We start from the raw sequence: 53,053 nt of genomic DNA, 5'->3' as shown, positions 1-53,053 counted from the left end.
CAAAAAAAAGTTCCTCCCCAAGGAGCACGGAAGCTCCCTGGAATGGATGCGAAGGCTAAAGGCCCTCTTTGACCCCGAGGGGCTCCTGAACCCCGGGAAGGTGCTTGACATATCCCCTTCGCCCCGCTATATTTAGGGATGGCGGCGCGGGGTGGAGCAGCCTGGTAGCTCGTCGGGCTCATAACCCGAAGGTCGCGGGTTCAAATCCCGCCCCCGCAACCAAACCCTCCCCCGGGCACCCTGAGCCCGGGGGTCTTGCCATAACCTGGGGGCATGGACTGGGAGACCCTGGAAAACCCCAAGCGCCTCGCCAAGACCTTCCGCTTCAAGGACTTCCGGGAGGCCCTGGCCTTCGCCAACCGGGTGGGGGAGCTGGCGGAGAGGGAGAACCACCACCCCCGCCTCACCGTGGAGTGGGGGCGGGTCACCGTGGAGTGGTGGACCCACTCGGCGGGCGGGGTCACGGAAAAGGACCGGGAGATGGCCCGCCTCACCGACGCCCTCCTGGGGTAGCCTGGGAAGGGTATGGAGGCGCGGACCCTCGAGCTCGTCTTCCCCGAGCACACCAACCCCTTGGGGGCGGCCTTCGGCGGGTTCGTCCTGGGGCTCATGGACAAGGTGGGCTCCTACGCCGCCGCCCGCCGGGCCAAGAAGCCCGTGGTCACCGTGGCGGTGAGCAGCGTGGAGTTCAAGGTGCCCATCCGCACCGGGGACCTCCTGGAGGTGGTGGCCCGGGTGGTGCGGGTGGGGAGGACCTCCCTCACCGTGGAGGTGGAGGTCTACAAGGAGCGCTTCGGGGAGGAAAATGGCCGGGTGCTGGCCACCAAGGGGACGCTCACCTACGTGGCGGTGAACGAGCGGGGCGAGCCCGTGCCGGTGGAGGCCCATGCGGGTGCTGATTGACGGGGAGTGCCCCTACTGCCGGGCCCTGGGGCGGGCCCTTAGGGCCCTGGACCTGGGGAAGGCCCTCCGGGTGGAGCCTCTAAAGGAGGCCCAGGACCTCCCCCGGGAGGAACTCCTCAAGGCCCTTCACGTCCTGGAAGGGGGGAGGGCCCACCGGGGCTACGCCGCCCTTCTCGCCCTAGGCCGGAGGCTCCCTCTCCTCTGGCCCCTTTACCCCCTCCTTCTCCTCCTCGCGCCCTTCGGGCTCGGCGAGGGGCTCTACCGCTTCCTGGCCCAAAGGAGGCCCCGTGCCTGAGCTTCCCGAGGTGGAGACCACGAGGCGGAAGCTCCTTCCCCTCCTCCTCGGGCGGCGCATCCTCGAGGTCCGCCACCAGGACCCCCGCCGCTACCGCCACACGGAGCGGGCGGAAGGGCGGAGGGTGGAGGAGGTGGGAAGGCGGGGCAAGTTCCTCCTCCTCTCCCTCTCCGGGGGCCTGGAGATGGTCCTCCACCTGGGGATGACCGGGGGCTTCCGCCTGGAGGAAACCCCCCACACCCGGGTCCGCTTCCTCCTAGAAAAGGGCGTCCTCTACTTCCACGACCCCCGGCGCTTCGGCCGCATCTGGGTGGTGGAGCGGGGCGACCACCGGGAAATCCCCCTCCTCTCCCGCCTCGGCCCCGAGCCCCTTTCCGAGGCCTTCACCTTCCCCGGCTTCCTCCAGGGCCTGAGGAGCGCCCGGCCCCTCAAGGCCCTCCTCCTGGACCAGACCCGGGTGGCCGGGATGGGGAACATCTACGCCGACGAGGCCCTCTTCCGGGCCCGCCTTAGCCCCTTGCGCCCGGGGAGGAGCCTGGGGGAGGAGGAGGCCTGGAGGCTCTTCCAGGCCATCCGGGAGGTCCTCTCCGAGGCCGTGGCCCTGGGGGGAAGCACCCTTTCCGACCGCGCCTACCGGCAACCGGACGGCCTTCCCGGGAGCTTCCAGGAGCGCCACGCCGTCTACGGCCGGGCGGGCCTCCCCTGCCCCGCCTGCGGCGCCCCCATCGCCAGGCGGGTGGTGGCGGGCCGGGGCACCCACTTCTGCCCCAACTGCCAGGGGGAAAGCCCCTAGTGCCCGCGCCTTGGCTTTGCAACACGGGATGCTCAAGCTTTGGCTGTGGGAAAGCTCTTTTGGGGCCCCCACCGCGGCTTTTGCCGCGGTGGGGTACTTAGCCCACCCGCCCCCGGCCCCGGTCCAGGAGGTAGAAGAGGAGAGCGGAGAGGAGGGCCAAGACGGCGGCCAGGGCCACCGCCTCCCGGAAAGGGCCCTCCCCGGGCCTTCCCAGGCGCTCGTAGATGGCCAGGGTGAGGGTGGTCCACTCGGGCCGCCAGAGGACGAGGCTCGCCCCGAACTCTCCCAGGAGGGCGGAAAGGGCCAGGGCCGTCCCCGAGGCCAGGGCGGGAAGGAGGAGGGGAAGCTCCACCCGGAGGAAGGCCCGAAAGGAGGTGGCCCCGAGGACCCTCGCCGCCTCCCAAAGGCTTGGGGGAAGGGTCCTTAGGGCCGGAAGGAGGACCCGGGCCAGGAGGGGGTAGGCGAGGAGGGCGTAGGCGGCCAAAAGGAGAAGGAGGGAACCCCGAAGCCCGGGGTAGGCCAGGAGGTAGCCGAGGCCCACGGCCACCGGGCTCACCATGAGGGGAAGGAGGCCCAGGAGGTCCCACCCCGGGCTCCTCCTCGCCGCCACCCCGTAGGCCACCCCCAGGGGCAGGGCGAGGAGAAAGGCGAGGAGGGTAAAGCGGAGGCTGTTGCCGAGGGCCAGGGGGAGGGGGGTGAAGTCCTCGGAGCGCCAGGCCTGGGCCAGGGCCCAGGGGCGGACCTCCCCCAAGAGGGCGAAGAGGGGCGCGTAGAAGAGGAGGAAAAAGGCCCCAAGGCCCAGGGCCAGGGCCCAGGGGCGCCTCGAGGGGAGAAGCCCGGAAGGCCTCAAGGGGTAGGCGGGAAGCCTCAGGTAGAGCCAGGCCGCCAGGCCCAAGGTCAGAAGCTCCAGGAGCATCAGGCCGCTGGCCTCGGCGAAGGCCAGGCGCTGGGCGAGGAGGGTGTAGACCTCCACCTCGAGGGTGGCGTACCGCCCCCCAAGGAGGAGGGGCACCCCGAAGGCGGAGAAGGCGTAGAGGAAGACCATAAGCCCCGCCGAGCCCAGGGCGGGAAGGAGAAGGGGAAGCCCCACCCGGAGGAGGGCGCGAAAGGGGCTGGCCCCGAGGACCCTGGCCGCCTGCAGGGGCCCCTCTAGGCCCATGGCCACGGGAAGGAGAATGCGGAGGGCGAGCCCCAGGTTGTAGAAGACCGCCGCCAGGAGGAGAAGGGCCAGGGTGCCGTAGAGGTCCACCCCCAGCACCCCCCGGGGACCAAGGAGGGCGAGAAACCCCAGGGCCACCACGGGGGTGGGAAGGACGAAGGCCAGGGTGCTCAGGGCGAGGAAGGCCTCCCTAAAGGGGAACCGCCGCCGGAAGAGGAAGGCGAGGGGCAGGGCCAGGGCCAGGGTGAGGAGGGCCGAGAGGAGGCCGTATTCCAGGCTGAAGAGGTAGCGCTCCCAGTAGTAGGGGTTCCCCAGGGCCCGGAGGAGGCCCTCCCCAAGCCCCAAGGCCAGCACCCGGCCCAGGGGGTAGAGGAGGGCGAAGCCGAGGAAGAGGAGGAGGAACCCCCCGGCGAGCCCGGCCACTTACCGCCTCGCCCGGCGCACCGCCTCGGGGCTCTGCCCCTGCAGGACCACCTTGGTCCACTCCTCTATCCAGCGCTCCCGGTTCTCCGCCACGGCCTTGGGGTCAAGGCGCACGCTCCCCAAAGGCTCTTGGGCGAAGCGGAAGACCTCGGGAAGCCGGGCATCCTTCCTCGCCGGGTAGACCCACATCTCCGTGGGGATGTTCTCCTGCACGGGCCTGGAGAGGAGCCAGTCCACCACCTTTTTGGCCCCCTCGAGGTTCTTCGTCCCCTTCAGGATGCCCACGAACTCCACCTGGAAGAAGGCGAGCTCCGGGAGGAGGTTGCCCGTGGGGGGTTCCTTGTACTTGCCCTCGGAGTAGTAGACCTCGGCCGCGGGGGAGGTGGTGTAGGAGACCACCAGGGGCCGGTCCCCCTTGTAGAGGCTGAAGTGGGTGTAGTAGGCCTCGCTCCAGCCCTTGGCCACCCGCACCCCCCCGTCCCGAAGCCGCGCCCAGAAGTCCAGGTAGCCGTCCTCGCCGAAGCGGGCCACGGTGGCCATGAGGAAGGCCAGGCCCGGGGAGCTGGTGGCGGGGTTTTCCACCACGAGAAGCCGGGCGTACTCGGGCCGGGCGAGGTCTGAGGGGGCCTTGGGGAGAGGCCGGTCCTTGAAGTAGGCCCGGTCGTAGTTCAGGCTCACCCAGCCGTAGTCCACGGGCAGGGCCCGGAAGGTGGGGTCCAGGAGGAGGGTGGCCTTGAGGTTCCGGACCTCGGGGCTCCGGTAGGGGAGGAGAATGCCGGCCTCGAGGGCCCGGGAGAGGAAGGTGTTGTCAAAGCCGTAGATCACGTCGGCGATGGGGGCCCCTTTGGTGAGGATGGCCCGGTTCAGGACCTCCCCCGCATCCCCCGCCTTGAGGAGGCGGAGCTTAAGGCCCGTTTCCCGCTCAAGCTGGGCGATGAGCCCCTTGTCCAGGGAGAAGCTCTCGTGGGTGAGGAGGGTGATCTCCTGGGCGAGGCCGAAGGCCAAAAAGACCGCCAAAGCCAGCAAGCGCAACATAAAAACCCCCTGCCACCGGGGTTCACGGAAAGCGTCTCTTTCCGTCACCTTCCCTACGCCGGCATTACCCGGATCAGGTTCCAAGGGTGTTTCTCAGCCCCTTTGCGGAGCACCCCCGGTGACCTTCCCATTCTACCCCCAAAGCCCCTGCTGGGGCAAGGAAAGGGCGGAGAGGGCCTCCAGGAAGGCCCGCTCAAAGGCCTCGGGCTGGTCTATCCAGGGGAAGTGGCCCGCCCCGGGCACCACGTGGATGGGAGCCCTAAGGCGCTCGGCCACCTCCTCGGCGTGGGGGTAGCTGGTGCCGTCCCTCTCTCCCACCACCAGGGCCACGGGCTTCCGGGAAGGGGAGAGGTAGGGGGTGTAGTCCAGGCGCCAGAGGCCGTTTTGCAAGAAGGCCGAGGCCGGGGCCTCGGGCCCCACGATGCCTGAGCCCTCCACCACCCACTCGTACGCTAAGCGCCCCCGGGGGCTTGGGAACATGAGGCGGTCAAAGAGGGCCTTGGGCTCAGCCCGCTCCAGGGCGGCCCTCAGGTTTTCCTCGGGGTCGGGAAGGGGGTGGAGCCCCGCGGCCTCGGCCAGGCGGGCCGCAAGCCAGGGAAAGCTCACCCAAGGCCCGAGGAGAATGGCTCCCTCCACCTGGGGGAAGCGGCGGAGAAGCTCCAGGGCCACCAGGGCCCCGAAGCCGTGGGCGAGGAGGCGAAAGCGCCCGATCCCCAAGGCCTCGGCCAGGAGGAGGGCGTCCTCCACCAGGGCGTCCAGGGTGAAAAGCCTCGGGTCTGGGGGAAGCTCCAGGCTCCGCCCCGAGCCCCGCTGGTCAAAGTAGACCACGCGGAAGCCCTCCAGGTAGTCCCCGAGGCCCTCCCGGAGGGCGTAGCAGTTCCCTCCCGGCCCCCCGTGGAGGACCAGGAGGGCGGGCCCGTCCAGGGGCCCCACGTCCTCCACGTAGAGCTCCGCCTCCCCTACGGGGATGTACCCGATCTCTTCCCGCATCCCCTATACACTACCCCATCCCGGAGGCGGAAGGCCCAAACCCTAACCCCCGGCACCCCCCGGGCCCGGGCCTCCGCCTCCTCCGTGGCCCCGAAGACCTGGAGCAAAAAGCGGCCTTCCCCCTCCAGGAGCCAGAAGGGGTGGGGAAGCTCCTGGGCCAGGGCCAAAAGGGGGGCAAGCTCCTTGGCCTCCACGAAAAGCACCCTCATCCTCGCCTCCAGAGGCGGTGGTAGAAGAGGATCTCGGCGCTCTCCTCCAGGGTGGTCATGAGGCTAAAGGCCTGAAGAAGGGCCTCCTCGGGCCTCTCCTTGACCCCGATGGCGAAGGCCCCGTGCCCCTTGAGGAGGCAGACGGGGTATCGGGCCAGGGCCTCGGCCACGGCGAGGGCCGCCTCCTCCGTGGCGGAGGCGGTTTTAGGGGAGAGCACGGGCACCTCCTTCAGGTAGAGCTGGCCCTCGAGGTCCAAGGGCACGAGCCGGTCCAGGCGGAGGGAGAGGGCCACGGCCACCCGGGGGTGGGCGTGGACCAGGGCCTTGGCCTCGGTCTTAAGGTAGACCTCCCGGTGGACCACGCTCTCCACGCTCGCCCCTTCAGGGATGGGCCCAAAGAGGGGCACCTCCAGGAGGTCTTCCGGGGTGAGCCGGGCCTTCTGCACCCCGCTTCGGGTGATGAGGAAGCCCTCCTTGGTGCGCACGGAGAAGTTCCCCGCCGTGGCGGAGATGAGGCGCTGGTGGAAGAGGTCCTCCCCCACCTGGCGAAAGGCGGTGTAAACCCGGGCCAGCATGGGGGGTGATCAGGCCTGCTTCCCCGGCTGCTCCCGGCGCGGGGCCCTGCGGGCCGGGACCTCCTTGGCCTCCACCGCCTCCTTGCGGGCCTCCTCAATGGCCCGGAGGGTCTTCTGGTCCACCACCTGGGTGAAGCGCACGAAGTCCGAGCCGGTGCCCGCCGGGATCAGGCGGCCCAGGATGACGTTCTCCTTGAGGCCGATGAGCTCGTCCTTCTTCCCGGCGATGGCCGCCTCGGTGAGCACGTGGGTGGTGTTCTGGAAGCTCGCGGCGGAGAGCCAGCTCTTGGTGGAGAGGGCGCTCTTCGTGACCCCCATGAGGAGGGGCTTCCAGGCCACCGGGGTCTTGCCCTCGGCGATGAGCCTCTCGTTCAGGGCCTCCACGTCCCACTTCTCCAGGACCTGGCCCTCGAGGAGGCGGCTATCCCCGGGGTCGGTGACCTCCACGTACTTGAGCATCTGCCGCACCACGATCTCAATGTGCTTGTCGTGGAGCTTCACGCCCTGGGCCCGGTAGACCTTCTGGATCTCGTCCACCAGGTAGCGCTCCACCGCCTCGGGGCCCTTGGCCTCGAGGAGCTGGTGGGGGTCTATGGCCCCGCGGGTGAGGGGCTGGCCCGCCTCCACGTAGTCCCCGTCCTTCACCAGAAGGCGCGCCTCCTTGGGGAGCTTGTACTCCTTGGAGAAGCCCTCGGACTCCACGAAGACGGAAAGCTTCTCCTCCGTTTCCTCAATGCGCACCACGCCGTCGATCTCGGAGATCACCGCCTTGGCCTTGGGCCTGCGGGCCTCAAAGAGCTCAATGACGCGGGGCAAGCCCTGGGTGATGTCCGTGCCCGTGGCCACGCCCCCCGTGTGGAAGGTGCGCATGGTGAGCTGGGTGCCGGGCTCCCCGATGGACTCGGCAGCCACCACCCCCACGGCCTCGCCGATGGACACGGGCCGGGCCATGGAGAGGTCGTAGCCGTAGCACTTCTGGCAGACCCCGTAGCGGGTCTGGCAGGTGAGGGGGCTCCGCACGGGCACCTCCCGGATCTCCCCGGCTTCCGCCGCCCGGATGAGGAGGGCCACGTCTTCCATGGTGAGGTAGCGGCCCTCCTCCAGCCTCTGGCCCAGGACCTCCACCTCCCGGGCCAGGACCCGGCCGTAAAGCCCGGCCTCGATGTCCGAGCGCTTCCTCAGGCGCAGGGCGCGGGTCACCTCGTCGGGCTGGAAGAGGGGCACGGAGATGTAGTTGGTGGTGCCGCAGTCCGCCTCCCGCACCACGATCTCGTGGGCCACGTCCACGAGCTTCCGGGTGAGGTAGCCGGAGTCGGCGGTGCGGAGGGCCGTGTCCGCCCCGCCCTTACGGGCCCCGTGGCTAGAGATGAAGTACTCCAAGACGGTGAGGCCCTCGCGGAAGGAGGAGCGCACCGGCACCTCAAAGGTCTCCCCGGAGGGCTTCTGCATGAGGCCGCGCATGCCGCAGAGCTGGCGGATCTGCTGGGGGTTACCCCGGGCCCCGGACTGGGCCATGACGTAGAGGGGGTTGAAGGGGTAGTTCTCCTCAAAGTTCTTGAAGACCGCCTGGGTGACCTTCTCCGTGGTCTCCGTCCAGAGCTGGATCACCTGGTCGTACCGCTCCCGGTCGGTGAGGAAGCCCATCTCGTAGGCCTGTTCAATCTGGCGGAGCTTGCGGTCGGCCTCCTCCAGGTACTTCTGCTTCTCCTCCGGGATGACGGCGTCGTCGATGCCGATGGTGATGCCGCTGGTGGTGGAGAGGGTGAAGCCGTAGTACTTGAGGGCGTCCAGAAGGCGGGCGGTCTTCTCTATCCCGAGGCGGAGGAAGGCCTGGTAGACGAGGTCCTTGAGGGAGTTCTTCTCCTGGGGCACGTCCATCTGGATGAGCTCCTGGGCCACCCTCTCGTCCCCCACGGCCTCGGCCACGATGCGGGCGAAGAGGATGCGGCCCGGGCTCGTCTCCAGGCGCCTGCCCAGGTAGCGCACCGTGACCACGTCCTGGAGGTCCAAAAGCCCCTGGGCCACGGCGAGGAGGGCCTCGTCGGGGTTGGCGAAGACGTACTTGAGCCGGCCCACGCTGGTCTCCCTGCCCGCCACCTTGATGGGGGCGTTCAGGGCCACCTCGCCCCGCTCGTGGGCGGCCAGGGCCTCCTCGGGGGTGGCGAACTCCAGGCCCGCCCCCTTCTTCTCCTTCCGCACCTGGGTGATGTAGTAAAGGCCCAGGATGATGTCCCGGCTGGGCTTGGCCAAAGGCTCCCCGGAGGCCGGGGAGAGGAGGTTGTGGGCGGAGAGCATCTGGATGCGGGCCTCCGCCTGGGCGAAGGAGGAGAGGGGCACGTGAACGGCCATCTGGTCCCCGTCAAAGTCGGCGTTGAAGGCCTCGCACACCAGGGGGTGGAGCTGGATGGACTGCCCCTCCACCAAGACGGGCTGGAAGGCCTGGATGCCCAGGCGGTGCAGGGTGGGGGCGCGGTTTAGGAGGACCACCTTGCCGTGGATCACCTCCTCCAGGGCGTCCCAGACCTCGTCCTTGATGTCCCGCTGGCGCTCCAGCATGCGCCTCGCCGCCTTGACGTTGGGGGCGATGCCCTTCTCCTCCATCCGCTTGAGGAGGAAGGGCTTGAAGAGCTCCAGGGCCATGCGCTTGGGCAGGCCGCACTGGTGGAGCTTGAGCTGGGGCCCCACCACGATCACGCTCCGGCCCGAGTAGTCCACCCGCTTGCCCAGGAGGTTCTGGCGGAAGCGGCCCTGCTTGCCGGAGAGGACGTCGGTGAGGCTCCTGAGGGGCCTCTCGGAGCCTGGGTTGGTCACGGGGCTGCCCCGGCGGCCGTTGTCGATGACCGCGTCCACCGCTTCCTGGAGCATGCGCTTCTCGTTGCGGATGATGATCTCCGGCGCCCCCTGGGCCAGGAGCTTCTTCAGGCGGTTGTTGCGGTTGATGAGGCGGCGGTAGAGGTCGTTGAGGTCGCTCGTGGCGAAGCGGCCCCCGTCCACCTGCACCATGGGCCGGAGGTCCGGGGGGAGGACGGGGACGGCCTCGAGGACCATCCACTCCGGGCGGTTGCCGGAGTCCAGGAAAGCCCGCACCACCTCCAGGCGCTTCCTGGCCTTGGCCCGCCGGGCCCGGGAGGGGTGCTTCATCTCCTCCAGGAGTTCCTTCTCCAGGGCCTCGAGGTCCAGCTCCTTAAGCAGTTGCTGGATGGCCTCCGCCCCCATGCGGGCGTCTATGTCGTAGGACTCCACCACCCGGACCACGCCCCGGACCAGGTCCACCTCCACCCGGCCGTAGATCTCGCTTTTTACCTTGCCCCCGTCCGCGAGGACGTCCCCCGGGGCCACCCGGTCCCCGGTGGAGACCTCCACGTCGTCCTCAAAGGGGTAGACCCGGGCCTTGACCACCAGGAGGCTGGCGGGCTCGTGCAGGTGGACCACCCCCTCGGCCTCGGCGATGACCTCCTCCTCGGGGTCAATGGCGGCCACGATCTTCTCCCCCGCCTGCACCCGGGCCCCCTCGGGAACGATGACGTTCATGTGGGGGGCCACCCGGTAGTCCTTGGGCTCGGTCCACTCCAGGAAGAGGGTGAGGTAGACCGTATCCCCCTCCTCCTCCGCCTCCACCTGGGGGGCCCGGACCTGGCGGGGCATGCGGAGAAGGCCCTTGGCCTCGGCCAGGGGCTGGCCCTTCTCCACGATCTCCCCGTGGACCACGAGGGGCGTCATCCCCACGGGGAGGAAGTAGGTGGCCACGGGCTCGTCCTCCTGGCGAAGGACGAGGAAGGCCCCCTCCTCCAGCTCCCTAAGCTCCACCACGCCCTCCTCCTCGGCCCGGAGGAGGTAGGGCTCGGAAAGCTCGGCGAGGGCCTCGCCGGGCTTGTAGGCCTCCTTCTCCACCCAGGAGGCGAGGGGAAGGCGGAGGGCGGCCCGCTCCTTCTTCACGTACTCCACCCGCACCCGGCGGGGAAAGCGGTAAAGGGCCACCCCGTCCATGCGGCTCACCACCCCGGGGGCGAGCTCCTGGCCCTTCACCACCTCCTCCCCGTCCTTCACCAGGGCGTCCACCCCTGGAGGCAAGGGGTAGGTCTCCTGCTTGCCAAAGCGGAGCTCCCGGTACTCCTCGTCGGTGAGGAGCTGGCGCTTCTCCACGGGAACCCCGTTCAAGACCGCCCCCTTGGGGTCTAAGACGATGTACTTGTTGAAGTAGAGCACCTGCTCAAGCTCGGTGGCGGAGAGGTCCAGGAGGGTGCCGATCTTGGAGGGCACGTCCTTCACGAACCAGATGTGGGCGGCAGGGGTGGCGAGCTCAATATGGCCCATGCGGTAGCGGCGGACGATGCTCTTGGTCACCTCCACGCCGCAGCGCTCGCACACCTTGCCCTCAAAGCGCTGGCGCTTGTACTTGCCGCAGGCGCACTCGTAGTCCTTGATGGGGCCGAAGATGCGCTCGTCAAAGAGGCCGTCCCGCTCGGGCTTCAGGGTGCGGTAGTTGATGGTCTCGGGCTTCTCCACCTCCCCGTAGCTCCAGGAACGGATCTTCTCCGGGGAGGCCAGGGCGATGCGGACCTTGCGGACTTCCTTTTTCATCTTTCCTCCGGGGCTTCTACCTCTTGGACGCCAGGCCTTCAAAGATGTCCACGGGGTTATCCTTCTCGTCCAGGGTCTGGACGTCTAGGGCCAGGGCCTGGAGCTCCTTCACCAGCACGCGGAAGGACTCGGGGACGCTGGGCTCGGGCACGTCCTCGCCCTTGATGATGGCCTCGTAGGCGGCGTTCCTGCCCTCTATGTCGTCGGACTTCAGGGTGAGCATCTCCTGCAGGGTGTGGGCCGCCCCGTAGGCCTCGAGGGCCCAGACCTCCATCTCCCCAAAGCGCTGGCCCCCGAACTGGGCCTTCCCGCCCAGGGGTTGCTGGGTGATGAGGGAGTAGGGGCCCGTGGAGCGGGCGTGCATCTTGTCCTCCACCATGTGGTAGAGCTTCATGATGAACATCTGCCCCACCACGATGGGCCCCTCAATGGGCTCCCCGCTGCGGCCATCGTAGAGGACCACCTTGCCCTGGAGGAAGAGCTCCCGAAGTTGCTCCTCGGGGCTTTTGCCAGGGCTCACCAGGCCGAGCTTTTCCGCCCGGGCCAGGACCTCCTTCTCCCGCTTGTCCACGCCGAAGCCCTCGCCCTTTCGCTTGCCGAAGTAAAGGTCAAAGGCCTCGGCCAGAAGGGCCTTGACCTCGGGCTCCGTGGCCCCGTCAAACACCGGGGAGATGTAGCGCTGGCCCAAGAAGTACCCCGCGAGGCCCAGGTGGGTCTCCAGGATCTGGCCCAGGTTCATCCGGCTCGGCACGCCCAGGGGGTTCAGGAGGATGTCCACCGGGGTGCCGTCGGGCAGGTGGGGCATGTCCTCCACGGGGAGGATCTTCGCCACCACGCCCTTGTTCCCGTGGCGGTTGGCGAGCTTGTCCCCCACCTGGAGCTTGCGCTTCTGGGCCACGAAGACCCGCACCACCTCCCGCACCCCGGGCTTGAGCTCCACCCCAGGGTCCCCCCGGCGGAGGCGCAGGCGGCCCACCACGATCCCCCCCTCCCCGGGGGGCACCCGGAGGGAGGTGTCCTTCACGTCGCGGGCCTTCTCCCCGAAGATGGAGCGGAGAAGCCGTTCCTCCGGGGAGGGCTCCTGCTCGCCCTTGAAGCTGGTGCGCCCCACCAGGATGTCCCCGGGCTTGACCTCGGCCCCGATGCGCACGATGCCTTCCTCGTCCAGGTCCCTTAGGGCGGCCTCGGGGAGGTGGGGGATGTCCCGGGTGATGCGCTCGGGGCCGAGCTTCGTGTCCCGGGCCTCGATCTCGTAGCGCTCGATGTGGATGGAGGTGTAGAAGTCCCGCTTTAAAAGCTCCTCGCTGATGACGATGGCGTCCTCAAAGTTGTACCCGTCAAAGGGCATGATGGCCACCAGGACGTTCTGCCCCAGGGCCAAGAAGCCCTCCTCGGAGGCGGGGCCGTCGGCCAGGAGGTCGCCCTTTTTCACCCGCTGCCCCACCACCACGCGGGGACGCTGGTCCAGGACGGTCCCCTGGTTGGAGCGGGCGTAGCGGCGCAAGGGGTACTCCACCAAGCGGCCATCCGCGTAGCGCACGGCGATGCGGGTGCCGTCCACCTTGACCACCTCCCCGTCCTCCTCGGCGTAGAGGGCGGCCAGGGAGTCCCGCACCACCCGCTCCTCGAGGCCCGTCATCACCACCGGGGCCTGGGCCCGGATGAGGGGCACCGCCTGGGTCTGCATGTTGGAGCCCATGAGGGCCCGGTTGGCGTCGTCGTGCTCCAGGAAGGGGATGAGGTTGGTGTTCACGGAGAAGACCTGCTTGGGGGAGACGTCCATGAACTCCACCTCCTCCGGGCTCACGATCACGGGCTCGCCCCTCCTCCGGGCCACCACCCGGTCGGTGGCGATCCGGTCCCCCTCCAGGGGCGTGTTGGCCTGGGCGATGGTGTAGCGGTCCTCCTCGGTGGCGGTCATGTAGACCACCTCGTCGGTGACCACCCCGCCCTTCACCCGGCGGTAGGGGGTGCGGATGAAGCCCAGCTCGTCCACCCGGGCGTAGGCCGCCAGGGAGGTGATGAGGCCGATGTTGGCGCCCTCGGGGGTCTCCACCGGGCAGATGCGCCCGTAGTGGGTGCGGTGGACGTCCCGCACGTCAAAGCCCGCCCGCTCCCGGGTGAGACCGCCCGGGCCCAGGGCGGAGATGCGGCGCTTGTGGCGCAGGGAGGAGAGGGGGTTGGTCTCGTCCTTGAACTGGGAGAGCTGGCTCCGGCCGAAGAACTCCCGGAGGGCGGCCTCCAAGGGGCGGCTGTTCACCAGCTTGGCCGGGGTCAGGGTGTCGGGGGTGCCCATGAGCATGCGCTCCCGCACCCCCCGGGCGAGGCGGCTTAGCCCCACCCGGAACTGGTCGGCCATGAGCTCCCCCACGGTGCGGATGCGGCGGTTGCCCAGGTGGTCGATGTCGTCCACCTCGTGCCCCGGAACCCCGGCGGTGAGGGCGAAGAGGTAGCGCAGGGTGGGCAGGAAGACCTCGTCCTTGAACTCCCCGTCCTCAAAGCGGACCAGGGTGCGCCCGGAAAGCCGCACCCCGAGCTTCTCCTCGGCCTTGTACCGGCCCGCCTCCCCCAGGTCGTAGCGCCGGGGGTCGGCCAGGAGGCCGAAGAGGTAGGCCAGGGCCTTGTCCTTCTTGGGAGGGTCGCCGGGGCGGAGGAGGGTGAAGAGGCGCACCAGGGCCTCCTCCGGGCGCATGGAGAGCACGGCCTCGTCCAAAAGGCCCTGGACCAGCTCCCCGTAGGCCCCAAGCTCCCGGGAGAGGGTCTCCTGATCGTAGCCCAGGACCCGGAGGAGGAGGACCAGGGGGAACTTGCGCTTGTTGACCTTCATGGAGACGGTGCCGTTTTGCTCCAGCTCCAGGTCAATCCAGGGCCCCCGCTTGGGCAGGGGGATGATGCTGGCGATGTACCGCCCGGGACGGGCGGGGTCGGGGGTGAAGTAGACCCCGGGGGAGCGGTGGATCTGGGAAACGATGACCCGGTCCGCCCCGTTGATGATGAAGGAGCCGTCCTCGGTCATCAGGGGGATGTAGCCCAGGAAGACCTCGTCCTCCTTGATGAGGCCCGTGTCCTTGTGGATGAGCTGGAGCTTGGCGTAGAGGGGGGCCTGGTAGGTGAGGTCCTTCTCCCGGCACTCCTCCTGGGAGAAGAGGGGGTCGCCGATGCGGTACTCCAGGAAGTCCAGCACCAGGCCGCCCTTCCCCTTTTCCCCTTCCTCCACGGGGAAAGTCTCCTTAAAGGCCGCCTGGATGCCGATGTTCTCCCGCCTTTCGGGGGGAACGTCCGCCTGCAGGGCTTTCTTGTAGGAGGCTACCTGGATCTCCGTAAGGGGGGGGAGGGGAATAACCTCTCGGATGCGACCGAACCGCTTAATCTCCATGCGTCACCTCTGGGAAAGCGGGCCGCCCGAGGTAAGCTAACAGGGTTCTTCCGCAAGGGGCATCCCTTGCGGCGGCTGGCTCTTACCGTGCTCCCTTGGCCCGACCAAAGAGCACAAACCTTAGCCTATACGGCACACCCTCGTCCCGTCAAGCCTAGCGCCGAAAGCCTCTCCTAGCGCTCCACCTCCACCTTGATTTTATAGTTTCCCCGGACCGTTTGGCCAAGGACCTCGAGGAGCCTCAAGGCCCCAAGCCCCTCGGCCAGCAGGACGTCCCCGGGGGCCATCTCCTCCTTGGGAGAGGCCACCTTGCCCCTAAGGCGCACCTTCCCCGCCTTCACCCCTTGGGCGAAGTAGGTGCGGGACACGCCGAACCCCTTGGCCCCCACGGCGTCCACCCGTAAGGAGGGCACCACCAGGGTGCGCACCCGCTCCCTGGGCGCCCGCAAGGCGCCTTCCGGCGGGGGGTGGAGGCGGTAGCCCTGGGCCTCCAGGGACCCCTTCCCCTCGGGGAGGAGGGCCACCAGGTACCCCCCCTCCCAGGGCTCCACGTCCCCCATGGCCTCCCCCAGGTCCGGGGGCTCCTTCTCCAGGAGGAAGACGGCCACCGGGTCGTGGACGGAGGGCACCTCGGGGGGGTGGAGGACCGCCACCTTGCGCTCGGCCAGGGGAAAGCCCCCGAAGAAGGCCACCTTGAGGCCCTCCTCCCGGGCCTTGGCCTCCAAAAGGGCCTGGTCCTCCGGGTCCAGGAACCCGGTGCGCACCACCCGCCCTCCCCGCGCCCGCTTGAGGTAGGCCAGAAGGTCCACCCCTACCCCTCCTTTAGGGCGAAGCTCAGGGTGGCCCGGGCCCGCTCCTCCCCTTCCACCAGGGCCCGGACCGCCACCTTGCCCAGGCCCCGGCGGAGGAAGAGGAGCTCCCCCTCGAGGATCAGGGTGTCCCCGGGGACCACGGGCTTCTTGAAGCGGGCCTCCTCCACCCCCACCAGGAAGACGAGCCCCCCGGGGACGAAGCCCGGCTGGCGGGCGAGGGTGCTCACCGCCGCCTGGGCCATGGCCTCGAGGATCAGGACCCCGGGCATCACGGGGTAGCCGGGGAAGTGGCCCTGGAAGTGAGGCTCGTTGAAGGTGACGTTCTTGAGGGCCTTGAAGCGCCGCTCGTCCGCCTCCAGGACCCGGTCTATGAGGAGAAAGGGGTAGCGGTGGGGAAGGAACTTGAGGATCTCCCCGATCTCCACGGGTTTCACCTCTTCAGGACGTCGTCCGAGGAGAGGATGGTGTCCTCCAGGACGTGGAGCATCTCCAGGGCCTTGCCGGTGCCCAGGGCCACGGCCTCAATGGGGTTCTCCGCCACCACCACCGGGACCCCGGTGGCCTCCTGCAGGGCGAGGTCCAGGTTCTTGAGGAGGGCCCCGCCCCCGGTGAGGAGGATGCCCCTTTCGTAGATGTCGGAGGCGAGCTCGGGAGGGGTGGTCTCCAGCACCCCCTTCACCCCCTGGAAAATCTTCTCCAAGGGCTCCTTTAGGGCCTCGGCCACGTCAAGGGCGGGGATCTCGGCGGTGCGGGGGAGGCCGGTGATGAGGTCCCGGCCCCGCACCTCGGCCACCTCCTTCTCCTCACCGGGAAGGACCTTGGCCCGGCCCAGCTGGATCTTGAACTCCTCGGCGGTGCGCTCGCCGATGAGGAGGTTGTACTTCTGCCGCACGTAGCGGATGATGGCCTGGTCCATCTCGTTGCCCGCGATCCTCAGGCTTTCCGAGCGCACGATCCCGCCCAGGGAGATGACGGCGATGTCCGTGGACCCGCCCCCGATGTCCACCACCATGCTCCCCGTGGGCTCGGCCACGTTGATGCCCGCCCCGATGGCCGCCGCCAGGGGTTCCTCTATGAGGTAGACCTTCTGGGCCAAGGAGGAGACCGCCTGCACCACCGCCCGGCGCTCCACGTCCGTGACCCCCGAGGGCACCCCCACCATGACCCGGGGCTTGAAGAAGCGGCTCATGGGGGAGAGGACCTTCTGCAGGAAGAGGAGAAGCATGCGCTCCGTGAGGGCGTAGTCGGCGATGACCCCGTCCTTTAGGGGCCGCACGGCCACGATGTTCCCCGGGGTACGGCCCAGCATGCGGTAGGCCTCGGCCCCCACCGCCTTCACCTCCCGCTTGCCCTGCACCACCGCGATCACGGAGGGCTCCCTTAAGACGATCCCCTTCCCCCGCACGTAGATGAGGACGCTGGCCGTCCCCAGGTCAATCCCGATGTCCTCGCCCTTCAGCATAGCGCCTCACTTCACCTAGCGTACTCCACCGCCCGGGTCTCCCGCACCACGGTCACCTGGACCTGGCCGGGGTAGTTCATCTCCCGCTCTATGCGGCCCGCGATCTCCCGGGCGAGGAGGGTGGCCTTGGCGTCGGTGATCTTGTCGGGCTTGACGATGACCCGCACCTCCCGGCCCGCCTGCACGGCGAAGGCCGTCTCCACCCCGGGGAAGGAGAGGGCGATGCGCTCCAGGGCCTCCAGGCGCTGGAGGTACTCCTCGAGGCTCTCCCGCCTCGCCCCGGGCCTCGCCGCCGAGAGGGCATCGGCCGCGGCCACCAAAACGGCGTAGAGGGTCTCGGCGTTGTCGGGGTCGTGGTGGTGGGCGATGGCGTCCACCACCTCGGGGGGTTCCCCGAAGCGGCGGGCCAGGGCGATGCCGATCTCCACGTGGCTCCCCTCCACCTCCCGGTCCACGCTCTTTCCGAGGTCGTGGAGAAGGCCGGCCCTCCGGGCGAGGGCGGCGTCCAGGCCGAGCTCCGCCGCCATGATCCCCGCGAGGTGGGCCACCTGGACCGAGTGCTTGAGGACGTTCTGGCCGTAGCTGGAGCGGAAGTGGAGCCGCCCCAAAAGCTGGACCAGGCCGGGCTTCAGGCCCACCACCCCGGCCTCCAGGGCCGCCTCCTCTCCCCTTTCGTAGATGAAGGTCTTCATCTCCTGCTTGGCCTTCTCCACCACCTCCTCAATGCGGCTAGGGTGGATGCGGCCGTCCTTCAAGAGCTCCTCCAGGGCCATGCGGGCGATCTCCCGCCGGATGGGGTTAAAGGAGGAGAGGAGCACGGCCTCTGGGGTGTCGTCGATGATGAGGTCCACCCCGGTGAGGGCCTCAAAGGTGCGGATGTTGCGGCCTTCCCGACCGATGATCCGCCCCTTCATGGCGTCGGAAGGGATGGGCACCACGGAAACCGCCAGCTGGGCGGCGGTCTCGGAGGCCTGGCGCTGCATGGCCTGGGCCAGGATCTTCTGGGCCTCGCGCCGGGCCTCGAGGCGGGCCCGCTCCAGGGCGGCCCGAACCCTTTGCGCCTTCTCCTCCTCCAGCTCCTGGTCCAGCTTTTCCAGGATGAGGCGCCTGGCCTCCTCCGGGGAAAGGCCCGCCACCTCGTGAAGCCTCCTTTCCACCTCCTTCTCCCGCTCCAGGAGGGCGGCCTCCCGGGCCTTGAGCTCCTCCTCCCGCCGGGTCAGGGCCTCCTCCAGGGCGTCCAGCTTGAGGGCCCGGGCGTCCAGGGCCTCGCCCCTTTTGGAAAGCCTCTCGGCTTCCCGGCGGAGCTCCTCCCGCTCCTCCTTAAGGCGCTCGCGCTCGGCCTTGAGCTCCTCCCCCAGGGCCTTAAGCCGCTCCCTTTCCGCCCTAAGCTCCTCCCGCTCGGCCCTAAGGCGCTCCTCCGCCTCCTTGAGGCGGCTTCTCCCCTCGGCCTCCAGGGCCTCGGCGCGGGCGCGCACCTCCTTTTCCAGCTCCTGGCGGAGGGCCTGGGCGCGGGCCTCCGCCTCCTCGCGGAGGGCCTTGGCCTCTTGGCGGGCGGCCTCCAGGATCTCCCTCGCCTCCTTGCGGGCGGCCTCGAGGACCTCCTTGGCCTCTCGGGAGGCCTGGACCTCCCCCTTCCGCCTGAGGAGGAGCGCCCCCAGGGCGAGGAGGAAGGCCAGAAGAAGCATCCCCTCCAACGGGCTCATCTACTCCCCCTCTTCCTCGCTCGCGGCCAGGACCACCTTGTCGGCCCGCTCCAGGACCTTGGCCCGGATCTCCTCCAAAAGCTCGGGGCGCTCCCTCAGGGCCTCGGCCGCCTTCTCCTTCCCCTGGCCCAGGCGGAGCTCCCCGTAGGAGAACCAGCTCCCGGCCTTCTCTATGACCCCGGCGGCCACGGCCACGTTCACCAGGTCCATCACCGGGTCCAGGCCCCGGCCGAAGTAGATCTCCAGCTCGGCCTCCCGGAAAGGCGGGGCCAGCTTGTTCTTCACCACCTTCACCTTGACCTTGATGCCCACGGCCTCGTTCCCCGCCTTGATGGGGGGCCCGCTCTTGCGCACGTCCAGGCGGACGCTGGAGTAGAACTTGAGGGCCCGCCCCCCCGGGGTGGTCTCGGGGTTGCCGTACATGACCCCCACCTTCTCCCGCACCTGGTTGATGAAGATGGCGGCGGTGTTGCTCTTGGCGAGGACGGCGGTGAGCTTGCGCAGGGCCTGGCTCATGAGCCGGGCCTGGAGGCCCACGTGCTGGTCCCCCATCTCCCCCTCGATCTCGGCCTTGGGCACCAGGGCGGCCACGGAGTCCACCACGATCACGTCCACCGCCCCGGAGCGGGCGAGGAGCTCCACGATCTCCAGGGCCTGCTCCCCGGTGTCGGGCTGGGAGACCAGGAGGTCCTCCACCTTGACCCCGAGCTTCTGGGCGTAGAGGGGGTCCAGGGCGTGCTCGGCGTCCACGAAGGCCGCCACCCCTCCCTGCTTCTGGGCCTGGGCGATGATGGTGAGGGCCAGGGTGGTCTTGCCCCCGGACTCGGGGCCGTAGATCTCGATGACCCGCCCCCGGGGAATCCCCCCGATCCCCAAGGCCAGGTCCAAGCCCAGGGAGCCCGTGGGGATCACGTCCACCTGTTGCCTCGGCATCTCCCCCAGGCGCATCACCGCCCCTTTGCCGAACTCCTTTTCAATGGTCTTGAGGGCGTTCTCCAGGGCTTTCCTCTTGTTCTCGTCCATGCTCACCTCGCAAGGGAAACTTTTCCAGAATGGTGTAGACGGGCCCCTTGGGCTTCAGCTCCGAGCGCACCAGGGCGAACTCCCGCACCGGCCAGGAGAGGCCGAAGACCACGGGGGGCACCCGGGGAGCCGGGGCCTTGCGCCGGGCCAGGGTGATGTGGGGCTTGAAGTCCTTATCCCCCCCCGCCAGGAGGGCCTCCTCCCCCAGAAGCTCCCTCACCCCGGCCTTCAGGCCCTCGGCGAGGAGGGCGAACCCCTCCCCCTCGGCCTTGGCGAACCAGACCCGGGGGGTGCCCTCGTTGGGGAAGTAGCCCGTGCCCTTAAGGAGGGCGGTGAAGGGGGCGACCTGCCTGCCCAAGCGGTGGCCCAGGGCGAGGAGGTCCTCGAGGTCCTCCTTTGGCCTTTCCCCCAGGAAAAGCAGGGTCAGGTGGAGCTGGTGGGGGGGCACCTCCTTCCAGCCCTTGTAGCGGGAAACCTTCCCTTGAGCCTCTGCCAGGGCCCGCCGCACGTCCTCCGGAAGAAAAACCGCGTAGAAGAGCCTCATGTTACGAGGAGGGCCAAGGCGGCGTAGACGCTCCGAAGCCGCACCGCCTCCCGGTCCCCGGGGAAGCGGTAGCGCCTGGCCTCCGCCCCCTGGGGCCCCGCCAGGGCCACGTAGACCGTGCCCACGGGCTCGCCCTCCAGGGGGTCGGGGCCCGCTACACCGGTGGTGGCCAGGGCGTAGGTGGACCCAAAAAGGGAACGGGCGGCCTCCGCCATGGCCTTGGCCGTTTCGGCGGAAACCGTCTTGGCGAGGAGTTCCTCCGGCACCCCGAAGCGGGCCTTGGCCCCTACAGAGTAGGATACCACGCCCCCCAAGTAGAAGCGGCTCGCCCCCGGCACCCGGGTGATCTCCGCCCCCAGAAGCCCCCCGGTGAGGCTCTCCATGGTGGAGAGGGTGGCCCCCTCCAGCTCCATGCGCCTTTTCACCGCCTCGGCCAAGGTGATCTCCCCCTCGCCCCAGACCTCCTTGAGGAGCTTTTTCTTGATCTTCTCGGAAAGCTCCGCCACCCGGTCCTCCCGGCCCCGCACCACCACCTCCACCCCGTGGGCCTTGGGGTAGGTGCCCACCTCCACCTCCTCTCCCCGCGCGAAGAGGGGGCCAAGCCGCTCCACGATCTCCGACTCCCCGATGCCCCAGGTCTTCAGAACCTTTTCGGCGTAGGGCCTCCTGGGCAGGCCGAGCCGGGGCAGGACCTCCTCCCACATGGGCCGCCACTCGGGCGGGGGCCCAGGGAGAAGAACCAGGTCCTTGCCCTCCCTCCGCACCCACCAGCCGGGGGCGGTGCCGTGGGGGTTTTGGAGCCAGGTGGCGGAGGGGATCCGCATGGCCTGCTTGCGGTTGGCCTCGGGCATGGGGCGGCCCCGGGCGAGGAAGCGGGCCTCAATCTCCCGGAGCACCCCCTCGTCCAGCTCCAAGGGCTCCCCCAGGGCCAGGGCCACCGCCTCCCGGGTCACGTCGTCCGGGGTGGGGCCCAAGCCCCCGGAGAGGACCACAAGCCTGGCCCGCCCGAAGGCCTCCCGCACCTCCCTGGCCAAGGGTTCCACCTCGTCCGCCACCCTCAGGGTCCTCTCCACCTTGAGGGCGTAGGGCTTGAGGCTCCTTGCGATCTCCGCCGTGTTGGTGTCCAGGGTCTCCCCAAAGAGGAGCTCCGTGCCTACCCCGAGGATCTCTGCCCGCTCCATGCCGCCTCCTTAAAGGGAAGGACCTCCACCCGGTACTGCCCCCCGCCCCCCTCCACCACCCCTCCCAGGGGCACCTCCTTGCGCACCACGGCGAGGCCCAGGAGGCCGAAGGGGGTCTCCGCGAGGCCCTTCGCCTCCCCCACCCGCCGCCCCCCAAAGAAGAGCTCCGCCGGGGCTTCCCCGGCCTCCAGGGCCCTTAGGCCCGCGAGGCGGTAGGGGACCTCCTTGCCCTCGGTCCTCGCCATGATCTCCTGGCCCACGTAGCACCCCTTGCCGTGGTCCACCAGGTGGAGGAGGCCCACGCTCTGGGGAAGCTCCCCTTGGATATCCGAGAGGAGGGGGAGGCCCTTGAGCAGGGTGTAGAGGGGGTAAAGCTCGGCGGGAAGCGCCCCTTCCGCCCCTTCCCCCACCTCCTCCCGGCCGTCCGCGTGGAGGAGGCGGAAAAGGGGAAGCGTCGCAAGCTCCACCTGGTCAAAGACGATGTAGCGCTGGAGGCGTTTTCTCAGGCCCTCGAGGCTCCCCCAGGGGGCGAGGAGGAAGCCCTCGGGGTGGGGAAAGAGGGTCGCCGCCTCCTCAATCTGGCCCTTGTGGTTGAGGAAGAGGACCCCAGCAGGGCCCGAAAGCCGCCGCAGGTCCCGGGTGCCCTGCCCCTGCAGGAAGGAAAAGGCGTCGGGGCCCCGAAGGAGGAGGACCCCGGGGAAGGCGAAGAAGCCTTCGCCGGAAAGGGCTTGGGCCAGAAGGCGCTCCATCCTCCCCATTATTGACCAAAGGGTCACCCAGGGGGGAGAATGCGGTCCGTGCGCTTTCTCGCCGGCTCTTTCCTCGCCCTTTTCCTCGTGGGGGTGATCGTGGCCCTCCCCGGGGCGGCCCTCCCCTACTGGCGGGAGCGGTACGGAGGGGAAGAGGGAACCTCCCTCTACTTCGCCGCCCTCCTCCTCGGCCTCCTCCTCGGGGTGCGCCTGGGGCAGGAGGAAAGGCGCCACCCCCTTCTTCCCCTGGCCCTGGGCCTCGTGGGCCTCGCCTTCTTTGGCCTGGCCTTGGCGCCCTCCTACGCCTGGGTGACGCCCCTGGCCTTCCTCCTCGGCCTGGGGGAGGGGGTGATGAACGTCCACGGGAATAGCCTCGTGGGGGAGCTCTACCCGGAAAAGCGGGTAGAGCTTTTAAACCGGGTCAACGTGGCCTTCGGCCTGGGGGCGGTCCTCACCCCTTTGGCCTTGGGCTGGCTTCCCTACGCCGGGTTTTTGGCCCTGGCGGGCCTTTTCGCCTTCCTCGGGGGGGCCCTGGTCCTCGGGGCGCCCCCGGCGGAAAGGCTTAAGGCGAGGCCCCGGGGGGCCCTCTGGCCCTTCCTCCTCGCCGTGGGGCTCTACACGGGGCTGGAAGGGGCCCTCGCCACCTGGAACCGGGTCTGGCTCGAGGCCCTGGGCCACGCCACGGCCCTAGGCGGCCTCCTCCTCACCCTCTACTGGCTCTTCCTCGCCCTGGGCAGGCTCCTCCTCGCGGGGCGGGTGGCCAAGGACCCCTCGAGGGCCCTCCGGGGGCTTCTCCTCGGGGTGATGGGCCTCCTCCTCCTGAACCTCCTCCCCCAGACCGCCCTCCTCTTCCCCCTGGCGGGCTTCCTCCTCGGGCCCCTCTTCTCCACCCTCTTCGCCCTGGTGCAGGCCCGCTTCGGCCACCGGGCCCTGGGCGGGCTCATGTACGCCGGGGCGGCGGGAAGCACCCTGATCCCGGGGCTTTTCGCCCTCCTGCCCGACCGGGGGATTCCCCTAGGGCTTTTCGCCCTAAGCCTCGCCCTCTACCTGCTCCTTCGGGGCGTGGAGCGGGAGGTGGCCCGTGCTTAAGGCGGTCCTCTTGGACCTGGACGGCACCCTGGCGGACACCGACCCCCTGCACCTCCTCGCCTGGCGGGAGGTCCTGAGGCCCTACGGCCTCAAGGTGGACCCCGCCTTCTACCGGGAAAGGATCTCGGGGAGGCTCAACCCCGAGATCGTCCGGGACCTCCTGGGCCTGGAGGGGGAGGAGGCGGAAAGGCTCATAGAGGCCAAGGAGGCCCGCTTCCGGGCCCTCGCCCAGGGGCTCAGGCCCACCCTTGGGCTCACGGAGCTTTTGGAGAAGATCAAGGAGCGGGGGCTCCTTTGGGGCGTGGTGACCAACGCCCCCAAGGCAAACGCCCGCCACGTGCTGGAGGCCCTGGGCCTGAGGCCACCCCTCCTCGTCCTCGCCGAGGAGGTGGGCCGGGGGAAGCCCGACCCCCTGCCCTACCGGGTGGCCCTGGAGCGCCTTGGGGTGGCCCCGGAGGAGGCCCTGGCCTTTGAGGACTCCCCTTCCGGGGTGCAAAGCGCCGTGGGGGCCGGGGTTCCCACCTACGGCCTCCTCACGGGGCACGGGGCGGAGGCGCTCCTAAAGGCGGGGGCGAGGGGGGTCTTCCGGGACTTCCGGGAAGCCCTAGCCCTCCTTTAGGGCGTAGCGGGCGAAGGCCGCCTCGTCAAAGCGGCCCTCCACCAGGTCCTCCCAGTAGAGCCACCCCTCGCGGAAGGCGGGGAAGGGGAAGAAGCCGCCCTCGGCCTTGAGGTGGAAGGCGAGCTCGTTGGGCTCCGTCACCCCCTGCTGGAAGGCGAGGAGGGCCGACTGGTAGGCCCCGAAGGAGCTCTGGGCCTGGCTTCCCACCATGGCCTTTTTGCCCCGCTCCCGGGCGAGGGCGAGCATCTCCAGGGTCCAGGTGACCCCGGTGCGGGCGGGCTTGAGGTTTAAGACGTCAAAGGTGTTGAGCTCTAGCTCCCGCCTGAGGTCCTTTAGGGTCATGGCCGAGTCGTCGGCGATGAGGGGGAGGATGCCCTTTTCCCTTAGGGCCCTTCTCGCCTCCACCTCCTCTATGGGCAAGGGCTCCTCCACGTAGCGGAGGCCAAGCTCCTTCCAGGCCAAAAGGTAGCGCTCGGCCTCCTTGGGGGGGAGGGACTCGTTGGCGTCGGCGTAGAGCTCGGCCTCGGGGAAGGCCTCTCTAAGGCGGAGGATGCGGCGGGTGTCGGCCTCCAGGTCCCGCCCCACCTTCACCTTGAAGACCCTGACCCCCGCCCTAAAGGCCATGCGGGCGTCCTCCAGGACCTCGTCTTCCTCCCCGAGGCCCAGGAGGTAGGCCACCCGCACCCGGTGCTTGGCGGGCCTCAGGACCTGGTAAAGCTCCTCCCCCTCGCTCCTCGCCCAGGCCTCCCAGAGGGCGAGGTCCAGGGCGCCCTTGAGGCCGAAGTTAAAGGGAAAGGCCTCGAGGACCGCCCGGATCCCCTCCTGGTCGTCGGCCTCGAGGCCCAAAAGCTTGGGCCTCAGGTACTCAAGCCCCGCCCTCACGCTTCCCAGGGTCTCCCCGTAGATGGTGGGGCGCACCGCCACCTCGGCCCGGCCCACCGAGCCATCGGAGAGCTCCACCTCCAAAAGGGCGTGCTCTAGGGCCGCAAGCTCCGAGGCCTTCCCCCAGCGCAAGGGGGCTTTTAGGGGGATGCGGAAGGGGATGAGGCGCAGGTCCCGTATCCTCGGCATGGACCCCATTCTACGCGCTAAGGAAGGCCCTCTTGGAGAAAGCGCCGCACCGCCTGGACCTCCTCCTCGAGGGAGAGGGCCTCCGTGTCCAGGACCAGGGCCCGGGGGTGGCCCGAAAGGAGGCGCAAGGGGCCCTCGGGGTCGTAGTTTTTCTTCTCCTCGGCCACGATCTTGAGCTTGGCGAGGACCTCCTCTAGGGGGGCGAGGGCGAGGGCCTCCAGAAGCTCCTCCTCCGCGAGGACCCCTTGGGCGAGCGCCTTGAGGCGGGCTTCTTCCTCCGGGCCCACGCGCGCGCGGTCAAAGGCGTCCTGCCGGGCGAGGAGCCGCTTGAGCCGGGTACCTTCCCGGGCGTGGAGGAGGACGAAGCGGGCCTTGGGGAGGTGCTCGAGGGCGTAGGCCACCTCGGCCTCCCCCCGGAGGCCGTCAAAGAGGAGGAGGGGCCTCCGGGGCGCGTAGCCCCGGGCGAGGACCTCCGCCACCCCGCCCGGAAACTCCTCCCGGAAGCGCCGGGTGAGGCGGAAGCGCTCCTCCCGGGGAATGGGGGGACTGGCCCCGTAGCGGGGAAGGACGTAGCGGTCCACGAGCTCCCGGCGGTCGGGGAGCCGGGGAAGGCCCAGGGCCTCGGCCAGGGTGCTCTTCCCCACCCCGGTGAGGCCCACCAGGACGAGAAGGGGGGCCTCCCGGAGGGGGACGAGGCCGGGGAGGGGCTTTAGGGCGAAGGGCTCCATGGGGGGGATTGTAACCCTGTCCGGAGGCTTTGGTATGATGGCAGGGACATGAAGCGGCTTTTCGCCCTCCTCGGCCTCCTTCTCGGCCTCGCCCTGGCCCAGGCCCCGGCCTACCCGGAGAACACCCTGGGGCTCGGCTTTAGCCCCGACAAGGGCTTCTACCTCCAAGGTAGCGCCCTCCTGCCCTTTAGCCCCTTGGGGCTGGACACCGGCTTGGACCTCCAGGCCCGCCTCGCCCAAAGCCCCGAGGCCTACGCCCTCTTCAAGGCCAACCTCTTCCCCGGCCTCGTCCTCGCCGACCTCTACACCTCGGTGGGCCTCGGCCTGGACCTCCGCTACCCCTTCGGGGCCCACCTGGGCCCCCTGGCGAGCGTGGAGCTTCCCGGCGGGGCCCTCTCCCTGGGCCTCGGCCTCGGCTACCAGGCGGGGGCGGGCCTGCATTTGGCCTGGGGCGCGGGGTTTAGGCTCTACCTGGAGCCCTTGGCCCTCGAGGTCTCCGCCTCGGACCGCTACCCCTTCCTCCTCTCCCTCCTCTGCCTCTGGTAGGCCGTGGGGAAGAAGCTCCCCCTCCTCCTCTTTTCCCTTCCCGCCCTCCTTCCCCTCTTCCTCTTCGTCCTCTACCCCTTTCTGGACGTCCTCCGCTTCTCCACCTGGGACTGGTCGGGGCTTTCCGAGCCCAAGCCCGTGGGGCTCAAGAACTACCGGGACCTCCTCCAGGACCCGGCCTTCTTTGGAAGCCTCTGGGTCACCCTCAAGTTCATGCTCCTGGCCCTGCCCCTCTTCGTGGGGCTTTCCCTGGCCCTGGCGGTGGCCCTGGAGGGGATGCCCTACGAGCGCCCCGTCAAGAGCCTCCTCTTCCTGCCGGGCCTGGTCACCCTGGGCGGGGCCACGCTTTCCTGGTACACCCTCTTCACCCCGGAGTACGGGGCCTTAGCCCAGTTCCTCCCCATCCCCCCCTGGGACCGGGAGGGGTTCTGGGCGCTTCTCATGGTGGTGGCCTTCACCCTGTGGCGCCACCTGGGCTACGGGGTCCTGGTGGCCTCGGCCAGGCTCAAGGCCATCCCCAAGACCCTCCTCGAGGCCGCCTACGTGGACGGGGCGGGGCCCCTCGAGGCCTTCCGCCACGTGGTCCTCCCCCTCATGCGGCCCGCGGTGGCCTTTTTGGTGGTGGTGGGGACCATCCTCGCCCTCCAGTCCTACGCCGCCGTCTTCCTCCTCACCCGGGGGGGGCCCTACGGGGCCACGCGGGTCCTCGGCTACTACCTCTACGAGGCGGGGTTTGAGAACTTCCGCCTGGGGTACGCGGCGGCCATCACCGTGGTCCTCCTCCTCCTCACCCTCCTCTTCGCCTACGCCCAGCTCCGGCTCCTCCGTCACGGGGAGGCGTAGCGGTAGCGGGCGAGGTCCTTGAGGTGGGCCTCAAACTCGGCGTTGAGGAATAGCTTTCCCCGGGCGTGGAAGAAGTAGAGGTAGGGGCGGCCCCGCTCGTCCTGGCGCACCGGGTTCAGGACGGCGAGGAGGGCGGCCCGCCCCGGGTTTCCGATGGGCCCAGGAGGGAGGCCAGGGTAGCGGTAGGTGTTGTAGGGGGAGTCCACCTGGAAATCCCCCCCGGGGCGGGAGAGCTCGGGCAGGCGCTTTCCCAGGGCGTAGGCCACCGTGGGGTCGGCCTGGAGGGGCATGCCCCGCTCTAGGCGGTTCAGGAAGACCCCGGCGATATAAGGCATCTCCTCGGCGCTTCCCGCCTCCTTCTCCACGATGGAGGCCAGGGTGACCCAGGCGTGGACGGAAAGCTTCCGCTCCTCTAGAAGCCTTTGCACCGCCGGGGTGAGCTCCGCCTGGAAGCGGCGGAGCATGGCCCGCACCACCTCCTCGGGGGTGGCGAGGAGGTCAAAGGTGTAGGTGGCGGGGAAGAGGTAGCCCTCGAGGGTCCGCCCCTCCACGTAGGGGGGCTTGAGGGCTCCGGGGTTCTCCACGAGCCTGAGGAAGCCCTCCCCGTCAAGCCCCGCTCCGGAGAGCCTCCGGGCGTAGTCCACCGCCCTCTCCCCCTCGGGAAAGGTGAGGGCGACGCTTAAGGGCCTCTCCCCCCCGGTGAGGGCCCGGGCCAGGCGGAAGGCCCCCTCGCCCCTCAGGCGGTAAACCCCGGGAACCAGGCGCTTCGCCCGGCCGGAAAAGCGCAGGTAGGCGGAGAAGAGGTAGCTAGAGCGGAGAAGCCCGGCCTCCTCCAGAATCCTCGCCACCTCCATCCCCGTGGCCCCCCGGGGAATGCGCACCACGGCCTCCTTCCCCGTGGGGCCGAGGAGCCATAGGGCGTAGAGGAGAAGGAGGAGGAAGGTGAGGAAGAGGGCCACCACCCCCCGCCGAAGCCATTTCCTAGATCCCTCGGGCAAGGTAGTCCTCCAGAAGCACCACGGCCGCGAGCTCGTCCAGCTTCCCCTTGTCCCGGCGAAGCCTTTTGGGGGCGTGCTTGAGGCGCTCCTGGGCGAGCTTGGTGGTGAAGCGCTCGTCCCATAGCTCCACCTCCACCCCCCTGGCCCTCAAGGCCTCCACCAGGGGGAGGACCCTCTGGGCCTGGGCGCTCTCCTTGAGGTCGGTGCGCAAGGGTAGGCCCACCACGAGCTTGGAAAGCCCCTCCCGCCGCACGAAGTCCAGGAGGGCCGCCACGTCCTCCTCCAAGGTCTTGCGCGCCAGGTACCCCCGGCCCGAGGCCAGGGGCACCCCCACCTCCCCCACGGCGAGGCCGATGCGGGCCTCCCCCACGTCAAGCGCGCCCACCCGCATCGCGCGCGCTTCGGTCGGCGAGGACCACCCCCAGGTAGAGGAGGGCCACCCCAAAGGCCCTCCCCGCCTCCTCGAGGCCCACCACCCCGAGGCGGTTCAAGGCGCTGGTGGAGGCGAGGACCAGGGCGGCCAGGAAGACCAGGGCCGTGCCCTGGGCCCGCAAGGGGTTCCTCCTCCAGAAGAAGAGGGTGGTGTAGAGGGCCACCCCGGCCATGAGGAGGGTGCCTAGGAGGTTGAAGGGGATGGTCCAAAGCCTAGGGGAGAGGAGGCCGGGAGGCGGGAAGGCGGCCCCCGAGGGGGTGTAGGGCTCGGGGAGGCGGGCGGGGTCCAGGGGGGCCGTGGCCACCAGGTAAAGGCCGAAGAGGAGGAAGGGGCTTAGGGCGAGGAGGAGGGCCCGGGCCGCCCTGGGGTAGAGGAGGGCGAGGCTCCCTAGGCCCAGGAAGGTCACCCCGTGCATGGCCCCGGTGAAGTACCAGAGGCGGTAGAGGAAGGGAGTCCAGCCCCCCTGGAGGCGGGCAAGGAGCTCGGCGGAAACCGCCAGGGCGAAGAGGAGGAGGCCCAAGCTGTAGAGGGCGTTGTGGAGGGAGGGCCTACGGCGGTAGCGGCCGAAGGTGAGGGCGAAGAGGGCCCAGGAGAGGGCCACCGCGAGAAGGCTTAGGGGAAGCATACCCCCATTTTAGGGCAAGAGCCCGGGCAGGGCCGCCTTGGCCCGCTCGGGGTCCAGGCCGCCCCCCTGGGCCAAAGCCCCCTTGCCCCCGCCCCGGCCCCCCGCTTTTTCGGTGAGGGCCCGCAAGAGGGCCCCGGCCTCGAGGCCCCGTTCCTGGGCCCGTGGAGAGAGCTTCAGCACCGCCTGCCCTCCCGAGAGCACCAGGGCCACGTCCGCCCCCCGGGCCACCAGGTCGTCCGCCGCCTGGCGGAGGGCCTTGGCGTCCAGGCCGGGAAGCTCCGCCACCGTCCACTTCAGGCCCCCCTTCTCCGCCAGGGAAGGCCCCCCGCCTCCCCCCAAGGCGGCCTGGACCAGGCGGGCCTTGAGGCCTTCCACCTCCCGCTCCTTCTCCTTGAGCTCAAAGAGGAGCTTCTCCAGCCTCTCCTCCAAGGCGGCCTCCCCCACCTCCAGGCGGCTCGCCAGGGCCTTCAGGCGGTTCAGGGACTCCCGGGCGAAGCGGACCGCCGCCTCCCCCGTCACCGCCTCTATGCGGCGCACCCCGGCGGAGACCGCCTCCTCGCTCCTTATGAGGAAGGCCCCGATCTCCCCGGTGCGGCGCACGTGGGTGCCCCCGCAGAGCTCCTTGGACTCGAGGCCCTTTAGGGGGCTTCCCTCCACCCGCACCACCCGGACCACCTCCCCGTACTTCTCCCCGAAGAGGGCCATGGCCCCCTCCTTTTTGGCCTCCTCCAGGGGCAGGTAGCGCCAGGTCACGGGGAAGTCGGCCTGGATCCAGCGGTTCACCAGAAGCTCAATCCGCTCAAGCTCTTCAGGCTTCACGGGCTCGGGGTGGGTAAAGTCAAAGCGGAGGCGGTCCGGGGCCACCAGGCTTCCCGCCTGGCGCACGTGGGGGCCGAGGACGGCCCTGAGCGCCGCGTGGAGGAGGTGGGTGGCGGTGTGGTTCCGCTCGGTGTCCCGCCTCTTGGGGTCCACCACCGCCCGCACCCTTTGCCCCACCCTCAGCACCCCCTCCTCCACCCGGGCCTGGTGGAGGAAGATGCCCCGCTCCGTCTTCTTGGTGCTCTCCACCCGGGCCCGGCCCCCCGGCCACTCCAGGAGGCCGAAGTCCCCGATCTGCCCGCCCCCCTCGGCGTAGAAGGGGGTCTTGTCCAGCACCACCTGGACCTCGGTGCCGGGCCCCGCCTCCCCCAAGCTCTCGTCCCCCGCGAGGAGGGCCAGGACCTCGGCCTCGGCCTCGAGGGCGGTGTAGCCCAAAAACTCCGTGGCCCCCCGCTCGGCGTAGAGCTCCTCCAGGACCTGGGCGCCCTTCTTGAAGATCTCCCGCTCAAAGGCCATGGCGGCCCGGGAGCGCTCCTGCTGCTCCTCCATGGCTCGCTTGAAGCCCTCCGTGTCCACGCCGAAGCCCCGCTCGGCGGCGATCTCCACCGTGAGGTCCAGGGGGAAGCCGTAGGTGTCGTAGAGCCTAAAGGCCTCCTTCCCGGGAAGGACCTCCCCGGGCCTAAGCCCGGAGAGGAGGGCGTCCAGGCGCTTAAGGCCTCCTTCCAGGGTCTCCAGGAAGCGCTCCTCCTCGAGGCGGATCTGCTTCTCCACCGCGGGGAGGTTCTCCCGCATCTCCGGGTAGAAGTCCCCGAGAAGCTCCGCCACCCGGGGGGCGAGGCGGTGGAGGAAGGGGTCGGAAAGCCCGAGGAGGTAGCCGTGCCGTAGGGCCCGGCGGAGAAGGCGCCGGATCACGTAGCCCCGCCCGGTGTTGGAGAACGTGGCCCCGTCGGCGAGGGCCGCCACCACGGCCCGGACGTGGTCGGCGATCACCCGGTGGCTCACGCTCGTCTTCCCCTCGTAGGGCCTGCCGCTCAAGCGGGCCACCTCCTGGATGAGGGGGAAGAAGGTGTCCGTGCGGTAGAAGTCCTCCACGTCCTGGAGGATGGCCGCCACCCGGTAGAGGCCCATGCCCGTGTCGATGTTCTTCTGGGGCAGGGGCTTGAGGATCCCGGGGCCCGGGATGGGGCCCTGGCGGTCGTACTGGGTGAAGACCAGGTTCCAGATCTCCACGAACCGGTCCCCGCTCCCCGTGTTGGGTCCGGTCTCGTCCGGGGTGCCGTAGGCCGGGCCCCGGTCGTAGAAGATCTCCGAGCAGGGGCCAGAAGGCCCATTGGGCCCGTGGGTGATGGCCCCGCCCGGCCAGTAGTTCTCGTCCTCGCCGAAGCGGCCGATCCTCTCCTCGGGGACCCCCACGAGGTCACGCCAGATCCCATAGGCCTCGTCGTCGTCCTCGTACACCGTGACCCAAAGGCGCCCGGGGTCCAGCTTGAGGTGCTCGGTGAGGAACTCCCAGGCCCAAAGGATGGCCTCCTTCTTGAAGTAGTCCCCGAAGGAGAAGTTGCCCAGCATCTCAAAGTAGGTGTTGTGGCGCCCCGTGCGCCCCACGTTCTCAATGTCCCCCACCCTCAGGCACTCCTGGCAGGTGGTGATCCTCCGCCACTCCTTTCCCCCGAAGATGGGTTTGGCCCCCAGGAAGTAGGGCTTTAGGGGGGCCATCCCCGCGGAGGTGAAGAGGAGGGAGGGGTCGTCCTCGGGGATGAGGCTGAAGGAGGGAAGGCGCAGGTGCCCCTTGCCCTCAAAGAAGGAGAGGAACTTCTCGCGGATCTCCGCCGTGCGCATGGCTCTGATTATAGGCGCTTACAATGGGCCCATGAGGGTCCAGATGCGCCGCTACACCCTGAAGGAGGGGGCCAAGGAGAGCTTCCAGAAGGTCTTCCTGGAGACCATCCTCCCCCTAAGGCGGGCCCTGGGCTTCCAGGTCCTGGGGGCCTACTGGCTCTCCGAACGGGAGTTCCTCTGGTTCGTGGCCCACGAGGACTTTGAGGAGGCGGAGAAGGCCTACTACGAGCACCCCGAGCGGAAGAAGGTGGACCCCAGGGCGTACCTGGAGGAAATAGAGACCCGCTTCGTGGAGCGCCTCCTGTAGGCCAGGCCACGCCCCGGGCCCCGCCTTGGAGTAGACTGCTGGGGATGGAGGTCTTCTACCTGGTCCTGCGCAACCTCCTGGCGAGGCCCGTGCGGAGCCTCCTCACCCTGCTTGGGGTCCTGGTGGCCACGGGGAGCATGGTCCTCTTCCTCTCCTTCGGGGAGGGCCTGAGGCGGGCGCTTTTCCAGGAGCTCTCCCGGGTGGGCCCCGCCATCCAGGTGGTGCCGGAGGGGGCGGAGGGCTTTGGCCTCGCCAACGCCCCGGAGATCACTCCCGAGACCCTAAAGGCCCTGGAGGAGGCGGGAAAGGCCCTTGGGGTGCGGGCCGTGGTCCCGGTCCTCCTCCTCGCCCGGGGAGGCTTTGACCCCAGCACCAGCTTCTTCTTCCAGGGCCTGCCGGAAGGCACCTCCCCGGACCTCCTTTACCCGGGGCTCAAGGCCAAGGAAGGCCGCCTCATCCCCTCGGAGAGGGGCGCCGTGGTGGGGGCCAAGGTGGCCCAAAGGAATGGCCTCGCCCCGGGAAGCGTCCTCAGGCTTTCCCCCAGGCTGGAGCTTAGGGTGGAGGGGGCCTTGGAGGAAGCGGGAAGCCTCGCCGACAACCTGATCTTCGTCCCCCTGAAGGCCCTCCAGGAGGTGCTGGGTACCCGGAACTACAGCGCCGTCCTCGTGGCCCTAAAGCCCGGGGAAAAGGCGGAGGCCGTGGCCCGGGCCCTGGAGAGGGCGGTGCCCGGGGTGAAGGCCCAAACCACGAGCGAGGTGATGCGCTTCGCCGAGCGCGCCTTAAGGATCAGCGACCTGGTGCGCCTCGGCATCAGCCTGGTGGCCCTGGTGGTGGGGGGGCTTCTCGTGGCCAACACGGTGATGATGTCGGTCTACGAGAGGGTGCGGGAGTTCGGGGTCATGCGGGCTTTGGGGGCGAGGCGGGGCTTCATCTTCCGCCTGGTGCTCCTCGAGGCCCTCCTCCTCTCCCTCCTTGGGGGGACCCTGGGCCTTGGGCTTGGGGGCCTGGCCTCCTCCCTCATCAACCTCTACACCCTGGACCAGGTGGGCCTCGCCCTCTCGGCGGTGACGGGAAGGCTCGCCCTCTTCGCCCTGGGGGTGGCCCTCGGCCTCGGGCTTACGGCCGGGCTCCTTCCCGCCTACCACGCAAGCCGCATCCCCGTGGTGGAGGCCTTGGGGAGGGTGTAAATGCTGAGAGCGGAAAACCTCACCAAGCGCTACCGGCAAGGGGAAAAGGAGGTGGCGGCCCTCCTCGGCTTCACCTACGCCTTCCCCAGGGGGGCCACGGCCATCGTGGGCCCCTCGGGGAGCGGCAAGACCACCCTCTTAAACCTCCTCGCGGGCTTTGACCTGCCCACGGAGGGGGAGGTCTACCTGGGAGAGGTCCCCCTCCACCGCCTCCCCGAGGACCAAAGGGCGGGAGTGCGCCTTAGGCACATGGGCTTCGTCTTCCAGCAGTGGAACCTCATCCCCACCCTCACCGCCCTGGAGAACGTGGCCTTCCCCCTCCTCCTCGCGGGCTGGCCCAGGAGGGCGAGGCTAGCGCGGGCGGCGGAGCTTCTGGAGCGGGTGGGCCTGAAAGACCGCCTCCACCACCTGCCGAGCCGCCTCTCCGGCGGGGAGCAGCAAAGGGTGGCCCTGGCCCGCGCCCTGGCCCTGGACCCCCCCATCCTCTTCGCCGACGAGCCCACGGGGAACCTGGACCTGGAGTCCCGGGAGCAGGTGGCAAGCCTCCTCTTCTCCCTGGGCGAGGCGCGCACCCTGGTCCTCGTCACCCACGACCTGGAGCTCGCGCAAAGGGCGGGGCGCATCCTCCACCTGAAGGGCGGACGGCTCGTGGGGGAGGAAACGCTAGAGGTTCCGAAAAGCTAGCACTTCCAAAGCCCTTTGCCTGTTGCCATCGCAACTGATGCGCCTTGGGGCAGAAAGGAACTTGAGGCTGAAGCCCAAGCTCTCGTAAAGCCTCACCACCCGCTCTGTGGCCTGGTTGGAGATCACCACGGGACCCGGATGCCCCGCCAAAAGTTGCGCTAGCTCAACCTGGTCTTGCCATGAAAAACCATCGGGGGTGTACTCCCTGAAATCCACGTCGTAGGGCGGGTCGGCATAGATAAAATCCCCCGCCTGATAAGCTACCTGGCGAAAGTCCACATTGGTGAACTCCCAGTTCTGAAAAACCCTTTGGTGGGAAGAGAAATCCCTTTGGTAGACGATGCGTTTATACTTCCCGAAGGGAACGTTGAACTCTCCCTTCCTGTTAAAACGGCATAACCCATTATATCCCGTGCGGTTAAGGTAGTAAAAGAGCTCGGCCGCTTCTTGGGTATCTCCTTTTCCTTCTCTGATAAGTTGATTGAACCTTTCCCTATAAGCGTAGTAAGTTGTTTTATCTGGAAGCATAGGCAACTTGGGATCCAATCCCCTCTGCACCCAACGATAGAAATTAATGAGGTGGGGGTTAAGGTCGTTGAGCAAGGCCCTCTCCGGAACGAGGCCCAGGGCTGCGGCCAGCCCCCCAGCGAAGGGTTCCACCCAACGGCGATGCCGGTGCCCCCGGTACAGGGACCGGAGATAAGGAAGCAACCACCGCTTTCCCCCTGCCCACTTGAGAAGGGGGGGAAGACCCTCCCTGGCACCCTTATCGGGAGATAGAGAGGGCGCAAAAAGAAGCTTCGGGGTCATCGCTTAAAAAACTCCCTAAGCCAGTCTTTCAGAAAGGACTCGTGTATCAACCCCTCCGTGAGGGCCCAACGTTTTATCGCGGATGCAAAACCCTCTCCCCCAACCACCACAACAGAATGAACACCGAAGAGCCGGTCTCTGCGAGCCTCTTCCACCGCTCTAAAAAGCTTATCCTGGGCGCTACCGCTTACTGACTGCCACTTGCACTCCAAGAAAAGGTAGGGACGGCCTTTTCTGTCCAGAAGGGCAACGTCCACCTTGCGTCCTTGCTCGCGAATCAAACTCCCGTGGGGCGAAGGGTACTCGGTTTTAATCTCAAAAACCTCCTGTAAACCCATTTCGGCCAGAACCTCCCGAACCGTTTTCACCACCTTATCTCGGAAATCAGGTCCGGAGGGAGGCATGGCCATAGAATACCACGTAAGGACATCTGACCCCCGGCCCTTGTGGCACAATACCCCCCATGGGCAAGCGGATGGTGGTCGTGGGCGGGGTGGCGGGCGGGACCTCCGCCGCCGCCAAGGCCAAAAGGGAAAACCCCGAGCTGGAGGTGGTGGTCTACGAGAAGTCGGGGTGGGTCTCCTACGGGGCCTGCGGCCTGCCCTACGTGCTTTCCGGGGAGATCCCCCGGCTGGAAAAGCTGGTGGCCCGCACCCCCGAGGAGTTCCGGAAGCAGGGGGTCCTGGTCCACACCCGCCATGAGGTGGTGGACGTGGACTACGAGCTTCGCACCTTGACGGTGCACGACCACGCCGAGGGAAGGACCTTCCAGGACCGGTTTGACCACCTGGTCCTGGCCACAGGGGCAAGGCCCACCGTTCCCCCCATCCCCGGCACGGAGCAGGAAGGGGTCTACGCCTTAAGGAGCATGGAGGATGGGGCGAGGCTTCTTAAGGCCCTTCCCCAGGCCAGGCGGGCCGCCATCCTGGGGGCGGGGTACATCGGCCTCGAGGCCGCCGAGGCCTTCCGCAAGCGGGGCCTGGAGGTGACCCTTCTGGAGGCCAAGGACCGCCCCCTCCCCCACGCTGACCCCGAGGTGGGGGCCCTCCTCAAGGAGGAGCTGGAGCGGCACGGGGTGGAGGTCTGGACCGGGGTCAAGGTGAAGGCCCTGAGGGGCCAGGGCCGGGTGGAGGCGGTGGAGACCTCGGAAGGGGTGGTGCCCGCCGACTTGGTCCTCCTCGCCACGGGGATCCGGCCCAACACCGAGCTCGCCCGGGCCATGGGGGTGGCCCTCGGGCCCACGGGGGCCATCGCCACCGACGAAAGGATGCGCACCAACCTGGAAGGGGTCTACGCCGCCGGGGACGTGGCGGAAAGCTTCCACCAGGTCCTGAAGCGCCCCTACTGGCTCCCCTTGGGGGACGTGGCCAACAAGCACGGCCGCACCGCGGGAAGCGTCATCGCCGGCAAGGAGGCCCGCTTTCAGGGGGTGGCGGGCACCGCCATCTTCAAGGCCTTCGGCCTGGCCGTGGCCACCACGGGGCTTTCCCTGGAAGGGGCCCTCAAGGAGGGGTTCCGGGCCAAGAAGGTCTTCATCCAGAGCCGGGACGGGGCCCACTACTACCCGGGAAGCCAGCCCCTCTGGGTGGAACTGGTCTACGAGGAAGGGACGGGGAGGCTCCTGGGAGGTGCGGTGGTGGCCCTTGGGCACGGGGCCCTCCGCATAGACGCCCTGGCCGCCCTCCTCCACCGGGAAGGGACCGTGGAGGACCTCTTGGCCCTGGACCTGGCCTACGCCCCGCCCTTTAGCCCCGTCTGGGACCCCCTCCTCATCGCCGCCCAGCAGGTCCGCTAAGGTGTAGTCCAAGGTCGGGTACACCCGCCCGGGGTGTGAAGCCCGCGGGCTTACACCTTACACCGAGGTTTTCCCCGCCTCCAGACTGAGGGTCGGAGGTGGTCCATGGAACCCTTAAGCATGCTCAGCCCGGAGATGCGGCAGGAGGCCGAAGCCCTTCGCCAGGAGTGGGAGCAAAACCCCCGCTGGAAGGGCGTCCGGCGGGACTACCGGCCCGAGGACGTGGTGCGGCTCCGCCCGAGCGTGATGGTGGAGCACACCCTGGCCAAGCGAGGGGCGGAAAAGCTCTGGCGGCTCCTCCACGAGAGGCCCTACATCCACACCTTCGGGGCCTACACCGGGGCCATGGCGGTGCAGATGGTGCGGGCCGGCCTCGAGGCCATCTACCTCTCCGGCTGGCAGGTGGCCGCCGACGCCAACCTGGCCTGGCAGACCTACCCCGACCAGTCCCTCTACCCTTATAACTCCGTGCCCCAGATCGTGAAGCGCATCAACAACGCCCTCATGCGGGCCGACCAGGTTGAGCGCGCCGAGGGCAAGGTGAGCCGGGACTGGTACGTGCCCATCGTGGCCGACGCCGAGGCGGGCTTCGGGGGGGCCTTGAACGTCTTTGAGCTCACCAAGGCCATGATCGAGGCGGGGGCCGCCGGGATCCACTACGAGGACCAGCTGGCCAGCGAGAAGAAGTGCGGCCACCTGGGGGGCAAGGTCCTGGTGCCCATATCCCAGCACATCCGCACCCTGCAGGCGGCGAGACTCGCGGCGGACGTGATGGGCGTGCCCACGGTGATCATCGCCCGCACCGACGCCGAGGCCGCCACCCTCATCACCAGCGACATTGACGAGCGCGACCGGCCCTTCATCGTCCCCGGGGAGCGCACCCCCGAGGGCTTCTACCGCTTCAAGAGCGGGATTGAGGCCGGCATCGCCCGGGCCCTGGCCTACGCCCCCTACGCCGACATCCTCTGGATGGAGACCTCCAAGCCCGATCTGGAGGAGGCCCGGAGGTTCGCCGAGGCGGTGAAGAAGGAGTTCCCCGACAAGCTCCTCGCCTACAACCTCTCCCCCTCCTTCAACTGGAAGAAGTTCCTGGACGACGAGACCATCGCCAAGTTCAACCGGGAGCTGGGGGAGATGGGGTACAAGTTCCAGTTCATCACCCTGGCGGGCTGGCACACCCTCAACTACTACACCTGGGAGCTGGCCAAGGGGTACAAGGCCCGGGGCATGCCCGCCTTCGTGGAGCTCCAGCAGAAGGAGTTCCTGGCCCAGGCCCAGGGCTTCACCGCCGTCAAGCACCAGCGGGAGGTGGGGGCGGGCTACTTCGACGAGGTGGTCCTGGCCCTGACCCAGGGGGAGGCCTCCACCCTGGCCCTCAAGGGCTCCACCGAGGAGGCCCAGTTCACCGAGGCCGTCCACTAAAGACCTTTCTCCCGGGCCGCCCCCCGAAGGGGCGGCCCTTGCCCTTGCGAAGAAGTACCCCATCCTTGAAGCCTTGTTGCCAATCGGCACACCGCTCGGCTAAAGTGTAGATACCATGCGCGAAGCTTCTACACCCTGGCTTCGCTACCTGGAAGCCCTCCGTCCCCACCTCCAAGGCCAGGACCACCGGGGGAAAAGGGGGTCCTTGCGCTGGCTCGAGGCCCTCATGGCCGAACGGGGAGGCCGGGCGGGGACGGTACGCAACATCCTCTACAAGGACCTGGGAAGCCCCGAGGAGAAGGAGCGGCTTTACGGGCTCATCGCCGACCTGTACCGGGAAGCGGGCCTGGAGCCCCCGCCCCCGCCGGCGGAGCTCTTCCTGGAAAGCGCCCGCAAGGTGCTGGGCCGGGACAAGCGCCGCATTTTCCGCCGCTTCCTCAAGGAGCTGGAAACGGGGGGAAGGCCCCAGATGGTGGTGGTGGGGGGGCCGGCCACGGGCAAGGGGGTGCTCCTCTCCGCCCTGGCCCGGGCCCTTTCCGCCCTCCCCCACCAGGAGCCCCACCTCCTCAACCTGGGAGGGGAGGTGGCCCAGGCCCTGGTGCCCCTGGCGGAGGCCCTGGGGGTGGGGGAGGAGGTGCGGGGGCTTCTGGCCCAGCTCTCCCCCACCCAGCCCTACGCCCTTCAGGGCGCCCTGCAACAGGAAGTCCTCACCCTCCTGGCCCAGGCGCTGAACGGGGAAGGCCGGCCCCTCCTTCTCCGGGCCGAGGCGGAGGGCACCCTGGAGGGCCTGCCCCTTAGGGGCCCAGAGGGGAGCCAGAAGGGGCTTGCCGCCTGGCTGGAGCCCTTCCTCCGGAGGCTCAAGGTGCCCTACCTGGCCGCCCTCTCGGAGGCCCCGCCTACCCTTCCCTACCAGCCCCTCTCCCCGCCCAGCCGGGAGGAGGCCCGGCGCTTCGTGCGGGAGAGGCTTCCCCACCTTCCCCCGGAGCGCCTCGAGGCCCTGGTGAACCAGGCGGGGCGCAACTTCGGGGAGCTTTCCCGCCTGGTGCTCCTGGAGGCCGCCAAGCACGACCCCAGGACCCCCATCCACGACGACCCCGCCCTCAAGCCCCTCCTCCAGATCCTGGCCGCCTTCAGCCCCGAGGCGGACCCCGCCTTCCCCCTCGCCCTTCTGGAAAGGGCCTTGGGCAAACCCCTGGAAAGGCTCTCCCAGGCCGAACGGGCCCTTTTGGACTGGGTGGGGGAAGGCCTGGTGCGCCCCGCTCTGAGGAGCCTCCTCCCCGAGGAGGCCCCCAGGGAGCTCCACCGCCTGGCCCTGGAGCACTTTCCCCGGGAGAACACCTTCCGCAAGCTCTACCACGCCCGGAAGGCCGGAGAGCGGGGGGTCCTTCTGGATCTTCTCCAGGAAGACCCCGCCCGGCTCGCCCTCCTCCCCGGGCTTTGGGAGGAGGCCCAGGCCTGGCCGCGGGAGGACCTGGAGGCCTTGGCGGGGGTGGTGGTCCGCTACCGGGCGGTCCTCGGCCAGTACGCCCACCCCGAGGCGGAGGCCGCCCTTGGGGTGCTTTCGGAATCCCAAAACCCCTCCTTGCGCACCTGGGCCCGGATCAAGGCCGCCGAGGCCAAGGCGGACGCCGCCCTTTACAAGGAGGCGGAAGGCCTCCTCCCTCCCAAGGAGGACCTCCCCCTCCTGGACGAGACCGCCCAGGCGGAGGGCCTCCTGGTGATGGCGGCGGTGGAGCGGTGGAAGGGGGACTACGAGAGGGCCGCCCGTTTCGTGGCCGAGGCCGAGGCGCTCCCCGTGGCCCCCTTCCTCCGGGATCGGGTGCAGCTCTGGCGGGGCCTGGTGGCCAAGGACCTGGGGCGCTACGGCGAGGCCCTCACCGCCCTCGCCCAGGTGGGGCACGACGCCCTTCTCCTGGGCCGGGCCCGCTACCAGATGGGGGACCTCCTCATGCGGCTAGGCCGCCTCGAGGCCAAGGCCCGGATGGAGGAGGGCCTCAAGGCCCTGGAGGAGGCCGGGGCCCCCAAGGACGAGGTGGCCCGGGTGCGGGCCCGCTACGCCACCCTCCTCAGGCGCCTGGGCCTTTACGAGAAGGCGGAGGAGGCCATCCAAAAAGCCCTGAGGGAGGCGGAAGACCCCTTCACGAAGGCCCGGGTGCGAAGCGAGGCCGGCATCCTCGAGGCCGCCCGGGGCCGGCCCTTTGAGGCCCTCGCCTACCTGGTGCCCGCCGAGGCCTACTTCCGCACCACCCCCGAGCGCCCCAAGGAGGCCCGCTACCGCCACCTGCGCACCCTCTTCCGCCTGGGGGCGGCCTACCTCCTCCTGGAGGCGGGGCAGCCCTACCGCCCTCCCTTTCTGGGAGGCCTTTCCGCTCCCCAGGCCCAGCGCTTATTGGACAGCCTCCTGGGCGAGATCCCGGAGGAGCCCACCGACCGCTACACCGCCCTCAGGCTGGACACCGCAAGCCTCCTCGCCCTCCTCCTCCCCCCCGCCGAGGGCAAGGCCCTCCTCAAGCCCTTCCTGAATCTGGAAAACCCCTACCTAAGGGCCCAGGCCCGCCTGGGCTACGCCGAGGCCCTGGTCCGGGAGGGAAGCCTGGGGGAGGCCCTGGCCCAGATCGTAGCCCTTCCGGCCCCGGAGGACCCCGGGCTCCTGGCCCAGGCCCGGGCGGTGGAGGTCCTGGCCCTTTGGGGCCTGGGGGAACGGGAGGCGGCCTGGCAGAAGCTCCTCGAGGCGCGGCAAGGCCCTCTCCCCCAAGCCTTCCGCCTCCAGCTCGGCCGCGCCCTGGGCCGCTTCTGCCCGGAGCTCGGGGAAAGGCTCCCCCCCACCCCCCTGGCCCTGCCCGAGGCCCTGGGCTTCCACCTGGCAAATCCCGACTAAATCACTATACTTTGGGAGGGAAAGGCGGTATACTCTTACTGCGAACGGGTCGCAGTAAGGGTCCGGCCCGACCTCAGGAGGAAAGATGAACCAGCTAGAAATCCGCGACCTCTGGGCTTCCATTGACGGGGAGACGATCCTGAAAGGCGTGAACCTCGTGGTCCCCAAGGGGGAGGTCCACGCCCTCATGGGCCCCAACGGGGCCGGGAAGAGCACCCTGGGCAAGATCCTGGCCGGGGACCCCGAGTACCAGGTGGAGCGGGGGGAGGTCCTCCTGGACGGGGAGAACATCCTGGAGCTCTCCCCGGACGAAAGGGCCCGGAAGGGGCTTTTCCTCGCCTTCCAGTACCCCGTGGAGGTGCCTGGGGTGACCATCGCCAACTTCCTTCGCCTCGCCCTCCAGGCCAAGCTCGGCCGGGAGGTGGGGGTGGCGGAGTTCTGGACCAAGGTGAAAAAGGCCTTGGAGCTTCTGGACTGGGACGAGAGCTACCTCTCCCGCTACCTCAACGAGGGCTTCTCCGGCGGGGAGAAGAAGCGGAACGAGATCCTGCAGCTTTTGGTCCTCGAGCCCAGCTACGCCGTCTTGGACGAGACCGACTCGGGCCTGGACATTGACGCCCTCAAGGTGGTGGCCCGTGGCGTGAACGCCATGCGGGGACCCAACTTCGGCGCCCTGGTCATCACCCACTACCAGCGCATCCTCAACTACATCCAGCCCGACAGGGTCCACGTGCTGATGGACGGCCGGGTGGTGGCCACGGGAGGCCCCGAGCTCGCCCTGGAGCTGGAGGCCAAGGGGTACGAGTGGCTTAAGGAGAGGGTAAAGGAGGGCGCATGAACGAAACCGACCTGAAGACCCTAGGGGAGGAGTACAAGTACCACTTCATAGACGAGGTCAAGCCCGTTTTCGTGGCCGAGCGGGGCCTCACCCGGAGGGTCATTGAGGCCATCAGCTACCACAAGGGGGAGCCCGAGTGGATGCTCAAGTTCCGCCTGCGGGCCTTTGAGATCTTCCAGAAGAAGCCCATGCCCACCTGGGGCCCCGACCTCTCGGGCCTGGACCTGGACGACCTCGTCTACTACGTGAAGCCCGCCGAGGTGCGGGACGCCAAGAGCTGGGAGGAGATCCCCGAGGAGATCCGGAAGACCTACGAGCGCCTGGGCATCCCCGAGGCGGAGCGCAAGGTGCTCGCCGGGGTGGGGGCCCAGTACGACTCGGAGATGGTCTACCACCGGGTCAAGGAGGAGCTTGAGCGCCAGGGGGTCATCTTCGTGGCCATTGAGGAGGGGATGAAGAAGTACGAGGACCTCTTCAAGGAGCACTTCGCCAAGGTCGTCCCCCCCGAGGACAACAAGTTCGCCGCCCTGAACTCCGCCGCCTGGTCCGGGGGCTCCTTCGTCTACATCCCCCCCGGGGTCAAGGTGGAGCTCCCCCTGCAGGCCTACTTCCGGGTGAACACCCCCGAGTTCGGCCAGTTTGAGCGCACCCTCATCATCGTGGACGAGGGGGCGGAGGTGCACTACATCGAGGGGTGCACCGCCCCCATGTACTCCACGGAAAGCCTCCACACCGGGGTCATTGAGATCGTGGTGAAGCGGGGGGCCCGGAGCCGCTACACCACCATCCAGAACTGGTCCACCAACATGTACAACCTGGTGACCCAGCGGGCCCTGGTCTACGGGGAGGCCTTCCACGAGTGGGTGGACGGCAACCTGGGCTCCAAGGTCACCATGAAGTACCCCTCCAGCTACCTCCTGGAGCCGGGGGCGAGGAGCGAGATCCTGTCCATCGCCTTCGCCAAGACGGGCCAGCACCAGGACACGGGCGGCAAGCTCATCCTGGCCGCCCCCCACACCTCGGGGACCATCGTTTCCAAGAGCATCTCCAAGGGGGAGGGCCGGGCGAGCTACCGCGGCCTGGTGAAGGTGATGGAGGGGGCCCGGCACGCCAAGGTCAACGTGGAGTGCGACGCCCTCCTCATTGACCCCGAAAGCCGCACCGACACCTACCCCTACATTGAGATCGAGGAGGAGACCGCCCACGTGGGCCACGAGGCCACGGTCTCCAAGATCAACGACGAGCAGATCTTCTACCTCCAGTCCCGTGGCCTAAAGGAGGACGAGGCCGCGGCCCTCATCGTGCGCGGCTTCATTGAGCCCATCGCCAAGGAGCTTCCCTTGGAGTACGCCGTGGAGCTCAACCGCCTCATTGAGCTGGAGATGGAGGGCTCCGTAGGCTAAGAGGCCTGGCAGAGGGGGCGAGGCTTTGGGCCTCCCCCCTCCCCGCGCAAGGAGGCAGGATGCAGGTACTGGACAAGGCGCAAGTGGAGGCCCTCTCCCAGGCCCTGGGCGAGCCCGCCTGGGTGCGGGAGAGGAGGCTAAAGGCCCTCGAGGCCTTCGCCCGCCTCCCCTACCCCAGCAAGAAGGACGAGAACTGGCGGTACACCGACCTTTCCGAAGCCCCCCTGGAGCTACCGCCCGAGGCCCCCAAGGGGCTAAGGCTTTCCCGGGACGAGCTCCCCGAGCCCGTGAAGCGCCGCCTGGAGCGGACGGACGTCTCGGCCTTCCTGGTCTTCGTGGGGCCGGACCTCGCCTACGCCGAGGTGCCGGAGGAGCTTAGGAAGCAAGGCCTCGTCCTCACCTCCCTGGCCGAGGCCCTGAAGACCCACCCGGAAAAGGTGGAGGCCGCCCTCTTCCAGGCGGTCCACACCGAGGACAAGTTCGCCGCCAAGAACAGCGCCTTCTTCACCCACGGGGCCTTTCTTTACGTGCCCCAAGGGCTAGAGGTGGAAAAGCCCCTCGGGGTCTTCAAGGTGCTCCTGGAGGGCGAAAAGGCCTCGGCGGGCCGCACCCTCCTCTTCCTGGAGGACAACGCCAAGGCCGCCTACATTGAGGAGTACCTCTCCTTGGACCTCCCCCCCACCCTCCACCTCTCGGCCACGGAGATGGTCCTAAGGCCCGGGGCCCGCCTGCGCCACGCCCACGTCCAGACCTTCGGCGAGGGGGTGTGGCACTTCCACCGGCAAAGGGCCCTTTTGGAGCGGGATTCAGGCCTCAACGACCTGGTGGTGAACCTCGGCGGGGCCTACGCCCGGAGCGAGGTGGCCTCGGAGCTTTTGGGCCCGGGGGCGGAGAGCGAGATGCTCGGCCTTTACTTCGGCCACGGGCGCCAGCAGTTTGACCACTACACCCTGCAGCACCACATGGCCCACCACACCCGAAGCGACCTCCTCTACAAGGGGGCGGTGAAGGACGAGGCCCGGGCGGTCTTCTCCGGCCTCATCCGGCTGGAAAAGGGCGCCCAGAAGACGGACGCCTACCAGGCGAACCGGAACCTCCTCCTTTCCCCCACGGCCCGGGTGGACTCCATCCCCCAGCTGGAGATCGGGGCCAACGACGTGCGGTGCACCCACGGCTCCACCACCGCCCCCGTGGACGAGATGCAGCTTTTTTACCTCCAGTCCCGGGGCCTGCCCCGAAGCCTCGCCCAGGAGCTCCTGGTCAAGGCCCACCTGGCGGACGTCCTCACCCGCATCCCCTTGAAGGAGCTTAGGGCCCACATTGAGGCGGTGATTGAGGAGAAGGTGCGCATCTAAGCCCCTGACCAAGGTGGAGGCAGCGAGCATGTGGACTCCTGTGGCCAAGCTCGGCGAGTTCCGGGAAGGCCGCCTGGTGGTGAAGCGGCCCGAGCATAGGAAACCCATCCTCCTCCTCTACACGGGGGAGGAGGTCTTCGCCCTCGAGGACGTCTGCACCCACGACGACGGCCCCCTCCACGAGGGGGAGGTGGAGGACGGGGCCATCGTCTGCCCCCGGCACGGGGCCCGGTTTGACCTGAGGACGGGGCGGCAGACCCTCCCGGCCCCCAAGCCCGTGAAGGTCTTCCCCGCCCGGCTGGAGGGGGAGACCGTTTTCCTAGACCTTTAGGCCCAGGCCACAACCCGCCCCGGGGGCTTCCCGGGGCGGCGTTCCTTGACAGGGGGTGGAGATAAGGGCTAGAGGCTGTCGTAAAAGCTCTCCACGGCCAGCTACGCGGCCCTGGCCAGCCGCTCGGAGGAAGTGGCCCCCGGGATCATCGTGGACTACGACGAGCAGGGCCGGATCTTGGGGGTGGAGGTGCTTTACCTCAGCCAGCGGGCCCCTGAAGCGGAGCTGCAAAGGCTTTTGTTTGAAACCGTGCCCTCGGACCGCTGAAGGGGAGCCCGGACCCCCTACCCCTTGAAAGCGAGCCCCGCCACGTGGGGGGCCACCACGGGAAGGGGGAGGGGAAAGGTCTCCGCCTCCACCCGGGAAAAGCGGGCTTGGATTTGGGCGAGGGTTTCCCGGTTCGGGTGACACCCGTCCCCGAGGAGGGAGAAAAGGGGCGTGGCCGCCTCCTGGAGGAAGCGCAAAGGGGTCCTCCTGGGGGCAGCCACGTGCTCCAGGAAGAGGTAGGCCCCGCCCGGCCGCAAGACCCGGTGGACCTCCTCCAGGGCCTTTTCGGGGTCCGCCACCGAGCAGAGGACCAGCGTGCCCACCACCAGGTCCACGCTTCCTTCCGGCAAAGGGATGGCCTCCGCCCGCCTGGGAAGGAGGGTGAGGGCGAGGCCCCGCTTCCTCGCCTCCTCCCGCAGGCGGGGATGGAAGAAAGGGTTGGGCTCGAGGGCCAGGTAGGCCAGCCCAGGAGGGAGGTAGGCCAGGTTGGTCCCGGGCCCCGGGCCGACCTCCAAGACCCTCTCGGGTCGCACCCGCCCGAGGGCCTCCTGGAACAGGGCCCGCTTCCTTTCCGCCATCTGCGCCTCGTGCCGGGCGGAAAGCCCAGGGTAAAGGCGCGCGAAGAGACGCTTCCGCCAAGGCATGCCTCCACCTTAGCCTAACCCCGTTAGGCTCCGGCAAAGCGCCCTTTACGCAAGCCTAAAAATACCGGGATAGGGTATAGGTGGAGGTAAGCCATGGGCATGATGGGTTGGGGCGGAATGGGCTTCGGCGGATTCTTCGGGCTTTTCAACATGCTCTTCTTCCTCGCCTTTTGGGCTTCCTGGTCTACCTACGCCAAAGGGGAGCTGGTCGGGGAGACCTTTAAAAAGCTCAAGAGGGAGCTGAAACATGAAACGGACCGGCTGGGTTTTAGGTCTGGCGGCCCTTGGGCTTTTGGGGCTCGCCCTCACCCAGGGCATGATGGGAGGCTACGGCCCCGGCTACGGGATGATGGGGATGGGTCCACACCTGGCACGGCCCCTTCCTGGGGGGCACGGGGAGTAGACAATAGGGGTAGGAGGTACCCATGACCGAGCTTCGGAAGACCCTCCAGGGCTCCCTTCCCGAGGCACGTCTCCGGGTGGAGGCCGCCCTCAAGGAGGAGGGCTTCGGGATCCTGGCCGAGATGGACGTGGCCGCCACCCTCAAGGCCAAGCTCGGCCTGGAAAGGCCCCCTTACCTGATCCTCGGGGCCTGCAACCCCCATCTGGCGGCCCGGGCCCTGGAGGCCTTTCCGGAGATCGGCCTCCTCCTCCCCTGCAACGTGGTGCTCCGGGAGGCCGAAGAGGGGGTGGAGGTCCTGGTGCAGGACCCCGGGGAGATGTTCCGGGTCCTCCCCGAGGCCGCCCAGGAAGCCCTCGCCCCCGTGGCCGAGGAGGCCCGCGCCAGGCTCTCCCGGGCCCTGGCCCGGCTCTGAAGCGGGCCGGCCCAGGGCGTACACTTAGACCATGGACCTAAGCGCCCTGAGGGAGGACTTCCCCCTCCTCGCCCAGCGCCCCGAGCTCGTCTACCTGGACTCCGCCGCCACGAGCCAGAAGCCGAGGCGGGTCATTGAGGCCCTGAAGCGCTACTACGAGACCTTGAACGCCAACGTCCACCGGGGGGCCTACCGGCTTTCCGCCGAGGCCACCGAGGCCTACGAGGAGGCGAGGAGGCGCCTCGCCCGCTTCCTCAACGCCGAGCCCAAGGAGATCGTCTTCGTGCGCAACACCACCGAGGCCATGAACCTGGTGGCCTACGCCTGGGGCCTGAGGAACCTCAAGGAAGGGGACGAGGTCCTGGTCACGGAGATGGAGCACCACGCGGGCCTCGTCCCCTGGCACCTGGTAGCAGGCCTCACCGGGGCCAAGGTGAAGGCCATCCCCTTGACCGAGGAGGGCAGGCTGGACCTAAGCGCCCTGGAGGGCCTCCTCACGGAGAGGACCAAGGTGGTCTCCCTGGTGCACATGTCCAACGTCCTCGGCACGGTCAACCCCGTGGCCGAGATCGCCAAAAGGGCCAAGGAGGCGGGGGCGCTAGTGGTGGTGGACGGGGCCCAGTCCGCCCCCCACCTCCCCGTGGACGTGAAGGCCCTGGGCGCCGACTTCTTCGCCCTTTCCGGCCACAAGATGCTGGGGCCCACGGGGGCCGGGGTCCTTTGGGGGCGGTACGAGGTCTTAGAGGGGATGGGGCCCTTTTTGGGGGGCGGGGAGATGATCCGCGAGGTCCACGTGGACCGCTCCACCTACGCCCCCCCGCCCCAGCGCTTTGAGGCGGGCACCCCGCCCATCGCCGAGGCCATCGCCCTGGGGGAGGCGGCCTGCTACCTCATGGAGGTGGGGATGGAACGGGTCTTCGCCCACGACCGGGCCCTTTTGGAGTACGCCCTAAGGCGCCTGGAGGAGGTTCCGAACCTCCGGGTCTACGGGCCTAAGGGACCGGACCGGGGCGGGGTCATCCCCTTCACCCTGGGCCGCCTCCACGCCCACGACCTCGCCACCTTCCTGGACCAGGAGGGGATCGCCGTGCGGGCCGGGCACCACTGCGCCCAGCCCCTGCACCGGAGGCTCGGCCTCGCGGCCACCGCCCGGGCGAGCTTCTACCTCTACAACACCAGGGAGGAGGTGGACCGCCTCGTGGAGGCCCTCCTAAGGATAGAGGCCAAGTACCGGGCCTGGCTATAATGGTCCAATGAGCGTCCTTGACGAGCTCTACCGGGAGATCCTCCTGAACCACTACCAGACCCCGAGGAACTTCGGGGTCCTGCCCCAGGCCTCGAGGCAGGCTGGGGGGATGAACCCCTCCTGCGGGGACCAGGTGGAGGTGATGGTCCTCCTGGAGGGGGACACCATCGCCGACATCCGCTTCCAGGGCCAGGGGTGCGCCATCAGCACGGCGAGCGCCTCCCTCATGACCGAGGCGGTGAAGGGGAAGAAGGTGGCAGAGGCCCTGGAGCTTTCCCGCAAGTTCCAGGCCATGGTGGTGGAAGGCGCCCCCCCGGACCCCGCCCTGGGGGACCTCCTCGCCCTCCAGGGGGTGGCCAAGCTCCCCGCCCGGGTGAAGTGCGCCACCCTGGCCTGGCACGCCCTGGAGGAGGCCCTAAGGTGAGGCGCTACCCGGCCCACAAGGTGACGCCCCTCCTGGTAGCCCACCCCGACCTCATGGAGGCCTGGAAGGAGGCGGCCAAGGAGGGGAAGCTCCGGGCCAAGACCTTGGGGCGGGAGAACGTGGTCCTGGTGGAGGACCCCGCCCTCATCGCCCGCCTCGAGGCCCTGGGCCTCAAGGGAGAACCCGTGGTGGAGGAAGCATGAGGGGCGTGGTCTTCCTGCACGCCTTCCCCTACAGCCCCAGGATGTGGGAGAAGGAGGTGGCCCTCCTCAAGACCCGCCTCCCCGTCCTCGCCCCCCACTACCTGGGCCTTTCCCTGGGGGAGGCCGCCGAGAAGGTGCTTCAGGAGATGGAGGAAGCGGGGCTGGAGCGGGCGGTCTTCGTGGGGCTTTCCATGGGGGGCTACCTCATCTTTGAGCTCTTCCGCAAGGCCCCGGAGCGCTTCCTGGGAGCGGTGCTTTCCAGCACCCGCGCGGGGCCCGACAGCGAGGAGGCCAAGAGGAACCGCTACGCCCTCAAGGAGCGGGTCCTTAAGGAAGGGGTGGGCTTCCTGCCCGAGGCCCTCCTCCCAAGCCACCTGGGGAAGACCACCCAGGCCACCAAGCCCGAGGTGGTGGAGAAGGCCAAGGCGATCCTCCTGGAGGCAAGCCCCGAGGCCGTGGCGGAAAGCCTCGTGGCCCTGGCCGAAAGGCCCGACTCCACCCCCCTTCTCCCCAGGATGGAGGTGCCCGCCCTGGTCCTGGTGGGGGAGGAGGACACCCTCACCCCCCCGGAGGAGGCGAGGCGCATGTGGAAGGCCCTCCCCGACGCCCGCATGCTCATCCTGCCCGAGACCGGCCACCTCGCCAACCTGGAAAACCCCAAGGCCTTCCGCACCGCCCTTCTGGGCTTCCTCGCCGAGTTCTTTTAAAGCCGGAGGGCGTCCTCGAGGGAGAGGCGAAGGTCCAGGCAGGGCACGTACACTTCACTCCTCCTTGGGCTCCCGGGCCATGAGGGCCTTGAGGGCCGCCAGGGGGTCCAGGCCCCCGTAGGCCACCTGGTAGACGGCCTCGGCGATGGGAAGCTCCACCCCCGCTTCCTTTCCCCAGGCCACCATGGCCTGCACCGCGTAGAGCCCCTCCACCACCCCCCGGTCCTCGAGGCGCTCCCGGGCCTCCCCTCGCACCAGCCTCTCCCCGGCCCCGCGGTTGCGGGAGTGAAGGCTGTAGGCGGTGGCCAGGAGGTCCCCAAGGCCCGCAAGCCCGTAGAAGGTGGCCTCCTCTCCCCCAAGCGCGGTGCCGAAGCGGACCATCTCCCTAAGGCCCCGGGTGAGGAGGGCGGCCTTGGCGTTGTCCCCAAGCCTGAGGCCATCCACCATGCCCGCCGCCAGGGCCAGGACGTTCTTCACCGCCCCCCCGAGCTCCACCCCCCGCCGGTCCCGGCTGGTGTAAACCCGGAAGGTGGGCCCGGAGAAGAGGGCCTGGACCCGCCGGGCGAGGTCTTCCGGCCCCGCGGCCACGCTGGCCGTGGGGAGGAAGCGGGCCACCTCCTCGGCGTGGTTGGGCCCGGAAAGGGCCACGGCGGGCCTACCGGTCAGGGCCTCCACCACCTCCGCGGGCGTCTGGACCCCCTCCTCGTAGTAGAGGCCCTTGGTGGCGGAAACGTACCAGGGGGCCAGGGGAAGGCCCGCCAAGGTCTCCCGAAGGGCCCTGGAGGGCACCGCCACCACCGCGAGCTCCACCCCCTCCAAGGCCTCCTCGGGATTAGAGGTGGGGTAGAGGTAGGCCGGGAGGGCCACCCCGGGCAGGTGGTCCTTGTTCTCCCGGTGGGCCCTCATGGCCTCGGCCTGCTCCTTGCGCCTCGCCCACAGGGCCGTGGGCACCCCCTTGCTGGCGAGGAGCACGGCCAGGGCCGTCCCCCAGGCCCCCGCGCCCAGCACCGCCACCCTCATAGGAGGAAGACCACCTCCCAGGCCTCGTACCAGGCGGCGGCGAGGAGGAAGAGGGCCCCCAGATAGAAGGCCAAGAGGAGCCCCCTAAGCCCCTCCCGGTACCCCTTTCCCCCGGCCACCCGGGCAAGAAGGACGAGCCCGCCGAAGGTGACGAGGATGTAGGCCTGAAGCTCCAGGAGGAGGGTGGGCAGGTGGAAGAGGAAGGCGCTTCCCAGAAGGGCCGGGGAGAGGGCGAAGCCAAAGGCGAGGTAGCGAAGGGCGTTCAGGAGGAGGACGGGAAGCCCGAGGAGAAGGGCGGGGAAAAGCCCGGTGAGGAAAAGCCCCTGGCTGAAGTTCCAGTAGAAGATGACCCCGGCGAGGACCAGAACGCCTCTGTCCACCGCTTCCTTAAGGCCCAAGGCCTCTAAAGCCCCCCCAAAGAGGACCTGCACCGCCCGGGCAAGCTCGGGCACGGCGTAGGCGAGGAGGACGCCCAGGGCGAAGAGGCCGTAGAGGAGGAGGTTGGTGAGGAGGTAAAGGCCCCTCTGGGCCCGGACCAGGGAGAGGGCCTCCAAAAGCCACGCCCGGAAGGGAGAAGGCCTGAGGAGAAGCAGGGTCCAGAAGAGGGAGAAGAGGAGAAACCCCAAGCCCGCCCCAGGGGTGAGGAGGTAGGGGGGCACCCCGAGCCCCTGCGGGCGGAAGTAGACCCGCGCTACCCTCTCTCCCTCCAGGACCACCACCACCTCCCCCACCTCCTCCCCCAGGGCGGCGGGGAAGGAGACCCGGCTTTCCTCCACCCGGGGGCTTTCCAGGTTTACGGCGAGCCCCTCAGGGGGCGGGGGAAAGAGGGCGAAGCGCTCAAGGAGCCTCGAGGCCTCCTCGGGAGGGGCCTTGAGGAGGTCCTCAAGCTTTGGGGAAAGCTCCCCCCGAAGCCAGCGGGAAACGGCTTCTCTGGCCGCCTCCTCGGGGGCCGCCAGGGCCAAGGGGAGGAAACCGAGGAGAAGGGCGGCGAGGAGGCGCACCTTAGACCTCCTCCAAAGGAATACCCTCCCGGCAGAGGGGGCAGGCCTCCTTCGGGTACTGGGGGACCTCGAGGGCGAGAAGGGCCCGGAAAGGCGCTCCGAAAGCCACCCCTCCCCCGCTCCGGTCCACCAAGGCCCCGACCCCCACCAAAACCCCACCCCGCGCCTCCGCCGCCTGGATCGCCTTGCGGACGCTCTCCCCGGTGGTCACCACGTCCTCCACCGCCAGGAAGCGGTCCCCCGGGTTCACGGTGAGCCCCCTGCGGATCAGCATCCCCCCCTTCCCGTCCTTCTCGGCGAAGAGGGCCCGGGCCCCGAGGGCTTTCGCCACCACGAAGGAGAGGACCACCCCCCCGATGGCCGGGGCGATGACGAAGTCCACCTTCTCGTCCTCAAAAAGCTTTCCCAAAGCCTCCCCCACGGCCTCGGCGTAAAGGGGGTGCTGGAGGAGGGCCGCGGACTGGAAGAAGACGGGAGAGTGGAAGCCCGACCTCAGGAGGAAGTGGCCCTCTAGAAGGGCCCCCGTCCTCCGGTAAAGCTCCAGGACGTCCATCCCCCCTACTCTACCAGAGCCTTTAGGAGGGCCTCCGCCGCCTCCAGGGCGGCCTTTAGGTCCGGCTTCCCCTTCGGGTAGTAAAGGGCCCGGCTCGCCGCGAAAAGAAACCCCTCCCCCTTGAAGGGCCTCCCCCCCTGAGCCCCCACCCCGGGAAGGAGAAGGGGGGCGTGGGGCGCCGCTTCCCGCACCCTGGCCACGGCCTCCGGGTAGGTGGCCCCCACCACCATCCCCACCCGGCTCCACGCCCCTTCCCGGTAGGCCTCCCCCTCCCGGGCCAGGGCCTCGGCCAGGTGGAGGTAGAGGGGCCTTCCCTCCACGGGGAGGTCCTGGAGGAAGCCGGAGCCCGGGTTGGAGGTCTTCGCCAGGACGAAGACCCCGCCCCCCGTGCGGGAGGCGGCCTGGAAGAGGGGGAGGAGGGCGTCCAGGCCCAGGTACGGATTCAGGGTGAGGGCGCTTCCCGGGAAAGCCTCCAGATACGCCCGGGCGTAGGCCTCGGCGGTGGAGCCGATGTCCCCCCGCTTCCCGTCAAAGATCACCGGTAGCCCCATGACCCGGGAGGCGCTGGCGAGCTCCACGAGAAGCGCCATCCCCCCAGGGCCCAAGGCCTCAAAGAAGGCCAGCTGGAACTTCGCCGCGGCGAGGCGCGGGGCCAGGGCCTCAAGGAGCTCCAAGGTGTAGCGGCGGATATGGGCCAAGGGCTCCGGGCCGTGGAGCGTCGGCCTTGGGTCCACCCCCAGGACCAGAGGCGGGCGGGAGAGGGCCTCCAAAAAATCCACGCCCCCACTATAGGCCTTGACGGCCCAGGCCCCCAAGGGGTGGAGTCCTAGGCGTACCGCAAGGAGGAGAGATGAAAAAAGGGTTCCTGGCTTTGGGTCTTCTGTTCCTGGCCGCCTGTCAGCAACAAGCGGGGCTTGCCCCCCAGGGCTTTCAGGGCGGAACCTGCATCGCCGTCCTCGAGCCCGGCCTCCCCAGCCCCGCCCGGGTAGCGGAAAAGCTCGCCGCCCTGGAGCGGGACCACGGCCTCACCATCCCCGCCGAGGACCGCCTCGAGGCCCTGGGGGCGGTCATCCTCCGCAACCTCTCCCCCGCCAAGGCCGAGCGGCTGGCCAAGGACCCCCGGGCGTACGCCCTCAGCCCCTACCAGGAGGTCCGGGCCTACGGGGAAACCATCCCCCTGGTGCGCGGGTTCTAAAGCGCCCTAGGGCGCACCGTCAAAAGCAAAACCCCCCTAACGGGGGGTTTGTTTGGGTCGCCAGCTGGGACCGGGGGTTCCTGAAAGCGCGGGAAGAGGCCTTAAGCTCCTTAGAAAGGAGGTGATCCAGCCGCACCTTCCGGTACAGCTACCTTGTTACGACTTCGCCCCAGTCACGGGCCCTACCCTCGGCGCCTGCCCTAAGGCTCCCGGCGACTTCGGGTAAAACCCGCTCCCATGGCGTGACGGGCGGTGTGTACAAGGCCCGGGAACGTATTCACCGCGGCATGGCTGATCCGCGATTACTAGCGATTCCGGCTTCATGGGGTCGAGTTGCAGACCCCAATCCGAACTACGCCCACCTTTCCGCGATTCGCTCCCCGTCACCAGGTCGCATCGCTCTGTAGTGGGCATTGTAGCACGTGTGTCGCCCAGGCCGTAAGGGCCATGCTGACCAGACGTCGTCCCCGCCTTCCTCCCGCTTTCGCGGGCAGTCCCGTTAGAGTGCCCGGCCTGACCCGCTGGCAACTAACGGCAGGGGTTGC

55 protein-coding genes, 1 tRNA gene, 1 rRNA gene and 1 riboswitch (1 of these 58 cut by a window edge) are annotated in these 53,053 nt (G+C 68.9%); of the genes, 28 read left to right on the top strand and 29 right to left on the bottom strand.

What is annotated here, in order from left to right:
- The 6 genes from AC01Y6_RS01790 to AC01Y6_RS01765 form a co-directional block, all read left to right on the top strand.
- Window positions 1–136: the end of an FAD-binding oxidoreductase gene (locus tag AC01Y6_RS01790; protein ID WP_428719685.1), read on the top strand. Its footprint begins 1,241 nt before the window's first position; only the last 136 of its 1,377 coding nucleotides appear in the window; its start codon lies beyond the left edge, outside the window; it ends in the stop codon at window positions 134–136.
- A gap of 9 nt (window positions 137–145) precedes the next feature.
- Window positions 146–222, top strand: a tRNA-Met gene (locus tag AC01Y6_RS01785).
- 51 nt (window positions 223–273) lie between these two features.
- Complete coding sequence (locus AC01Y6_RS01780; protein ID WP_428719684.1) at window positions 274–513, top strand: 4a-hydroxytetrahydrobiopterin dehydratase; 240 nt, start codon at window positions 274–276, stop codon at window positions 511–513.
- 12 nt (window positions 514–525) lie between these two features.
- Window positions 526–903, top strand: coding sequence for an acyl-CoA thioesterase (locus AC01Y6_RS01775; protein WP_347240350.1), 378 nt, complete (start codon window positions 526–528; stop codon window positions 901–903).
- Window positions 887–1,198 carry a DCC1-like thiol-disulfide oxidoreductase family protein gene (locus AC01Y6_RS01770; RefSeq protein ID WP_476669961.1) on the top strand — a complete coding sequence of 104 codons (312 nt, stop codon included), beginning with the start codon at window positions 887–889 and terminating at the stop codon, window positions 1,196–1,198. Before AC01Y6_RS01775 ends, AC01Y6_RS01770 begins: the two co-directional genes overlap by 17 nt.
- Window positions 1,191–1,991 (top strand): DNA-formamidopyrimidine glycosylase, encoded by an 801-nt coding sequence (locus AC01Y6_RS01765; protein WP_428715859.1) that lies wholly within the window; start codon window positions 1,191–1,193, stop codon window positions 1,989–1,991. The genes AC01Y6_RS01770 and AC01Y6_RS01765 overlap by 8 nt, the downstream gene beginning before the upstream one ends.
- Window positions 1,992–2,088: 97 nt before the next feature.
- Here the strand turns inward: AC01Y6_RS01765 and AC01Y6_RS01760 are convergent, their stop codons facing one another.
- From AC01Y6_RS01760 to AC01Y6_RS01690, 15 genes are all read right to left on the bottom strand, one after another.
- Complete coding sequence (locus AC01Y6_RS01760) at window positions 2,089–3,573, bottom strand: ABC transporter permease (protein ID WP_428719681.1); 1,485 nt, start codon at window positions 3,571–3,573, stop codon at window positions 2,089–2,091.
- A complete protein-coding gene (locus AC01Y6_RS01755; RefSeq protein ID WP_476669959.1) occupies window positions 3,574–4,608 on the bottom strand; it encodes a thiamine ABC transporter substrate-binding protein in 1,035 nt (344 codons plus the stop codon).
- 32 nt (window positions 4,609–4,640) lie between these two features.
- A riboswitch (TPP riboswitch) is annotated at window positions 4,641–4,735 on the bottom strand.
- A 5-nt stretch (window positions 4,736–4,740) separates the two neighbouring features.
- Window positions 4,741–5,598, bottom strand: coding sequence for an alpha/beta fold hydrolase (locus tag AC01Y6_RS01750; protein ID WP_428721385.1), 858 nt, complete (start codon window positions 5,596–5,598; stop codon window positions 4,741–4,743).
- Entirely contained in the window at window positions 5,568–5,807 is a 240-nt protein-coding gene (locus tag AC01Y6_RS01745; protein WP_428715863.1) for a hypothetical protein, read from the bottom strand. The genes AC01Y6_RS01750 and AC01Y6_RS01745 overlap by 31 nt, the downstream gene beginning before the upstream one ends.
- A complete protein-coding gene (locus AC01Y6_RS01740) occupies window positions 5,804–6,382 on the bottom strand; it encodes a fuculose-1-phosphate aldolase (protein ID WP_476669958.1) in 579 nt (192 codons plus the stop codon). Before AC01Y6_RS01740 ends, AC01Y6_RS01745 begins: the two co-directional genes overlap by 4 nt.
- A 9-nt stretch (window positions 6,383–6,391) precedes the next feature.
- Window positions 6,392–10,963 (bottom strand): DNA-directed RNA polymerase subunit beta', encoded by a 4,572-nt coding sequence (gene rpoC, locus AC01Y6_RS01735; RefSeq protein WP_476669957.1) that lies wholly within the window; start codon window positions 10,961–10,963, stop codon window positions 6,392–6,394.
- A 16-nt stretch (window positions 10,964–10,979) separates the two neighbouring features.
- Window positions 10,980–14,339 (bottom strand): DNA-directed RNA polymerase subunit beta, encoded by a 3,360-nt coding sequence (rpoB, locus tag AC01Y6_RS01730; protein WP_428719675.1) that lies wholly within the window; start codon window positions 14,337–14,339, stop codon window positions 10,980–10,982.
- Window positions 14,340–14,512: 173 nt separating this feature from the next.
- The gene (locus AC01Y6_RS01725) at window positions 14,513–15,148 is read right to left on the bottom strand and encodes an RNA-binding protein (protein ID WP_347240361.1); all 636 of its coding nucleotides are present in this window, start codon (window positions 15,146–15,148) and stop codon (window positions 14,513–14,515) included.
- Window positions 15,149–15,150: 2 nt separating this feature from the next.
- The gene (gene fabZ / locus AC01Y6_RS01720; RefSeq protein ID WP_428721405.1) at window positions 15,151–15,576 is read right to left on the bottom strand and encodes a 3-hydroxyacyl-ACP dehydratase FabZ; all 426 of its coding nucleotides are present in this window, start codon (window positions 15,574–15,576) and stop codon (window positions 15,151–15,153) included.
- A 5-nt stretch (window positions 15,577–15,581) separates the two neighbouring features.
- Entirely contained in the window at window positions 15,582–16,613 is a 1,032-nt protein-coding gene (mreB, locus tag AC01Y6_RS01715) for a rod shape-determining protein (protein ID WP_347240362.1), read from the bottom strand.
- 11 nt (window positions 16,614–16,624) lie between these two features.
- Window positions 16,625–18,316 carry a ribonuclease Y gene (gene rny / locus AC01Y6_RS01710; protein WP_428721391.1) on the bottom strand — a complete coding sequence of 564 codons (1,692 nt, stop codon included), beginning with the start codon at window positions 18,314–18,316 and terminating at the stop codon, window positions 16,625–16,627.
- Window positions 18,317–19,339 (bottom strand): recombinase RecA, encoded by a 1,023-nt coding sequence (gene recA, locus AC01Y6_RS01705; protein WP_476669954.1) that lies wholly within the window; start codon window positions 19,337–19,339, stop codon window positions 18,317–18,319.
- Entirely contained in the window at window positions 19,290–19,883 is a 594-nt protein-coding gene (thpR, locus tag AC01Y6_RS01700) for an RNA 2',3'-cyclic phosphodiesterase (RefSeq protein ID WP_476669953.1), read from the bottom strand. The genes recA and thpR overlap by 50 nt, the downstream gene beginning before the upstream one ends.
- The gene (locus AC01Y6_RS01695) at window positions 19,880–21,064 is read right to left on the bottom strand and encodes a CinA family nicotinamide mononucleotide deamidase-related protein (protein ID WP_476669951.1); all 1,185 of its coding nucleotides are present in this window, start codon (window positions 21,062–21,064) and stop codon (window positions 19,880–19,882) included. Before AC01Y6_RS01695 ends, thpR begins: the two co-directional genes overlap by 4 nt.
- Entirely contained in the window at window positions 21,037–21,813 is a 777-nt protein-coding gene (locus AC01Y6_RS01690; protein WP_476669949.1) for a YgfZ family protein, read from the bottom strand. The genes AC01Y6_RS01695 and AC01Y6_RS01690 overlap by 28 nt, the downstream gene beginning before the upstream one ends.
- 39 nt (window positions 21,814–21,852) lie before the next feature.
- Between AC01Y6_RS01690 and AC01Y6_RS01685 the strand changes: the two genes are divergently transcribed.
- Window positions 21,853–22,902 (top strand): MFS transporter, encoded by a 1,050-nt coding sequence (locus AC01Y6_RS01685; protein ID WP_476669947.1) that lies wholly within the window; start codon window positions 21,853–21,855, stop codon window positions 22,900–22,902.
- Entirely contained in the window at window positions 22,895–23,521 is a 627-nt protein-coding gene (locus AC01Y6_RS01680; protein WP_476669946.1) for an HAD family hydrolase, read from the top strand. The genes AC01Y6_RS01685 and AC01Y6_RS01680 overlap by 8 nt, the downstream gene beginning before the upstream one ends.
- Here AC01Y6_RS01680 and AC01Y6_RS01675 read toward each other — a convergent pair.
- Complete coding sequence (locus AC01Y6_RS01675) at window positions 23,507–24,592, bottom strand: enolase C-terminal domain-like protein (RefSeq protein ID WP_476669944.1); 1,086 nt, start codon at window positions 24,590–24,592, stop codon at window positions 23,507–23,509. The genes AC01Y6_RS01680 and AC01Y6_RS01675 overlap by 15 nt on opposite strands.
- Window positions 24,593–24,609: 17 nt before the next feature.
- Window positions 24,610–25,320, bottom strand: a complete 711-nt coding sequence (locus AC01Y6_RS01670) for a DEAD/DEAH box helicase family protein (RefSeq protein ID WP_476669943.1) — start codon at window positions 25,318–25,320, stop codon at window positions 24,610–24,612.
- Window positions 25,321–25,368: 48 nt separating this feature from the next.
- On the opposite strand from AC01Y6_RS01670, the gene AC01Y6_RS01665 reads away from it, so the two are divergent.
- Both AC01Y6_RS01665 and AC01Y6_RS01660 read left to right on the top strand, forming a co-directional pair.
- Window positions 25,369–25,866 carry a bioflim formation protein gene (locus AC01Y6_RS01665; protein WP_476669942.1) on the top strand — a complete coding sequence of 166 codons (498 nt, stop codon included), beginning with the start codon at window positions 25,369–25,371 and terminating at the stop codon, window positions 25,864–25,866.
- A gap of 3 nt (window positions 25,867–25,869) precedes the next feature.
- Window positions 25,870–26,709 carry a carbohydrate ABC transporter permease gene (locus tag AC01Y6_RS01660; RefSeq protein WP_476669941.1) on the top strand — a complete coding sequence of 280 codons (840 nt, stop codon included), beginning with the start codon at window positions 25,870–25,872 and terminating at the stop codon, window positions 26,707–26,709.
- On the opposite strand, the gene mltG is transcribed toward AC01Y6_RS01660, so the two are convergent.
- The 4 genes from mltG to alaS are packed head-to-tail and all read right to left on the bottom strand — an operon-like array spanning window position 26,694 to window position 31,423.
- A complete protein-coding gene (gene mltG, locus AC01Y6_RS01655; protein WP_347240377.1) occupies window positions 26,694–27,707 on the bottom strand; it encodes an endolytic transglycosylase MltG in 1,014 nt (337 codons plus the stop codon). The two genes, AC01Y6_RS01660 and mltG, sit on opposite strands and share 16 nt — an antisense overlap.
- The gene (gene ruvX, locus AC01Y6_RS01650) at window positions 27,691–28,098 is read right to left on the bottom strand and encodes a Holliday junction resolvase RuvX (protein WP_347240378.1); all 408 of its coding nucleotides are present in this window, start codon (window positions 28,096–28,098) and stop codon (window positions 27,691–27,693) included. Before ruvX ends, mltG begins: the two co-directional genes overlap by 17 nt.
- The gene (locus AC01Y6_RS01645; protein WP_476669940.1) at window positions 28,079–28,765 is read right to left on the bottom strand and encodes a hypothetical protein; all 687 of its coding nucleotides are present in this window, start codon (window positions 28,763–28,765) and stop codon (window positions 28,079–28,081) included. The genes ruvX and AC01Y6_RS01645 overlap by 20 nt, the downstream gene beginning before the upstream one ends.
- A 9-nt stretch (window positions 28,766–28,774) precedes the next feature.
- Window positions 28,775–31,423 carry an alanine--tRNA ligase gene (alaS, locus tag AC01Y6_RS01640; RefSeq protein WP_428720345.1) on the bottom strand — a complete coding sequence of 883 codons (2,649 nt, stop codon included), beginning with the start codon at window positions 31,421–31,423 and terminating at the stop codon, window positions 28,775–28,777.
- Between the two features lie 31 nt (window positions 31,424–31,454).
- Between alaS and AC01Y6_RS01635 the strand changes: the two genes are divergently transcribed.
- The 3 genes from AC01Y6_RS01635 to AC01Y6_RS01625 are packed head-to-tail and all read left to right on the top strand — an operon-like array spanning window position 31,455 to window position 33,601.
- Window positions 31,455–31,730: an NIPSNAP family containing protein gene (locus AC01Y6_RS01635; protein WP_428720346.1), complete on the top strand. Its 276-nt coding sequence runs from the start codon at window positions 31,455–31,457 to the stop codon at window positions 31,728–31,730.
- A gap of 44 nt (window positions 31,731–31,774) precedes the next feature.
- Window positions 31,775–32,917 carry an ABC transporter permease gene (locus AC01Y6_RS01630; protein ID WP_347240383.1) on the top strand — a complete coding sequence of 381 codons (1,143 nt, stop codon included), beginning with the start codon at window positions 31,775–31,777 and terminating at the stop codon, window positions 32,915–32,917.
- Window positions 32,918–33,601, top strand: a complete 684-nt coding sequence (locus tag AC01Y6_RS01625; protein ID WP_347240384.1) for an ABC transporter ATP-binding protein — start codon at window positions 32,918–32,920, stop codon at window positions 33,599–33,601.
- Here the strand turns inward: AC01Y6_RS01625 and AC01Y6_RS01620 are convergent.
- On the bottom strand, window positions 33,581–34,411 hold the full coding sequence (locus tag AC01Y6_RS01620; protein ID WP_428721401.1) for a DNA adenine methylase: 831 nt from the start codon (window positions 34,409–34,411) through the stop codon (window positions 33,581–33,583). The genes AC01Y6_RS01625 and AC01Y6_RS01620 overlap by 21 nt on opposite strands.
- Window positions 34,408–34,779, bottom strand: coding sequence for a PD-(D/E)XK nuclease superfamily protein (locus tag AC01Y6_RS01615; protein WP_428721402.1), 372 nt, complete (start codon window positions 34,777–34,779; stop codon window positions 34,408–34,410). The genes AC01Y6_RS01620 and AC01Y6_RS01615 overlap by 4 nt, the downstream gene beginning before the upstream one ends.
- Before the next feature lie 95 nt (window positions 34,780–34,874).
- Here AC01Y6_RS01615 and AC01Y6_RS01610 point away from each other — a divergent pair, with 95 nt between their 5' ends.
- The 8 genes from AC01Y6_RS01610 to AC01Y6_RS01575 all read left to right on the top strand — a co-directional run bounded on the left by AC01Y6_RS01610 (window position 34,875) and on the right by AC01Y6_RS01575 (window position 44,700).
- The gene (locus tag AC01Y6_RS01610) at window positions 34,875–36,206 is read left to right on the top strand and encodes an FAD-dependent oxidoreductase (RefSeq protein WP_428720423.1); all 1,332 of its coding nucleotides are present in this window, start codon (window positions 34,875–34,877) and stop codon (window positions 36,204–36,206) included.
- Window positions 36,207–36,311: 105 nt separating this feature from the next.
- On the top strand, window positions 36,312–37,628 hold the full coding sequence (gene aceA, locus AC01Y6_RS01605; RefSeq protein WP_476669936.1) for an isocitrate lyase: 1,317 nt from the start codon (window positions 36,312–36,314) through the stop codon (window positions 37,626–37,628).
- A gap of 115 nt (window positions 37,629–37,743) precedes the next feature.
- Entirely contained in the window at window positions 37,744–40,506 is a 2,763-nt protein-coding gene (locus AC01Y6_RS01600; protein ID WP_476669934.1) for a hypothetical protein, read from the top strand.
- Between the two features lie 85 nt (window positions 40,507–40,591).
- On the top strand, window positions 40,592–41,344 hold the full coding sequence (sufC, locus tag AC01Y6_RS01595; RefSeq protein ID WP_347240409.1) for a Fe-S cluster assembly ATPase SufC: 753 nt from the start codon (window positions 40,592–40,594) through the stop codon (window positions 41,342–41,344).
- The gene (gene sufB, locus AC01Y6_RS01590; RefSeq protein WP_347240411.1) at window positions 41,341–42,747 is read left to right on the top strand and encodes a Fe-S cluster assembly protein SufB; all 1,407 of its coding nucleotides are present in this window, start codon (window positions 41,341–41,343) and stop codon (window positions 42,745–42,747) included. The genes sufC and sufB overlap by 4 nt, the downstream gene beginning before the upstream one ends.
- A 59-nt stretch (window positions 42,748–42,806) precedes the next feature.
- Window positions 42,807–44,102, top strand: a complete 1,296-nt coding sequence (gene sufD / locus AC01Y6_RS01585; protein ID WP_476669932.1) for a Fe-S cluster assembly protein SufD — start codon at window positions 42,807–42,809, stop codon at window positions 44,100–44,102.
- A gap of 28 nt (window positions 44,103–44,130) precedes the next feature.
- A complete protein-coding gene (locus AC01Y6_RS01580) occupies window positions 44,131–44,433 on the top strand; it encodes a Rieske (2Fe-2S) protein (RefSeq protein ID WP_428720419.1) in 303 nt (100 codons plus the stop codon).
- Between the two features lie 132 nt (window positions 44,434–44,565).
- A complete protein-coding gene (locus AC01Y6_RS01575; protein ID WP_347240415.1) occupies window positions 44,566–44,700 on the top strand; it encodes a DUF2283 domain-containing protein in 135 nt (44 codons plus the stop codon).
- A gap of 17 nt (window positions 44,701–44,717) precedes the next feature.
- Here the strand turns inward: AC01Y6_RS01575 and AC01Y6_RS01570 are convergent, their stop codons facing one another.
- Entirely contained in the window at window positions 44,718–45,344 is a 627-nt protein-coding gene (locus AC01Y6_RS01570) for a class I SAM-dependent methyltransferase (RefSeq protein WP_476669930.1), read from the bottom strand.
- A gap of 247 nt (window positions 45,345–45,591) precedes the next feature.
- Between AC01Y6_RS01570 and AC01Y6_RS01565 the strand changes: the two genes are divergently transcribed.
- From AC01Y6_RS01565 to AC01Y6_RS01540, 6 genes are read left to right on the top strand one after another with little or no spacing between them, the layout of a single operon-like run.
- Window positions 45,592–45,747 carry a hypothetical protein gene (locus AC01Y6_RS01565; RefSeq protein ID WP_347240418.1) on the top strand — a complete coding sequence of 52 codons (156 nt, stop codon included), beginning with the start codon at window positions 45,592–45,594 and terminating at the stop codon, window positions 45,745–45,747.
- Between the two features lie 22 nt (window positions 45,748–45,769).
- Window positions 45,770–46,159, top strand: coding sequence for a DUF302 domain-containing protein (locus tag AC01Y6_RS01560; protein WP_476669928.1), 390 nt, complete (start codon window positions 45,770–45,772; stop codon window positions 46,157–46,159).
- Window positions 46,160–46,190: 31 nt separating this feature from the next.
- A complete protein-coding gene (locus AC01Y6_RS01555; protein WP_476669926.1) occupies window positions 46,191–47,405 on the top strand; it encodes a cysteine desulfurase in 1,215 nt (404 codons plus the stop codon).
- Window positions 47,406–47,412: 7 nt separating this feature from the next.
- Window positions 47,413–47,829 (top strand): Fe-S cluster assembly sulfur transfer protein SufU, encoded by a 417-nt coding sequence (gene sufU / locus AC01Y6_RS01550; protein WP_428716029.1) that lies wholly within the window; start codon window positions 47,413–47,415, stop codon window positions 47,827–47,829.
- Window positions 47,826–48,032 (top strand): hypothetical protein, encoded by a 207-nt coding sequence (locus tag AC01Y6_RS01545; protein WP_476669925.1) that lies wholly within the window; start codon window positions 47,826–47,828, stop codon window positions 48,030–48,032. Before sufU ends, AC01Y6_RS01545 begins: the two co-directional genes overlap by 4 nt.
- Window positions 48,029–48,739, top strand: a complete 711-nt coding sequence (locus AC01Y6_RS01540; RefSeq protein WP_476669924.1) for an alpha/beta fold hydrolase — start codon at window positions 48,029–48,031, stop codon at window positions 48,737–48,739. The genes AC01Y6_RS01545 and AC01Y6_RS01540 overlap by 4 nt, the downstream gene beginning before the upstream one ends.
- A 54-nt stretch (window positions 48,740–48,793) precedes the next feature.
- Here the strand turns inward: AC01Y6_RS01540 and AC01Y6_RS01535 are convergent, their stop codons facing one another.
- The 4 genes from AC01Y6_RS01535 to pyrF are packed head-to-tail and all read right to left on the bottom strand — an operon-like array spanning window position 48,794 to window position 52,092.
- Window positions 48,794–49,759: an NAD(P)H-dependent glycerol-3-phosphate dehydrogenase gene (locus AC01Y6_RS01535; protein ID WP_428722329.1), complete on the bottom strand. Its 966-nt coding sequence runs from the start codon at window positions 49,757–49,759 to the stop codon at window positions 48,794–48,796.
- A complete protein-coding gene (locus AC01Y6_RS01530) occupies window positions 49,756–50,760 on the bottom strand; it encodes a hypothetical protein (protein ID WP_476669923.1) in 1,005 nt (334 codons plus the stop codon). Before AC01Y6_RS01530 ends, AC01Y6_RS01535 begins: the two co-directional genes overlap by 4 nt.
- Before the next feature lies 1 nt (window position 50,761).
- Window positions 50,762–51,313 carry an orotate phosphoribosyltransferase gene (pyrE, locus tag AC01Y6_RS01525; RefSeq protein WP_476669921.1) on the bottom strand — a complete coding sequence of 184 codons (552 nt, stop codon included), beginning with the start codon at window positions 51,311–51,313 and terminating at the stop codon, window positions 50,762–50,764.
- A gap of 5 nt (window positions 51,314–51,318) precedes the next feature.
- The gene (gene pyrF / locus AC01Y6_RS01520) at window positions 51,319–52,092 is read right to left on the bottom strand and encodes an orotidine-5'-phosphate decarboxylase (protein WP_476669919.1); all 774 of its coding nucleotides are present in this window, start codon (window positions 52,090–52,092) and stop codon (window positions 51,319–51,321) included.
- Between the two features lie 71 nt (window positions 52,093–52,163).
- Here pyrF and AC01Y6_RS01515 point away from each other — a divergent pair, with 71 nt between their 5' ends.
- The gene (locus AC01Y6_RS01515; RefSeq protein WP_476669918.1) at window positions 52,164–52,508 is read left to right on the top strand and encodes a hypothetical protein; all 345 of its coding nucleotides are present in this window, start codon (window positions 52,164–52,166) and stop codon (window positions 52,506–52,508) included.
- A 114-nt stretch (window positions 52,509–52,622) separates the two neighbouring features.
- Here AC01Y6_RS01515 and AC01Y6_RS01510 read toward each other — a convergent pair.
- A 16S ribosomal RNA gene (locus tag AC01Y6_RS01510) occupies window positions 52,623–53,053 on the bottom strand; the annotation flags it as partial.

The sequence above is a fragment of the Thermus sp. genome, from assembly GCF_056332225.1.
Note: the sequence above shows the minus strand (reverse complement) of the source record. Positions and strands in the feature narration are given on the sequence as shown.

What these genes read in the sequence shown, in the direction of transcription:
- AC01Y6_RS01780 (WP_428719684.1), top strand. Translation starts at nt 274, where the DNA reads ATGGACTGGGAGACCCTGGAAAACCCCAAGCGCCTCGCCAAGACCTTC.
- AC01Y6_RS01775 (WP_347240350.1), top strand. Translation starts at nt 526, where the DNA reads ATGGAGGCGCGGACCCTCGAGCTCGTCTTCCCCGAGCACACCAACCCC.
- AC01Y6_RS01770 (WP_476669961.1), top strand. Translation starts at nt 887, where the DNA reads ATGCGGGTGCTGATTGACGGGGAGTGCCCCTACTGCCGGGCCCTGGGG.
- AC01Y6_RS01755 (WP_476669959.1), bottom strand. Translation starts at nt 4,608, where the DNA reads ATGTTGCGCTTGCTGGCTTTGGCGGTCTTTTTGGCCTTCGGCCTCGCC.
- AC01Y6_RS01750 (WP_428721385.1), bottom strand. Translation starts at nt 5,598, where the DNA reads ATGCGGGAAGAGATCGGGTACATCCCCGTAGGGGAGGCGGAGCTCTAC.
- AC01Y6_RS01745 (WP_428715863.1), bottom strand. Translation starts at nt 5,807, where the DNA reads ATGAGGGTGCTTTTCGTGGAGGCCAAGGAGCTTGCCCCCCTTTTGGCC.
- AC01Y6_RS01740 (WP_476669958.1), bottom strand. Translation starts at nt 6,382, where the DNA reads ATGCTGGCCCGGGTTTACACCGCCTTTCGCCAGGTGGGGGAGGACCTC.
- rpoC (WP_476669957.1), bottom strand. Translation starts at nt 10,963, where the DNA reads ATGAAAAAGGAAGTCCGCAAGGTCCGCATCGCCCTGGCCTCCCCGGAG.
- rpoB (WP_428719675.1), bottom strand. Translation starts at nt 14,339, where the DNA reads ATGGAGATTAAGCGGTTCGGTCGCATCCGAGAGGTTATTCCCCTCCCC.
- mreB (WP_347240362.1), bottom strand. Translation starts at nt 16,613, where the DNA reads ATGCTGAAGGGCGAGGACATCGGGATTGACCTGGGGACGGCCAGCGTC.
- rny (WP_428721391.1), bottom strand. Translation starts at nt 18,316, where the DNA reads ATGAGCCCGTTGGAGGGGATGCTTCTTCTGGCCTTCCTCCTCGCCCTG.
- recA (WP_476669954.1), bottom strand. Translation starts at nt 19,339, where the DNA reads ATGGACGAGAACAAGAGGAAAGCCCTGGAGAACGCCCTCAAGACCATT.
- thpR (WP_476669953.1), bottom strand. Translation starts at nt 19,883, where the DNA reads ATGAGGCTCTTCTACGCGGTTTTTCTTCCGGAGGACGTGCGGCGGGCC.
- AC01Y6_RS01695 (WP_476669951.1), bottom strand. Translation starts at nt 21,064, where the DNA reads ATGGAGCGGGCAGAGATCCTCGGGGTAGGCACGGAGCTCCTCTTTGGG.
- AC01Y6_RS01690 (WP_476669949.1), bottom strand. Translation starts at nt 21,813, where the DNA reads ATGGAGCGCCTTCTGGCCCAAGCCCTTTCCGGCGAAGGCTTCTTCGCC.
- AC01Y6_RS01685 (WP_476669947.1), top strand. Translation starts at nt 21,853, where the DNA reads ATGCGGTCCGTGCGCTTTCTCGCCGGCTCTTTCCTCGCCCTTTTCCTC.
- AC01Y6_RS01675 (WP_476669944.1), bottom strand. Translation starts at nt 24,592, where the DNA reads ATGCCGAGGATACGGGACCTGCGCCTCATCCCCTTCCGCATCCCCCTA.
- AC01Y6_RS01670 (WP_476669943.1), bottom strand. Translation starts at nt 25,320, where the DNA reads ATGGAGCCCTTCGCCCTAAAGCCCCTCCCCGGCCTCGTCCCCCTCCGG.
- AC01Y6_RS01665 (WP_476669942.1), top strand. Translation starts at nt 25,369, where the DNA reads ATGAAGCGGCTTTTCGCCCTCCTCGGCCTCCTTCTCGGCCTCGCCCTG.
- ruvX (WP_347240378.1), bottom strand. Translation starts at nt 28,098, where the DNA reads ATGCGGGTGGGCGCGCTTGACGTGGGGGAGGCCCGCATCGGCCTCGCC.
- AC01Y6_RS01645 (WP_476669940.1), bottom strand. Translation starts at nt 28,765, where the DNA reads ATGCTTCCCCTAAGCCTTCTCGCGGTGGCCCTCTCCTGGGCCCTCTTC.
- alaS (WP_428720345.1), bottom strand. Translation starts at nt 31,423, where the DNA reads ATGCGCACGGCGGAGATCCGCGAGAAGTTCCTCTCCTTCTTTGAGGGC.
- AC01Y6_RS01635 (WP_428720346.1), top strand. Translation starts at nt 31,455, where the DNA reads ATGAGGGTCCAGATGCGCCGCTACACCCTGAAGGAGGGGGCCAAGGAG.
- AC01Y6_RS01630 (WP_347240383.1), top strand. Translation starts at nt 31,775, where the DNA reads ATGGAGGTCTTCTACCTGGTCCTGCGCAACCTCCTGGCGAGGCCCGTG.
- AC01Y6_RS01625 (WP_347240384.1), top strand. Translation starts at nt 32,918, where the DNA reads ATGCTGAGAGCGGAAAACCTCACCAAGCGCTACCGGCAAGGGGAAAAG.
- AC01Y6_RS01620 (WP_428721401.1), bottom strand. Translation starts at nt 34,411, where the DNA reads ATGACCCCGAAGCTTCTTTTTGCGCCCTCTCTATCTCCCGATAAGGGT.
- AC01Y6_RS01610 (WP_428720423.1), top strand. Translation starts at nt 34,875, where the DNA reads ATGGGCAAGCGGATGGTGGTCGTGGGCGGGGTGGCGGGCGGGACCTCC.
- aceA (WP_476669936.1), top strand. Translation starts at nt 36,312, where the DNA reads ATGGAACCCTTAAGCATGCTCAGCCCGGAGATGCGGCAGGAGGCCGAA.
- AC01Y6_RS01600 (WP_476669934.1), top strand. Translation starts at nt 37,744, where the DNA reads ATGCGCGAAGCTTCTACACCCTGGCTTCGCTACCTGGAAGCCCTCCGT.
- sufC (WP_347240409.1), top strand. Translation starts at nt 40,592, where the DNA reads ATGAACCAGCTAGAAATCCGCGACCTCTGGGCTTCCATTGACGGGGAG.
- sufB (WP_347240411.1), top strand. Translation starts at nt 41,341, where the DNA reads ATGAACGAAACCGACCTGAAGACCCTAGGGGAGGAGTACAAGTACCAC.
- sufD (WP_476669932.1), top strand. Translation starts at nt 42,807, where the DNA reads ATGCAGGTACTGGACAAGGCGCAAGTGGAGGCCCTCTCCCAGGCCCTG.
- AC01Y6_RS01580 (WP_428720419.1), top strand. Translation starts at nt 44,131, where the DNA reads ATGTGGACTCCTGTGGCCAAGCTCGGCGAGTTCCGGGAAGGCCGCCTG.
- AC01Y6_RS01570 (WP_476669930.1), bottom strand. Translation starts at nt 45,344, where the DNA reads ATGCCTTGGCGGAAGCGTCTCTTCGCGCGCCTTTACCCTGGGCTTTCC.
- AC01Y6_RS01565 (WP_347240418.1), top strand. Translation starts at nt 45,592, where the DNA reads ATGAAACGGACCGGCTGGGTTTTAGGTCTGGCGGCCCTTGGGCTTTTG.
- AC01Y6_RS01560 (WP_476669928.1), top strand. Translation starts at nt 45,770, where the DNA reads ATGACCGAGCTTCGGAAGACCCTCCAGGGCTCCCTTCCCGAGGCACGT.
- AC01Y6_RS01555 (WP_476669926.1), top strand. Translation starts at nt 46,191, where the DNA reads ATGGACCTAAGCGCCCTGAGGGAGGACTTCCCCCTCCTCGCCCAGCGC.
- sufU (WP_428716029.1), top strand. Translation starts at nt 47,413, where the DNA reads ATGAGCGTCCTTGACGAGCTCTACCGGGAGATCCTCCTGAACCACTAC.
- AC01Y6_RS01540 (WP_476669924.1), top strand. Translation starts at nt 48,029, where the DNA reads ATGAGGGGCGTGGTCTTCCTGCACGCCTTCCCCTACAGCCCCAGGATG.
- AC01Y6_RS01535 (WP_428722329.1), bottom strand. Translation starts at nt 49,759, where the DNA reads ATGAGGGTGGCGGTGCTGGGCGCGGGGGCCTGGGGGACGGCCCTGGCC.
- pyrE (WP_476669921.1), bottom strand. Translation starts at nt 51,313, where the DNA reads ATGGACGTCCTGGAGCTTTACCGGAGGACGGGGGCCCTTCTAGAGGGC.
- AC01Y6_RS01515 (WP_476669918.1), top strand. Translation starts at nt 52,164, where the DNA reads ATGAAAAAAGGGTTCCTGGCTTTGGGTCTTCTGTTCCTGGCCGCCTGT.